A 49,867-nucleotide genomic window follows, 5' to 3' on the forward strand; every position below is an offset into this window, starting at 1 on the left:
TTAGGGTTTAAAACGCCCAATCAGGTGTTCTATAATATAATTTAGCGTTGCACTTGGTGTGTTAATCTAAGAAACCAATAAATAAAAAAAGGAGCCTACTATGAGCTTTGATAATAATTTTAAAGAGCAGCAAAACCAACAAACCAACCGTCAAATCAAGCTTGCCAGCCGCCCCACAGGTGAGCCAAAAGCGGAAAACTTTGACATGGCAACGGGTGATATACCAACGCCAAATAACAATGAGATGCTGCTGCGTACCGTCTATTTGTCACTAGATCCGTACATGCGCGGACGTATGAGTGATGCCAAAAGCTATGCTGACCCATTAGAAGTGGGCGATGTCATCATGGGGGCGACCGTTGCCCAAGTGGTTGAATCTAATATCGATAAATTTGCGGTGGGCGACTTGGTGGTCTCAAACTCAGGCTGGCAGGACTATAGCGTCAGTGATGGCGAAGGCGTTCTCAAGTTAGACAAAGACATGCCAAACCCTTCTTATGGTTTGGGCGTGTTAGGTATGCCAGGCTTCACCGGTTACATGGGTTTGACTGATATTGGTCAACCAAAAAAAGGCGAAACCTTAGTCGTCGCAGCAGCAACTGGTCCAGTCGGTGCAACCGTCGGTCAAGTCGGTCATCAGTATGGCGTGCGTGCTGTCGGTATCGCTGGCGGTAAAGAGAAATGTGACTTCGCGGTTAATGAGCTGGGCTTTGATATTTGTATCGATCATAAAGCCGATGACTTTGCCGAGCAACTAAAAGCCGCTTGCCCAGATGGTATCGATATTTATTATGAAAACGTCGGCGGCAAAGTATTTGATGCCGTTATGCCATTATTAAATGCCCATGCGCGTATCCCAGTTTGTGGATTGGTCTCGCAATATAACGCCACCGAGCTACCTGATGGCAAGGATCGTTTGAGTATATTAATGGGTCTTATCTTAAGTCAGCGCCTCACGGTCAAAGGCTTTATCATCTTTGAAGAATATGGCGATCATTTTCCTGAATTCTTAAAAACCATGAGCAAATGGGTTGAGTCGGGCGATGTGAAAACCAAAGAGCACATCACAGATGGCTTAAATAGCGCGCCAAACGCCTTTGTTGGTATGCTGAACGGTGATAACTTTGGTAAAACAGTGATCAAGGTATCCGACGTTAAGTAGTTACGTTCAAATAACTACTTAACAACATAACTGGTTAAGACAACTACTGAAAAGTGTTATCAAAAAATGAATACTGGTAATAGTCATCGTCGCGGCAATACACTTTAAAACCGATACAAGTGCTATTGGAGTAAATTTTCGCAGCCTCTGTCACCCTTGCGAACAGCAAGCAAAAAAAATATATAACAGTAGCACTGTGGCTAACAACGTATCGATTTTATTTAGCACTACCTATAGCCTGATTTAGTCGCGCATGATTGTTAACCCTTTAATTTGACTTTAATTAAATACGAACAATAAATAAGGATAATTATGAATATTTTAATGGTACTTACTTCACATGATAAATTGGGCGATACGGGTAAAAAAACCGGTTTTTGGCTAGAAGAATTTGCCGCACCTTACTATGCATTTCTTGATGCAGGCGCCAATGTGACCCTCGCCTCGCCTGCTGGCGGTCAGCCACCACTTGATCCTAGTAGTGATACTGAAGACACACAGACCAAAGACACCACACGCTTTAAAGACGATAAAGATGCCCAAGAACACCTCGCTCATACCAAAAAACTCGCCGACATGAAAGCAGAAGACTTTGACTCCGTGTTTTATCCTGGCGGCCATGGTCCATTATGGGATTTGGCAGTGGATAAAAACTCTATCAATTTGATTGAGACTTTCGTTAAGCAAGACAAGCCAGTGGCTTTTGTTTGTCATTCGCCAGCGGCACTAAAAAATGTCAAAGTTGACGGTGAGTACTTAGTGAAAGGCAAAACAGTGACAGGCTTCACTAATACCGAAGAAGAAGGCGTTCAGCTGACTGATGTCGTACCTTTCTTATTAGAAGACGTATTAAAAGCCAATGGCGGCAACTATAAAAAAGGCGATGACTGGGAATCCTTTGTGGTGGAAGACGGTCTGCTGATTACCGGTCAAAACCCTGCTTCCTCAGAAGAAGCTGCTAAGCGCTTAATCACCAAGCTTAAAGGCTAATACTGCTTAAAGATGCCTATAATAAATTAGGCTTCTATCACAAACTATGCAACAAGGTCTCTATCATGATTCGCTTACATCACCTCAATCAATCACGCTCATTACGTATTTTATGGCTGCTAGAAGAGCTAGGCGTACCCTATGAGATTGTTAGCCATCAGCGCGATGCCAAAACGCATTTAGCACCAGACAGTTTAAAAGCCGTACATCCACTCGGTAAGTCTCCAGTTATCGAGATGGTTGGCCAGATTTATGCTGAGTCGGGCGCTATCACTGAGCTATTGATTGAGCGGTTTGCGCCAGAGCGTTTACGTCCTGCGACAAATAGCCTAGATTACGGTTACTACCTGCAATGGATTAACTTTGCTGAGAGCTCCTTGATGTTACCTTTATTGCTGGAGTTATTCACCAAAAAAGCAGGTATTGTCGATAATGAGTTTTTAGAGGGCTATATCAGTCAAGAAAAACACAAACTGCTGAGCTACTTAGATGACGAGGTTGCCAACAAATCGTTTATCGTTGGTTATAAGCTTAGCGGTGCTGATTTTATGCTGTCTTTTGATTTAATTATGTTGGCCAAGCGCGATGAGTTAGAAGATTATCCGCATATTAAGCAATACGCTTTGCAACTGACCAGCCTCGATAGTTATCAGCGCGCCATGCGCTTAGAGATGAACTACGATCAATCAATCTAAAATCATGGTTTGACTGGCTACTTAATGGTTTGATTTATAACAAACAGCTCTTATAGAGCTGTTTTTTGTATCTAACGAACAGTACTCAAGAAAAATCGGTAGCGGTAATGAAACATTATGATTCAGTGAACTTAAATAAATTAGGGGTACATAAGTAATGCTCAGTAGAAATTATGATAAAATGTCTTAAGCAATTTTTAGTCTGTTTTTGCCTTTATCAGCGTATTAAATAACGCTAATCCGGAAGCTGTCCTATGCCACTTTATTTTACTACGCAGATTATCGTCTATCCATGAGTACTGAATACCAGTTCAAACCCCATGAACAACCATTTATGCTGGGTTCCCCTGCCACCCCTGACCATCCCGTGCGCCGAAAGGTGTTCTACCTGCTGATTGGGATTTTTATCGGCTTGACGGCCAGTTTTCAAAATGGTCTATTGGTCGCCAATCTGACCCAAATTCAAGGTGAAATGGGGTTAACGCCTGTTGAAGGTGGCTGGATATCGGTCGCCTATAATATGACCAATGCTTGCGTCACTGTGCTGTTGTATAAAATTCGCCAACAGTTTGGTATGTCGCTATTTAGCAAGATTACCTTATTCTTTTTATTAGCAGCCACCAGCATGCAGTGGTTAGTCAGTAGCAATCTACTCAGTACGGCGACTGGCATCAGTATTGAGCCTTTTTATTTAGAGCTGATTGCCCGTGGTTTTAGTGGTGTGGTCGCTAGTGCAATGACGGTGTTGTCTATTTTTTATTGTCTACAAGGCATGCCGACAGCGAAGCGTATCAGCGGACTGATTTTAGGCTTTGGTTTGGTGCAGTTTGGTATTCCACTGTCACGTATTATCTCACCATATCTTGCTATTGATGGTCAGCTTGAGAATCTATTTTTATTTCAAGTTGGACTATCCCTAATTTGCTTTGGGCTTATTAATATCCTTGAGTTGCCACCAGGCAATACCCAAAAAGTCTTTGAAAAACTCGATATTATTAGCTTTGCTTTTTTTGCTAGCGGGCTCGCATCCCTATCTGTATTTTTAGTACAAGGTAGGATTCAATGGTGGACCACGCCTTGGCTTAGCTATCCACTGATTATTGCCGCCGTGACTATTACGATTGCTTTATGGATTGAAACCCATCGTCAAAACCCCATGCTACAAGTACGCTGGATGCGCAGTCGTACTATTATCGCCTTTATGATAACAGGCGCTGTCATGCGTATTTTATTATCTGAGCAAAGCGTTGGTGCGGCAGGGTTATTGGCCAATCTTGGCTATGGCAATGATCAAATGATTGTTTTTTATGCCGTGGTATTAATCGCCAGTGTGCTGGCATTAGTGATTAGTATCTTTAGTACTAATGCGATGGATCTACGTCGACCGGTAATTTTTGCGGTTGCGCTGATTGCCGTTGGCGCGTGGATAGATACTGGTGTATCGCTAAACTCTGCTCCATATATGTTTTATCTCAGTCAGTTTATGATTGCCTTTGCTGCTGTTTATTTTATGGGACCGATGGTATTTGAAGGCATGTTTCGTGCCATTGCCAATGGCCCTGCTTATATTATTAGCTTTTCGGTGATCTTTAGTATTTCACAAACCGTTGGCGGTTTGGCAGGCGCTGCAGGCATTCAAGCGTTTACCACCATTCGTACGCAGATGCATTATGCCGATATGGTCAGCTCAATGAGCGGCGATAATCGTGCTGCAATGACACAAGTACTGCAAGGTGTACAGCAGCAAGCGACGGTCGCAGCTTATGATGATTTGTTCTTTTTAATGGCAGTGAGCGCTACCATTACTGCCTTGTATTTATTAACTATCTACCTATATTATCGTTATCATAAGCGTAACCCGCTCGCTAAAGAGCTTGCCGCTTTGGCGAAGATGAGAGAACAAAAATAGCCAATGCTACAATTTTTATTACTCACCCTCTATTCCAATCCTATGCTTATTTTTTTAAAGTTATCTATTATGTTTATTAAATTCATTAGGAGTGCATCATGAGCGAAAACAAAACGAATGAGCTTGATGACCACAATCAAAGCACTGCTCAAAACGCTACTCAAGATGCTACCCAAGACCCTGCTCAGAACAATCAGATGCCGTCCAATGCGCCATCAGCAGCAACTCATCTAGAAAAGCCAAAAACCGATGAAACTGATGCGACGGTGGCTATACCGAAAGAAGAAGATTCAGCAGCGACGCCTGTTGCCGCTGAGACAACAGATAGTGATGCAGATGAACCCCCAATGCCCCCAAAAGAGCCCATTCCTAGCTCTGCGGGTTGGTCACCTAAAAAGAAATCTTACTTCAATCTAGGCCTATTAATTGCATTAGTTACTATTGGCGTGCTTTTGATTCTTTATGCATGGAAACTGCCCCCGTTTACGCCTACCGTGCAGCAAACCAATAATGCTTTTGTAAAAGGTCAAACAACCATTATCAGCCCACAAGTCTCAGGCTATGTCACGAAAGTAGCAGTCGAAGATTTTGCCAGCGTCAAAGCTGGTGATTTATTGGTCAAAATAGACGATCGAACCTTTCAGCAGCAGCTCGAGCAAGCGCAGGCCAATATCGAAGTTGCCGTGACCAACCGCTCTAGTAATGCTCAGGACACGGGAACCAATCAAGCACAAATCGAAGCACGCGAAGCTGATTTATATAGCACCAAAGTCAGCGTTGACAGTGCACGTGAAGATGTTAATCGTTATGAAGGTTTGGATTCTATTGGCGCTGTTTCAAAGGCAGAAGTTGCCCATATAAAAGCACAACTTGCTCAAGCACAAGCGAGTGTTCAACAAGCAGAAGCTAATTTACAAGTTGCCCGTGAGGCTAGCGAAAAGACCAGTGGCAGCCGCTCTTCCTTAGATGCCAATATTAAAAATGCGGAAGCGGGTGCCAAGCAAGCGCAGATTAATTTGGATAATACGGTCATCACTGCACCTGAATCGGGGCAGTTGAGTCAAGTTAGTGTCAAAGAAGGACAATATGTGAGTGCTGGTACTCAGCTAATGTATATCGTACCAAAAGGCATTTGGGTTATCGCCAACTTTAAAGAAACCCAAGTGGCCAACATGACTGTCGGCGAGCCTGCGACTGTACGTGTCGATGCGTTGGGCGGCGTTAAGTTCCGTGGTCATGTCAGTAACATCTCACCCGCAACTGGCAGTGAGTTCAGCGCAGGCGCGGCAAACCCTGCGACTGGTAACTATATTAAAATTGCTCAGCGCATTCCGGTACGAATAGATTTAGAACAAGGACAACCTGAGCTTGCGCAATTGCGCCCTGGTATGTCAGTGTCGGTCGATGTGGATACCGATGTTAAAAAAGAGCCTAAGAGAGTGAATACTCAGAGTAATTAATAAAACTGACCTACATACTTCTTATCAAGAAAGCCTTTAAAAGCAATTTTTAGGAACATCTTTTAGACAAAGCTTTTAGAAAGTCAGTACCATAAAAAGCCAGCTTATTCGCTCTTATAAAACGGCGAGTAAGCTGGCTTCTTTGTCTAATTTGACTATTGTCATACTTATACTATTCACAAAAACTAGATATAGTCAGTGAAACGTAAAATCGATACATCACGTACTGTAGACTAAACGAGTTTGACACAGCTAATCGTACTTTTTGGGTTTGGTATTATACCTACATATGAGTAGCAAACAGGTCTAAGGCAATAAGCGTTTGGTGCTCCAGCTATCATTATTTTCTTTACTATAGACAATACGGTCATGCATACGGTTGGCACGGCCTTGCCAAAACTCAATCTCACTGATAGTGATTTCATAACCACCCCAAAACGCTGGCGTCGGCACTTGGCTATCCTCTGGATATTCGTCTTGTAGCTGATCAAACTTGTTTTCCATGACCTCACGGTTAGCCACTTCACCACTTTGAGGTTGGCTGACCCATGCCCCTACTTGACTGTCATGCGGACGCTTTTGAAAGTACGTAGCTGATTTATCAGCAGCAATTTTAGCAATGCTACCGCTGATACGTACTTGGCGCTCAAGCTCATGCCAAAAGAATAACACCTCGGCATTCGGGTTTTCGGCGATATCCTGCCCTTTGGCGCTTTCATAATTGGTATAAAATACCACGCCATTTTCAGTAATCTCACGCATAAGGACGATACGTACACTGGGTTTGTTGTCCGCGCCACAAGTCGCTAGACTCATTGCATAAGGCTCTTGAACTTTTTGCGCTATTGCCTCATTCATCCAGCCATTTAAAAGCTCAAATGGTGACGCTGGTACAGACTGTTGATCAAGCTCACCTTTTTCGTACGACAAACGCTGATCGGTAAAATCCATGCTCATGGTCATTCCTTATTTTAATATTGCTATCTAATGATATTAACCTAATACGGCTTTGATATGATCAGCCAAATCGTTCGCCAATACATCACATTCTATTTCATCATCTGACTCAACCATCACTCGTATCATTGGCTCAGTACCTGATTGACGAATCAATAGACGACCACGACCTTCTAAAGTATCCTGTGCTTTCTCAAAAGCCGCGACCAATTCTTGATGCTCAAAAGGATCTTGCATTTGACTTAAACGCACATTGACCAGTTTTTGCGGTAGTTTTTCGAAACCCTCGACAAGATCGCTTAAAGCACGGCTTCGGGCTTGCATGACGGACAACACTTGTAAACCTGCAATGATCGCATCACCCGTTCGGCTTTTATCCAAGCATAAAATGTGACCTGACGGCTCACCGCCCAATATCCAACCATTGGCCTCAAGGTCTTGCATCACATAGCGATCGCCCACTTTTGCCCGAGTAAAATTAATATCAGCGGCTTTTAATGCCAACTCTAAGCCCATATTACTCATCAGCGTACCCACGACGCCCTTAGCCTTGATCTGACCTTGGGTAGCCAGTACGTACAAAATGCCATCGCCATCGACTAAGTTACCAGCTTCATCCACCATCACGATACGGTCACCATCACCGTCTAGCGCAATACCAACATCTGCATCGTGCTTCAGTACGGCTTTTTGTAGACCTTCAGGATGAGTAGAGCCGCAGTCAGCATTGATATTAATCCCATCAGGTGTATTGTTGATGGCAATCACGTTAGCGCCCAGCTCACGCATGACTCTTGGTGCCACGCTATAGCCTGCACCATTGGCACAATCCACAACGACTGTCAGATGACTCAGGTCATACTGATAAGGAAAACTGCCTTTACAGAATTCGATATAGCGACCTTTGGCATCATTGATTCGATTGTTTTTGCCCAACTCTGCTGGATCCAAAATGGGCATGATCACATTATTATCAGCCTCAGAGGCGCTCATGATGGCTTTTAATTTGTCATTAATAGAGCTTTGCAGCTCATCGGTCAGTTTCTTACCATCACCTGAAAACAGCTTGATACCGTTATCATAATAAGGGTTGTGCGATGCCGAGATAACCACGCCAGCATCTGCATTGAAACTGCGGGTCAAATGTGCAATAGCTGGTGTGGGCAATGGGCCGAGCATGTGAACATCGACACCAGCAGCATTGAACCCTGCTTGTAGCGCTCCTTCAATCACATAGCCTGACAGGCGTGTATCTTTACCGATGACCACACTTGGCTTGCGCGTAGGATTGTCATTGTTCTCTATCAGCACCTGTCCCGTCACATAACCCAACTTTAAAATAAAATCAGGGGTAATTGGTAACTCACCAAATTTTCCGCGAATGCCATCGGTGCCAAAGTAGCTCATTATGTATGCTCCCAAAATCTAAAAGTGAAAGGTCAGGCCTATATATCGTCAGTTCAAAATAAAAGCGATACGATTGTAGTAAAGTAAATAATAAAGTGCTATTGCTATAAAATGAACCCACCATATAGACGCTAATATAGTTGTTGTAATATGTTCCTGTATTTTACAAAAAAAACAGCCAACAATAACAAGGCATTGTTGGCTGTTTGTATCTTAAGGTCACTGTAGCCCTGAAAGTCAGCTATTTTGAGGTGATACAGGGCTATGAATCATCATCCAAGAGTTATCGTTTAATTAACGCGATAGTTTGGTGCTTCTTTAGTGATTTGCACGTCGTGAACATGTGACTCTTTCATACCTGCTGACGTTACTTTGATAAACTGTGGATTGGTACGCATATCCTCGATGGTCGCAGAGCCAGTGTAACCCATCGATGAGCGCAAGCCGCCAACCAATTGATTGACAATACCAGCGACTGGGCCTTTATAAGGGACGCGGCCTTCGATACCTTCTGGGACCAGTTTTTCTATTCCATCTTTAGCATCTTGGAAATAGCGATCCGATGAGCCATTCGAGCCTGACATCGCCCCAAGACTACCCATACCACGATAGGCTTTATAATAACGACCTTGGAATAACTCCACCTCGCCTGGCGCTTCTTCGGTACCAGCCATCAACGAGCCTACCATGATGCAAGAAGCACCAGCGGCAATGGCTTTGGCCATATCACCTGAGTAACGAATACCACCATCAGCAATCAGTGGAATGCTATCTTGTAAGGCGCTGGCCACATTATCTATCGCTGAAATTTGCGGTACACCAATACCAGCGATGATACGCGTGGTACAGATAGAACCCGGACCAATACCCACTTTTACTGCATCAGCACCAGCGTCACGCAATGCTTTGGCCGCATCACCTGTTGCGATGTTACCACCGATCACTTGCACCTGTGGGTAGTGTTTTTTAATCCAAGACACTTTATCGATCACGCCTTTTGAGTGACCGTGTGCCGTATCGACCACGATAACATCGACGTCAGCGGCGATTAATGCCTCAACGCGTGCTTGAGTGTCTGCGCCTGTACCAACAGCAGCACCAACACGTAAACGACCCTGTTCATCTTTACAGGCGTTTGGATTGTTTTCCGCTTTTGCAAAATCATTCACTGTAATCAAACCGCGTAAACGGAACTGATCGTCAATCACGATGACTTTTTCGATGCGGTGCTCATGTAACAAGCGTTTGATATTTTCGTTGCTTTCACCTTCATGTACCGTTACCAACTGGTCTTTTGGTGTCATTATTTTGCTGACTGGCAATGATAGATTGGTCTCAAAGCGCCAATCTCTATGGGTCACAATACCCATCACATTATCAGTGCCTTTTTCGACCACAGGTACGCCTGAAATGTTATTGTCTTGGGTCAGCTTTAGCAACTCACCAATGGTCATTTCAGGATGTACCGTGATAGGATCAACCACCGTACCCGCTTCAAATTTTTTGACGCGGCGAACTTGTGTGGCTTGCTTGGCGATATCCATGCTCTTATGCAAGATACCCATACCGCCTAACTGCGCCATAGTGATAGCCATTTCAGACTCAGTCACCGTATCCATAGCAGCAGAGACAAGCGGTAGGTTCAACGTGATATTTTTGGTCAAACGTGTAGACAGGTCGGCAGTTTTTGGCAGGACTTCAGAATAGGCTGGCAACAATAAAACGTCATCAAAGGTTAAGGCTTCATCGACAATTCGCAACATACAGACCCCTAGTAGTGGTTATTTTGATGGGTGGACAATGCAGACATCAAGTCAATAAACTAACGTTTTATCAAAGCCAAAGGCGATGAAAAACGGTGAGGAACAAACACTACATACAAATATTCGCTCGGCACATTAGCAATTTATTAGCGGTAAGGAGACGGTTGGTTAAATAGATTTGCCAATATAGCGTATCTAAACACCCTAAAGTCTAATTACACGACGCTTAACAACTGAATTATCCCTTAAAAATAACGCCATATTATAACAAATAAAGCAAGGCTTCGCATAACATATTTGTCAGCTTATTTTGCCATGACGGTGCCATTGTTTTTAAACATCGCTACTCTTAAATATCAAACGCTCAGCCGGTAAGTAGTCTTTTTGTTCGGTATATAAATAACTCATCATCTGCTCACGTACTTCACACTCAAGCGTCCAAGCGTTTAATGGGCTATCAGATGCCTGGCTACAGCGTAGCTTGATGCTACTTTCTGATACTGACACTGTATACATTTCAGGCTCAACCTCACTGTCCCATAGTTCGTTCTCTTTCACCAGCTCGATATATTTTTGTCGAATAGCGTCAATATCAGCACCATAATCGACATATAAATAAATCACTGAAGTTTGATGCGATTCTGTATGCGACCAGTTCTCCACAATCTCAGTAATAAAGTGACGCATGGGCACGATCAAACGACGCTCATCCCATGTTTTTAATACCGCATAGGTATAGCCTAAATCCTCAATCGTACACCACTCACCTTCCATCATCACTGTGTCGCCAATCCGCACAGGCTGCGTAATGGCAACCTGTGTCCCAGCAATAATATTACCTAGAATAGGCTGTGCAGCAATACCAATGACCGCGCCGGCAATACCTGCTGACGTTAACAAGGTTTTACCCAAACCCTCTATATTAGTGAACTCACTAAGTCCTACCCAAATACCACCAAGAATCATGACAAAGATAAAAATACGGCGAAATATAGAAACATAGGTGCGGCGACTGCGACTTTTGTCAAAGTGTTCATCGCTTAAGTTTTCAATTTGCAAGTCTTTGTAGCGATTGGCAAAAAAATTAATGGCTCGAATACCCAGCCACATGGCACTAAATACCAATCCAACCCAAACGACTGGTCGTGTCGACGAGGCAACGGCATCTAAATAAGGAAGACCACCTGACACTAGGGTATAAACCGACGAGAAACTGATGGTAAAGGTCAAAGGCACCGTTAGCTTATTGACCAAATCTTCTACGCCATTGTGGTGAAGCGTACCGAGGCGATTTCCTTCTTTATCTACCACATACCAATTGAGGATTTTGCCAGCGGCTTTACTTAACAACCAACCCACTGCCATGGTAAAAGAGAAAAATAGCAGTAGCGCTAAAAATTCCCAAACGGTGATACTAAAAATCTTTAGCTGTGTCCACTCCGGTAAATAACGCTCAAACTTAGCGGGGCGATACTGCTCATAAAGCTTATCAATATTACTAACCGTTTGGGCTGAAAACACCCAAAAAGGCGCGCTATCATCAATGCGTACCCGCTCTAGATGTATCGGAACACGGCGGTCGCGATAGTCGATATAACCAAGCTGAATCGAGCGTCTAGGAATGCCTTGAATGCTATTAGTGCTACCAAGCGGTGGTTCAACCAAGCCATCAGGACGATCTGGCAGATTATCAAACACATACAGATTTTTTTCCATTAATAAAAAATCAAGTTGCTTGGCAAGCTCCAGCGCACGACCGCGCTGTAACTTACTATCAATCAAGTTCATATTCAGCGCATAGGCGGCTAAGTCATATTGCTGCTTCATGATTGCCGATTGGAAAAACTCCAAGGTTGCAAGCGGTGTCGAAAAATTGGGGGTTTCAGCTAACGGTGGTAAGCCACTATTTAACTTATTTAAAGCATAGTAGCTTTCGTTATAATCGCCAGTGAGGCCAGCATCCCCTTGCAGCACACCCGCTTGCTGCACCGTTTTTTTCTCTAGTGGACTAATCACTTCTTCGGCAATAGCAGAAACACTAAGACCTTCGGCTTTTAGTTCATCAAATTTTTGCGCCGCATACTCCGTTAAATTGTCAGGTTTGTCTGCGGCTGATGCGTTAACTGGCTCATTTGCGCTTTGCTTACTTTCACTTTGCTCACTTTCACCTCCCTCATAGCTACTTGCTGCATAAGTAGGCGCATCAATAACACTAACGATAATAATAAAACTCAACAATACCTGAGCAAGAGGTCTGCGTAGACCACGGCGCTGCGTGTTGTTGTGGTCACCATCGACATGAATTGTCATATCATGACCGCCCACCGCGCTGTTTTTGAGAGTGTTCATATTTTGATAATCACTAGTCTATGAGAATGTTGATAAAAAATTGACTGAAAGCGGTTTTAAACTCAAGTATCCTGTCATTTTCTGTATCATTTAATTTAAAAAACAATAGGGTCTGTTGATGACACGCTTTAATAGTAGTCTACAAAAAAAGCCAGCCTAAAGCTGACTTACTTTATTACTATATGTATGTTCGGTAAAATATATATACGTTCAGCAAACCTTTACCTTATGCGCGGCGCCATGTCGTACCTGCGCGGCTGTCTTCGAGCTCTATACCCGCCTCTTTCAGTTGCACACGTATTTCATCTGCACGGGCAAAATCCTTGTTGGTTTTGGCATCAGCACGCTCAATGATTAAACTATCGATAGCGGCATCGCTTAAACCATCTTCTGCATTATCGCCAATCACTGCCTGCAAAAACTGCTGTACTGGCTGTTGTAATATATTCAGCACTTGCGCCAACGCTTTAAGCTGCTGCGCCCATTGCCAGGCACTATCTACGTCTTCGGCTTTAATCGCTTTATTGATATCACGTGCCAGCCCAAATAGCACACTAATCGCTGTGGAGCTATTGAAATCATCATTCATGGCTTTGATAAAGTTTTGCCCAGCTGTGCTGCTATAGGCGTCATTTATCAATGCATCATCGACTACTAAGCTCTGCCTTTTTTGTTGTTCAGCCAATTTTAATGCATTGTACAATCTGCTTAGGCTATTGTGTGCTTCATCCAATGCGCTATCAGAGAAATTTACTTGGCTGCGATAATGGCTTGATAGTAAGAAAAAGCGCACCGTTTCAGGTAGGTATTGCGCGGTCACATCACGAATGGTAAAGAAATTGCCCAGTGATTTGGACATTTTTTCGCCGTCAACGTTGATAAAACCCACGTGCATCCAATTGCGCGCATACTCACAGCCCGTCGCCGCTTCAGATTGGGCAATCTCGTTCTCGTGATGCGGAAACTGTAAATCATGACCACCGCCATGAATATCAAAGGTATTCCCCAAACACTTGGTCGACATCGCCGAACATTCAATATGCCAGCCCGGACGCCCTTGTCCCCATGGTGACGCCCACTGCGGTTCATTGGGTTTTGCTGCCTTCCATAAGACAAAATCAAACGGATTGCGCTTGTCGCGTTCGACATTGACACGCGAGCCTGCTTGCATATCATCTAGATTACGCTTAGATAATTTGCCATACTCTGCAAAGCTATCGACGGCATAATAAACATCACCATTATCGCCTGCATAAGCATAATCATTAGTGACCAGCGTCTCAATCATTTGCTGCATCTCATCGATATGGTCAGTCGCACGTGGCTCGGCATCGGGCATTAGGCAGCCAAGCGCCGTTGCATCTTCGTGCATCGCTTCGATAAATCGCTGCGTCAATGTGCCAATTTCCTCATCATTCTCACTAGCACGAGTAATAATTTTGTCATCGATATCTGTGATATTACGCACATAATTAACGTCATAACCCAATTGTGCTAGCCAGCGCACCGCCACATCAAAGCCAACCATCACCCGCGCATGACCAATATGACAATAATCATAAACCGTCATGCCGCACACATACATACCTACCTGCCCTGATTTTAGTGGTACGAACTGACGTTTACTGCCAGTTAGTGAGTCATAAATAGCAAGCTGAGACATCGCATCGGCAAGTGGTGTGGTCATAGTTAAAAGGCCTTTAAAGTAAAAGTATAAGAAAAAATAAGTTTAGGGCGCACCAATATAAAACTTAACCCATTATCTTAGCGAAAACAGCCATAAAATACTACAATGAGCGCGCAACTAACGCTACTCAATTATAAAAAACCATTAAGGATTTAGATATGGGCAATCGCTTAAGCAAGATATATACACGCACTGGTGATGACGGCAGTACTGGAATGGCAGACGGCAGCCGTGTCAGTAAAGCCGACAGTTTATTTAGCGTCATGGGTGACATAGACGAGCTCAACTCGCATATCGGTCTGGTACGTGCTCAATTACAGCAAAATAATGCACCTTCAAGTTCAGAGCTGTCTATAGATGAATCGTTTTCTCAAGCATTGGTCATCATTCAGCATTTGTTATTCAATATCGGCGGTGAGCTTGCCATGCCAGAATACGAAGCCGTCAACGCCACTCACATTGAATGGTTGGAGCAACAGATTGATGCGATGAATACGGCCTTGCCACCACTAAAGGACTTCATCCTACCCACAGGGTCGGTATTGGTCAGCCAACTGCACATTGCTCGTACAGTCTGTCGCCGTGCTGAGCGCCAAGCGGTGCTATTACAACAAGAACGTCCAGACGCGATTCGTAGTACTGCGGTGAGCTTTATCAATCGTTTGTCTGATTGGCTATTTGTCGCGGCGCGTTTTTGCACCGATCCCAACAAGGTCTCTGAGGTACTTTGGGACCCCCAAGTGTTACAAAAACTGGCTGAAGATAAATAACGCTCTATAACAATATCATTTGGTCAAGACGCTAAAAAAATAAAGAAAAGCCCGCAACCTTAACACTGCGGGCTTTTTGCTGACTTAGTAATACTATTCAGCAACTCTATTATTGTTCGACAACTACATTATTGCTCAACAACGGCGTAAGGCTTACTGATTAGTAAGTAGCACTTTCATCTTCAATAATGACCATATCGATGCTGTCATCTTCAGGTGTCGATTTTTTGGCAGATTTTTTCGCCTCATCAGCAGGTGCATCGGCTGAGCGACTGTCCGTATCGTTGTTTTGGTTACTGCTTGGGTTATTAACAGTCGGCGGCGTGGCAGGACGAATCGGCTCAACTGGCGTTACTTCTCTAGGCTGGCGAACTGGCGCTGACTGACTGTCATCGTTCTGTGCCGCTGCTCGGCGTTCAGCTTGCTCGGCGGCACGTTGGGCACGCTGTTTTTCTATCTCAGACTGAAGCACTGAGCTTGCGACTACTTCCGACACCACAGTCATTAGTGCGGGTTGTCCAGCGATACGCGTACGTACTTGACCGCCTTGCGTCCCAACGACATAAGTGAAGGCGTCGTCGACAAGCATATTATTATTAATACGAATATTGTCTTTGGCTAAACGAGACTGTAGGCTTGGCTGATTATTGGCCGCTTGGACTTGGCTCGCTTGATATAAGTCTTCGCTTGGCAAGGTCATGCTCACGCTTGCTTGACAAGTGGTCATGCCATTATCATTAGCGGCTTGTAAAACGGCGGCATTTTGTACATCGATCACGATACCATTGGCTTTTTCGGTAACCGCACCATTATCTAGATTAACTTCTGCTTCATTAGCATAGCTTGCCGCCAATGTTTGCGCTTGCTGATTGAGCGTGTTTTTTAAGGCAGATTTGAGTCGATCCTGAACCATTGGATCATCACAGCTAACCGCAGTAGCAGCAGCGTTTTCACTTGTGGCTGTTTCTTGTTCAGTGGTCTCTGCAGTTTCCGTGGTATTTTCTTCTTCTGAGCGGTCACAGCCAGCAAGTGCCAAACCGCATACCATCCCAATACCAGCAACCTTATACCACTTGCTCAAATTCTTATTTGCTACGCTCATATTTATTTTGCTCCAATTTACTGATTCGTGCCGCCACCGACGGACAGTATTTGATATTCAAACCCTCACACTCAAATAATAACCGTGATTGTGATAGGTTTAAAAACAACATTATTATACGGTGTTTGTATTCAATGGTCATCAGTGTAGCCTATTGATATACAAATAACGTCTCACATTATGCCCAAAATCTAGGTTTGGTTGCAAAAACGCAACAAATACATATTTAGACAATGACGTCGGTTTACCACTACTGCCCTGTATTTCATAAATATTCCATTAGACCCTGTTTATCAGAAACGATATGATGGCGCTAAAAATACTGGTTAGATAGTGGTTATGATAAACCTTAAAAATACGCTTTTATTAGGTCATCGCGGTGCTCGCGGTGAGGCATTAGAAAACACCTTATCGGGCTTCGAGCATACTCAAAGCTTGCAAACGGCTGGTTTAGCGGGTGTTGAATTTGATGTGCAGCTAAGCGCTGATGGACATTTGGTCATATTTCATGATGATAACCTAGAACGCATGTGCGCCCAGCAATCACACATTGAGCAGCTAAACCTCGCTGAGATTCAACGCCACGTACAATTTGGACATCAGATTGTCACTTTAGCCAGTATAGCGCCTGTGCTGCGTGGCTTTACTTATATTGAGCTTGAGCTTAAAACGCATAACCGTACTGATTATGGCAAATTAATCAAGGCTTTGCAGCGCGACCTAATTGACAGTCCACTTACCAGCTTACCTATTGTGTTGACTAGCTTTGATATCGAGCTCCATACCAGACTACAATGCAGTAAATTATTGGCGCATATTCCGCGTGGTTTACTTATTCGTACACCTGAAGCATTGGCAACAGCGCCTAATACTGCTCTGCAACTTGGCTGTGGGCAATTGGGTATTCACTACCCACTTCTGAACAAAAAAATCATTCAGCACTGCCATCGTTACAATTTGCCTGTCAGTGCGTGGACCGTCAATGATATCGACACCATTGAACAACTTATAGCTTGGCAAGTAGATGTCATTATCACAGATTACCCCACTCGTTTACTTATCTATTAAATCTGTTAGCTTCATTTTTATACCCCTTTGATTGCCTACATATTTGTCGTTCAACTTACACTTTTACTGCATGTCTGATAAGTCACGGGGAATTTTTGTCAACACCTCCTATAATCGATACAAGTTATTGTTATTTAGCAATATTTTTATAGTGTATAAGTGTTCACTTTATGGAGTTTTTAGGGTATTATAGGAAGTTAAATTAATACCGCTAGGGATATTATATGATTGCAAAAAAAGCACTTGGCTTACCGCTTAAAGGCTTACGTTTCGCTATCAAATCTGGTGACACGATTGCAAAATCTGCCAGCACTCAAATGACGCGTTTCAAAGCTCGTTTTGATGAGAACAAAGCGAATAACTCACTCAATGAGACGCCAGTTGCCAAACGCAACTATGCGGACACTTCTGAAAAAACCGATGTGTCTAGCAATGCAGACAGCATCGATATGCGTGAGTTTGAGTTTACTAAAGCGCCGATTAACTGGATCCCAGCGACTATTCTGGTAGCCACCCCTATCGCTGCTGCGATTATTACGCCATGGTATCTATTTACCCACCAAGTCAGCGCACCCGTTTGGGGCGTGTTTGGTGCTTTTATGGTATGGACAGGCATCAGTATCACTGCCGGTTATCACCGTTTATTGTCGCATCGTGCATATAAAGCACATCCGGTGGTTAAAAACTTTTTATTGCTTGGTTCTACCTTAGCGGTACAAGGTTCAGCATTTGACTGGGTTTCTGGTCATCGTAGCCATCATCGTCATGTTGATGATCGCTTAGACGATCCGTATTCAGCGAAGCGTGGCTTTTTCTTTAGTCACATGGGCTGGATGCTACGCAACTACCCTAGCGGTAAGTTCGATTACAAAAACATCCCGGACTTGACCAGAGATAAAACCTTGCAGATCCAGCATAAGTATTATGGTTTATGGGTACTGGCAATGAACGTCGGCTTCGTCGCTGCCGTTGGTTGGTTATTGGGCGATGTTTGGGGTACGTTGGTACTTGCTGGTTTACTACGCTTAGTACTGACCCATCACTTTACCTTCTTTATTAACTCGCTATGTCATATGTTTGGGTCACGTCCTTATACCGACACTAATAGTGCCCGTGATAACTTTATCCTAGCTATCTTTACTTGGGGTGAGGGTTATCATAACTACCATCATTTCTTCCAATACGATTATCGTAATGGCGTAAAATGGTGGCAATATGACCCAACCAAATGGTTGATTGCAGGTCTATCGAAGCTTGGTTTAACCAGTGAGCTACGTACTGTTGATGACACAACGATCAAACATGCCGAAGTGCAAATGCAGTTTAAAGCAGCACAACAGCAGATTGATACGGCATCAAGCAATGGTCTTGATCTTCCTCATGCTATGAAAAGCTTCCAAGAACGCATCAAGTTTGAATACGATGCCTTTACCCAAACGGTTGAAGAATGGCAAGCCCTTAAAGCAAAAACCATTGAGCTGAAAAAGACCGAGTTTGCTGATCGTCTACATGAAGTTGAAAATGAGTTAAAACACGACTATGCCAAGATTGAGCAAAAAATACTGACCCATAATAGCAACTTAAAAACAGCGTTTCGCTCTATCGGACAAAACACCAAAGCGGCTTAAGCTTTAATAGAAAACTAGTCATTTAGCTTCCTTACTTTACGTTTTTCCTTCCCTCTATCTGTAAAAGATAGGGGGATTTTTTATGACGTATTTATAAACGCTTGCCATAAAAGACAATGGTCTTTAGCAGAAATAGAATGACAAGTATCAATGACAGGAGATAGACATAGCGAAACGTTACCAACTTCAGGCTATGTTATAGTGAGCTTATTACTCTCATTACTCGGTTTTATACTAATTTTTCATACACCCGCTTTTATACCTAAGCTTCTAAACCTAAGCTTCTAAACCTAAATTGGAAAGTCTCATATGCGCTATCAAAATACCTACGTCAAGTTAGATACCCGTCTTTATCATGAGCAACCACCGACGCCTTTAGACAACCTACGTGTTGGTCATTTTAATAAGCAAGTTGCAGAGCAATTAGGCTGGACGGAAGATGAAGACTTAATGGCACACTGGGTTGAGATATTGGGCGGACAATACGTGCCTGCTCAGTTTCAGCCATTATCAATGGCTTACGCCGGTCATCAGTTTGGACAATGGGCTGGACAGTTGGGTGATGGGCGCGGCCTATTAATGGCGCAAGTGCTAGATAATAACGACCAATTACAAGACTTACACCTTAAAGGTATCGGCCTAACACCCTACTCACGGATGGGCGATGGACGTGCTGTTTTACGCAGTACCATTCGTGAGTACTTATGTGGTCATGCCCTAACCCAACTTAGCATTCCTTCGTCTAACGCTTTGGGGTTTGTGGTATCTGAAACTAAAGTTCGCCGTGAACGTATGGAGACTGGAGCAGCATTGATGCGTGTGGCTGACAGCCATATTCGCTTCGGTCATATCGAATGGATTGCTAGCTTTGCTCCCGATTTGCTCGCTGAGTTTACCGACTATATGATTGACACCTATTATCCTGAATGCCATGACAGCGAATCGCCAGTCTCAGCATTTCTACAAGCGGTGGTTGAGCGTACAGCGCGGATGATCGCTGACTGGCAATTGATTGGATTTGCCCACGGGGTGATGAATACCGATAATCTATCTATCACGGGTAGCACCTTAGACTTTGGCCCGTTTGGCTTTATGGAGCGCTTTAATCCCGCTTGGATTAACAATCACTCTGACCATACCGGACGCTATGCCTATCAAAACCAACCTGCCATCGGTCATTGGAATTTGAATGTTTGGCTGCCGCACTTTATGCGTTTAGAAGGCGTTACCCGTGAAACGCTGGCGGATTGTTTGGCACCTTATGAGCCAATCTTTATGCAGCATTATCAGCAAGGGCTATGCCGCAAACTTGGACTACCGCACGCAAAAGAAAGCCTAACCTTGGCTTTTGAATGGTTAAGCTTATTAGAGGACAACTTACTCGACTATACCAACAGCTTCCGTGCGCTACTCGGCTTGGTCGCGCCAACTGAATACCCTTACGAGCAGCAACTACTAAAAACTATGATGACTGAACTTAACCATCAGGCGCAACAAGTCTGGCAAGATTGGTCGACACGCTATTTGGCGCAAATACAGCAGCTGTCTATTGAGCAATCCATTAATGACATGCAAACGAACAACCCCGTTTATGTCCTACGCAATAGCATGGCACAACGGGTGATTACAGCGGCTGAACAAGGACAGTTTGAAGAATTAAATCGAGTTTTCAACCTACTTGCAACACCTTATAGAGTACAAGATATTGCCAGCGAACTCGATACAACGCCACCTGCACCTCATGCACCGCAAATGCCGATTAGCTGTTCTTCTTAATAAGCCTACTACTCTGTAATATTTTGAAACATTGTGAAATTAAGGTTGATATTCAATGCTGTTTTTTGGCATTATCAACTGGCTAAATAATGAATATCAATTCATTATATTGTCTGCCTGTTTCAAGGCGCTTAGCTAGGCAACCTTTTGCCAATAATGCTAGAATAACTGTTTTTAAGATATTACAGTTTTTACGCTGATACCTAGTCGTTAAACACGACCTTTTTAGTATAAAAGCACCCTCATTATAGTATATTTCTTGAGGGTTAGACGTCGGCTTTTATCACGATTCACTCTATTTCAATTTATCCCAACCATGGCCATTATTATGAAAGACGATATCACTTTGAATACGGATACCCCTAGTACAGAAAAAGAGCAGTTTGAGCAAGCTGCCCTGCACTACCATGAGTTCCCACGCCCTGGTAAAATCTCAGTCACCCCTATCAAGCAGATGGCTAACCAACGTGATTTAGCTTTAGCCTACTCTCCAGGTGTCGCGGTGCCTTGTCTTGAGATTGAAAAAGACCCAAAGCTGGCGGCTAAATATACGGCACGTAGCAACTTGGTTGGTGTTATCACTAACGGTACGGCGGTACTTGGTTTAGGGAATATTGGTCCACTAGCATCAAAGCCTGTCATGGAAGGTAAAGGCGTTCTATTCAAAAAGTTTGCGGGTATTGACGTATTCGATTTAGAAATAGCGCAAAATGATCCTGATAAATTTATCGAAGCGGTTGCCGCACTTGAGCCTACCTTTGGCGGTATCAACTTAGAAGACATCAAAGCGCCAGAATGTTTCAAAATCGAGCGCGAATTGCGTGAGCGTATGAACATTCCGGTTTTTCATGATGATCAACACGGGACCTCAATTATCGTTGCCGCGGCGATGCTCAACGCACTATTGATTACTGATAAAAAAATAGAGGATATTAAGATTGTCTGCTCAGGTGCTGGTGCTGCCGCTATCTCCTGCTTAAACATTATCTGTGCGCTAGGCGTTAATAAAGACAATGTTTTTGTTTCTGATTCGCGCGGTATTATCAGTACCAGCCGTGAAAACCTTGATGAAACCAAACAGCGTTATGCTCGTGATACCACGGCTACGACCATCGAAGAAGTGATGGATGATGTCGATATGTTCTTAGGCTTATCGATGCCTGGTATATTGACTGAAGATATGGTTCGCCGCATGGCAAAAGACCCTATTATCTTCGCACTGGCCAACCCAACGCCTGAAATCATGCCAGAATTGGCACATGCGGTACGCCCAGACGTCATTATGGCTACGGGTCGCTCAGACTATCCAAACCAAGTAAACAACGCGTTATGCTTCCCGTATATCTTCCGCGGTGCATTGGATGTAGGTGCAACGACCGTCAACGAAGAAATGAAAATCGCTTGTGTAAAAGCAATCGCTGCGATGGCACACGTTGAAGCAACGCCGACTAAAAACGTCAAAAGCGTTGAGAAAATGCAAAGCTTCGGTCGTGATTATCTAATTCCAGGACCTTTAGAGCCAAACTTAATCATCGAGATCGCCTCTGCCGTTGCTAAAGCAGCGATGGATTCAGGTGTTGCGACGTTGCCTATCGCCGATATGAAAGCCTATCGTCAGAGCCTATCTGAGTTTGTTTATAACTCAGCGTTTGTGATGAAGCCGATTTTTGCTCGTGCAAAAGCAGATCCAAAGCGTATCGTCTACTGTGAAGGCGAAGACAGCAATGTATTGCTCGCGATACAAGTGGTCGTCGATGAACAGCTGGCACAACCCGTCTTAATTGGTCGCCCTGCAGTCATCGCCAATAATATCGAAAAGCTCGCACTACGTCTAAAAGACGGTGAAAACATCACTATCGTCAATATTGATGATGACCCACGCTATAAAGACTACTGGAAAGGCTACTACGAGAAAAACAAACGTAACGGTGTTAGTATCGAACTTGCCCGTCGTGATGTACGCCGTAAGACCTCTTTGATCGGTGCTTTGTTGGTCGAAAATGGTGATGCTGATGGTATGATTTGTGGTACCTTTAGCCACTATCAATTGCATCTTAAATACGTGCAAAATGTTATCGGTAAAAAACAAGGGGTTAACGACTTTTATGCGATGAATGCGGTGTTGATGCAAGATCGCAATATCTTTATTGCCGACACTTATATCCATGAAGATCCTAGCGCTGAACAATTGGCTGAAATGACCATATTGGCAGTTGAGCAGTTGCGCCGCTTCAGCATCACGCCACGAGTAGCACTGGTATCACATTCAAACTTTGGTACTTCTGATCGCGCCAGCGCTGTAAAAATGCGCAAGGTTCATCAGTTGCTATTAGACATGGATGTGGACTTCGATTTTGACGGTGAAATGCATGGTGATGCCGCACTGGATGCGAATATCCGTTCAGAAGACTTACCGTCGAGCACGCTAGAAGGCAATGCCAATCTACTTATATTGCCAACGCTTGATTCTGCTAATATCGCCTTTAACTTACTAAAAACAGCCACAGGTAGCGCTTCTATCGGGCCTATCCTATTGGGTGCCAATAAGCCGGTGCATATCCTAACGCCATCAGCAACAGCGCGCCGTGTGGTTAATATGACGGCTCTTGCGGTCACTGAAGCTCAAGACTTAGAAAATGAGCATCAATAATCATTGATACGCTTGTAAGCACGCCATTAGGACGGTCTTCTATCATTTATTTATAGAAACCGTCTGCTATACTAAAACCAGTCAATGCTTGATAAGCATTGACTGGTTTTTTTGAACAGAACAATTTAGTCAATACTGAATAAATAAAAAGAGAGAATTATGCAAGTATATCTCGTCGGCGGCGCTGTTCGTGACCAGCTATTAGGACGCCCGATCAAAGACAAAGACTTTGTCATCGTTGGAGCGACGGTTACAGAAATGCTTGAGGCAGGGTTTCAACAAGTGGGTGCCGACTTTCCGGTATTCTTGCATCCTACCAGTCACGAGGAATACGCACTGGCGCGCACTGAGCGCAAACAAGGCGTTGGTTATCAAGGATTTAGTATCCATGCGAGCCCTGAGGTAACATTAAAAGAGGACTTGCGCCGCCGCGACTTGACTGTTAACGCCATGGCAATTGAAATCACTGGCTTAACCGATGACACTCCTGTCAACGGTGAGGTTATTGATTACTATGGTGGACTGACTGACATAGAAAACAAAACCCTACGTCATGTCTCAGCTGCGTTTAGCGAAGATCCATTACGTGTCCTCAGAACTGCTCGATTTTATAGTCGCTATTATGATTTGGGTTTTGTCATTGCTGATGAAACCTTATTATTAATGCGCCAATTGGTTGCCTCTGGGGAACTCGCGCACTTAAGCGCGGAACGCATTTGGCAAGAGTCAAGCCGTGCAACCTTACAACTATCCCCTCATATCTACTGGCAACAGCTGTTCGACATCGATGCTTTAGTAGAGTATTTTTTGCCATTACATCAGGCGTGGAGTGATGGAAATATACGAGAGACGGTGCAGACTGCGCTATACTTCGCAGGTCAGATGCAATTAAACCTGTCACAACGCTGGGCGCTATTAATGGCTAGCCTAAACTCATCATTGTTTGATAGCAAAACCGATATTTCAACGGATGTTCCAAAGAGCAATCAATCAACGATTACAAAGGGTATCAACGATATAGGCAATACGGCCAAAGTACCAAAAGCACAAAACCAGTTTGCGACTCTATTCGTACAACAAGCTAAAAAACTCAGCACCATAAATACGCTTAGTGCAGCTGAAAAAATCGACCTTATTCAAGCTTGTGGCGCTCATAAAGAGCCTAATAAGCTTTCACAACTGCTGGTGTGCAGCCACGTATTACAATTGGCAATGCAGCATCGCCAAATGATGCTCGCGCTGAGCAGCTTTCGTGCTATCGGGATGAATGACATTGCGACAGACCTCAAAGGCCCAGCGATTGGTGAAGCATTAAGGCAACGTAGGATTGAGCATCTGCAAGCAGCACGCCACCTATCTTAAAAACATCTTAGTAATAGAACATATAGCGCTTATTATGAATCAAAAATATAATGCCTCTGAGTCACTCAATACGAAGGCCCCAGTGATGCTCGTGACGGGTAGTGCCAAACGGATTGGTGCGGCCATTGTTAAATCTGCTCATAACCAAGGCTATCGCGTCATCATTCATTGTCATCGCAGTGAGCAAGAAGCGAATACACTAGCAAATGAGCTTAATAAAATTCGTGTTGGTAGCGCAGTTATCATCGTTTCGGACTTGGCAGTCGTCAATGACAGCGCAGCGTTAGAACAATTTGTCCAAACTATTATGCAAGCATTTAGGCAGTTAGATGTATTGGTGCATAACGCCTCACGTTTTTACCCTACTCCTCTCAATAACATTAATCACGCTCAATGGGATGAGCTGTTTTTAACCAATGCCAAAGCGCCTTTACTGTTAAGCCAAGCCCTACTCCCTTATCTTAAAAATCAGCGAGGTTGTATTATCAGCCTACTCGATATTCACGCGCACAATAAGCCGTTTAGCAATTACGCGGTTTATAGTATGGCAAAGGCGGCTCATCGGATGATGGTGCAATCCCTAGCATTGGAGATGGCACCAAATATACGCGTCAACGGTGTCGCTCCTGGGGTCAATATCTTACCAGAAACCAACAGCGACCAAGCGCTTGATGATGTGCAGCAACGGAGTATTATCGAATCTATCCCTATGCAAAGAATAGGAATGCCTGATGAAATTGCTCATAGCGTGCTTTATTTAGCAGAGGCCAGTTATGTTACCGGGGAGATCATTACTGTTGATGGTGGCCGTAGCCTTACCTTGGCTGGCGGTCATGTTTGACAGAAAATTGGCGCCTCATAAAAAATATCTTTGTTACTTCCTATCTTTTACTTGAAAAATCGAAAAAATCAGGTATCATTGTGCGTCTAACGTTAGGGCCCATAGCTCAGTTGGTTAGAGCAGAGGACTCATAAGTGCGCCATTGCGGTGCTTAAAACGTTGTTAGGGAAACCTAACCATCATGTGACAATTGATGTAAAACACCAACTTAGTTGACGAGAAAAACCCGTCAGCGATACCAAAGGGCGAAAGCCTAGAGGGAACTTAGCAGGTTGGTAAAAGGCTAGTGAGGGTAAAGCAAAATGCCCGAAAGGTTAGTCAGTTAGTGAATACATGGTAAAAGCTAAACTGCTTGAACTCTAGTTTGAAGTGGGGAGTATCTTGCCCAATAGACACTTTTGCTTTAGGTCTATATTTAATCGACACAGAATTATGATTATGAGAGTTTTGTGAGTCACTCGATTAACGCTACCTGTAGTACAGGGGAAAAGAACGAACGGAGTACCTAAATATTCTATTGTCGCGTTTTAAGCGCAACTATGGGATTCCCTAAGTCGAGAAATTGATAAGCATGGTTGGAATAACATGCGCGGGAACGGAGTTACCATAGTACCTGCTTATAGCTGCTTAATAGAGCTATATATACGAACACTCTAACAAGTGTTGAAAGGAAAGGGTAACAGTCACACTAACTCTATAAAGGATTGTTTACTCGTATGAGTAGTTCAGACATTCAAAGATTAGAGAAAATTAGACAAATTAATACAGCTAATCCTAAATGGGTTAACCGTGATTTGTATAGACTGCTTTACAAAGAAGATTTGTACGTCTTAGCGTATGAAACTCTTAAAAGTAAGTCAGGAAACATGACCAAAGGCGCTGATGGTAAAACCATTGACGGATTTTCGGCTAGAACCATTAGTCGTTTAATCAATGCCATGAAAGACGAGTCTTTTCAATTTACCGCTGCCAGAAAGGTAGAAATACCCAAAAGCAACGGCAAGAAACGCGCTTTAGGCATTGCACCGCCAAATGACAAGATTGTCCAACAGATTATTAAATTAATCCTAGAAGCAATCTATGAACCAAACTTCTCAGAGAATAGCCACGGCTTTCGAGAGAATATGGGTTGTCATACAGCTCTTAAAAGCTTTAGAACCAATTGGAGTGGTGTTAATTGGATTGTTGAGGGTGATATCGAGGGCTTCTTCGATAATATCTCACATGACATCTTAATATCACTACTTAGGGTGAGAATAGCAGACGAACGCTTCATCAACCTAATACGAAAGGCTTTAAATGCAGGATACCTTGAATTTGGCATGTTCCATAATACTATAGTAGGTACGCCACAAGGCAGTGTTGTATCGCCTACATTGGCCAATATCTACTTAGACGGCTTTGATAAATTTGTAGAAGCCAAGATTAAGGAATATGAAAGAGGTAATGCTAAAATTACCCACCCAAAGCATAGAAGTCTGTCTAGTAAGATAAATTATCGACTAAAGAAAGCAAACCTTTGTTCAGACTTAGTTGAGAAAGAAAGAATACTAGATGAAGTGAAAACTCTTAAACGAGAATTTGCCTCAACCCCTACCGTATTACATGATGGCGAGTACATCAGAGTCAAATACATACGGTATGCAGATGACTGGATAATAGGTGTCAATGGCTCTAAAGAACTTGCAACAAAGCTCAGACAGGAATGTGCGGATTACTTTACAGATGTGCTAAAACTCAAATTAAACTTTGAAAAAACGCATATACGCCACGCTAAGACTGAAAAATCTCGTTTCTTAGGAACAGAATTGAAAGTCGGACATGATGGTGAAAGTAAGAAAGCTACATATACTAGCAAGAACGGTTTTAAATTCAAGAAACGTGTTACGGGTTGGCAGCCTATCATGACTGCTCCTGTAGGCGAATTGGTTAGTAAATTAGCCATTAAAGGATTTTGTGACCATGACGGCAACCCAAAGAGCAAAGCAAGTTGGTCAGTGCTTGACGATATACAGATAGTTGAATTGATTGGTAGTGTTTGGTTAGGATTGCACAACTACTATTCGTTCGCGGATAATAGATGTGACTTAGGGAGAGTTCAATATATCCTCTTACATAGTGCAGCTAAAACTCTTGCACACAAACACAGGTCAAGCGTTAAAAAGACCTTTAAAAGATATGGTCAAAACCTAACAGTTACGGTAAAAGATAAGGATAGCAAAGTAGTTAGAAAGATTGCTTTCCCTTACAAACCGTCACTGACTAGGCAGAAATTCGAGTTCATGACACATAGCGAAACTGTAAACGATGGTGGTAGACTACAAACGTTTATCAAATTGCGTACTAGAAGTAAACTATTCTCACCGTGTTGTATTTGTGGTGAGACAGAGAATATCGAAATGCACCATGTTAAGCATATCAGGAAAATAGGTGAAAAAGTCAAAGGCTTCACGCTCACAATGGCTAAAATAAACCGTAAACAAGTTCCTGTATGCCACGATTGCCATGTCAAAATACATAACGGTAAGTATGACGGCTTAAAGCTTAGTAAACTTGCGTTACCGAAACTAGCTAAAGCATAAAATTTGTCTAACTGGAGTGATGGAGAGCGTAGTGCAATGAAAGTTGCAAGCTGCGTTCGGAGGGAGGATTCTCTACTCTTAACGTGTTTATCACGAAAGATAGGTAGTTCGACCCTACTCCTTTGGTCGTAGGTTCAAGTCCTACTGGGCCCACCATATTTATATTGCACAAAGAAAAAAGGCTTGTTCGCAGCGATGCGGCAAGCCTTTTTTTATGGGGTTTAAACGCCACAATCAACGACATTATAAAATATAGTCGCTATGATTTTAAATATAGCCGATCCACTATAAAAAAACACAGTGCTACTGGGATAAATTTTGCGCAGCCTCTGTCAGCGTAAGCACAGCAAGCAAGAAAAATTCGTCCTAGTAGCGCGTGATAATATTTGCACTTATTTTATTTAGGACTGACTATACAATCATCCTTGTATTAGCCAAAATATGGATTAAATCAAAAGTAAATAATAAAAAAGCCGAATGCTACTTATGTAACATTCGGCTTTTTTCATTGTATTTCCTAGCAGTTAGAAAGAAGTACGACGATAATTACGATATTTTGGCAACCAAAAATTGGCTTTTAATCGACGTTCTAAATTTTCTGCTGTTATAGGTAACGCCAATTTATCTTCAATCGCTTGAAGTGCCACTGCATAGGCTATCTTTTCACTAATCTCTCTAATGAGTTTAATGGGCGGTAATATCGCACCTGGTGCTTTTTCATATTCCATTGATATATCTGCAAGTGCTTGGCTTGCAGCCATTAACATATTGTCGCTGATACCCGTTGCACGTGCTACTAAAGCCCCTAAACCAATACCCGGGAAAATATAGCTGTTATTACACTGAGAAACCTCAAAAGACTGACCTTCAAAAGTGGTATGAGGAAACGGACTTCCCGTTGCAATAATTGCCTTACCTTTACTCCAGCTTGTCACTTCTTGTGGTGTTGCTTCAATACGAGACGTTGGGTTTGATAGCGGTAATACAATTGGGTTTTCAGTATTAGCACATAACGTTTCCACTATCTCTTGAGTAAACAGACCTTTTTGCCCACTGACACCAAACAATACCGTGATTCCCGCCTGTTTAACCACTTGTGCTAAACCGAGCTTTTGACTTTGATCCCAACTTTCAAGATCTGATTCTTTCTGTACTAACGGTTCTTGGAACTTTTGTAGCTCTGTCATGCTATCGGTAAGTAGGCCATAACGATCAACCATAAACACCTGACTGCGAGCTTGCGCCTCCGTCAAACCTTCACGCTGCATTTGGCGAATAATATGTTCGGCAATACCACAACCAGCAGATCCTGCCCCTAAAAACGCAATCTTTTGTTGACTAAGTTTCTGACCTTTGGTTAAACATGCTGCAATCAATGTACCGACTGAAACAGCAGCGGTCCCTTGAATATCATCATTGAAACAGCATAATTGGTCACGGTATCTATTCAATAACGGTGTCGCGTTTTCTTGGGCAAAATCTTCAAATTGTAATAATGCATCCGGCCAGCGACGTTTAACGGCTTGGATAAATAAGTCTACAAATTCATTATATTCATTACCAGAGATGCGCGGATTTCTCCAACCCATGTACATCGGGTCATCAAGCAATTGTTGATTATTAGTACCGACATCCAACAAAATGGGTAAGCAATAAGCGGGGCTAATACCACCACATGCCGTATACAAAGCCAATTTACCGATTGGAATACCCATGCCGCCAATACCTTGGTCACCTAGGCCTAATATACGTTCACCGTCGGTTACCACAATCACTTTTACTTTTTGCTTGGTGGCATTTTGCAGCATGTCGTCGATTTTATGACGCTCAGGATAAGAGATAAACAAGCCACGTTTACGGCGATAAATTTGAGAGAATTTCTCGCAAGCTTGTCCAACCGTTGGGGTATAGATGAGCGGCATAATCTCTTCAATATGCTGTTCAATCAAATGAAAAAATAACGTTTCATTGGTATCTTGTATATTACGCAAATAAATATGCTTATCCATATCATTAGTGAATGAGCGAAGTTGATGATAGGCGCGTAATGACTGCTCTTCAATCGTCTCAATGGCATGAGGTAATAAACCAGTTAAATTAAAGCTGTCACGTTCTTCTGGTGAAAAGGCGCTACCCTTATTTAATAAAGGGGTTTCTAATAATATTGGTCCTGCAAAAGGAATATATAATGGACGTTTGTTTGTCATAATAAAAATCTTCTTATTGAAAGGTGTATGGTGGTACAAAGTTAATGGTTTAAATATTTTTACCGATTTCTTAAATAATAGAAATTATTTAAATTGATGTTTTTATCTAACTTTCTTAAAATTATTCAAACTAACACACTTAAGGATTGATACCCCTAACAAATTAAACCTCTTCCATAAGCCTTCAGTATTGATAATGAAGGGATTGTTTTATAGTGTTTGCTTCATTGAATAAGTTATTTGTCGTCAGTTAGAGAGTGAGCAATGCAAAAAAATGCTCACTTAAGTACAGCGGCTCAGAAATAGCGATGTAAACGTTACCCTATTGGCTCTTGGCAGAACAAAACCAATCAAAGTAAGCTTGTTGGAAAAAAACTATGATGACTTGATTAAATCTTAACACTTGGGTACATCTTGACAAGTGAGCAGAAAATAGTCATTGTAATGGTTAATCATAGTCTAGCACAAAGGTTATTTAAAAATACCTTGTTACAACTCACCATTAATGCTATATTTTGATTAGTTGATGAGTACCTACACTTTTTCAACCAAAACCTCTTAGGTTATCCTTCGTAAAAACCGTTACCGCAAGAACACCATAAAAAGAATGCAGTAAGTAGTAAAGTGACCAATCACCTGCAACTCCTTTCTTTTGACATGGTTAATTTTTTAAATATACAAAACACAAAAAGTAAAACCGTATGAGTCAGGAAGACTCTTGCTTGAAATCTGATCGACACCTTATCTATCTAATTTTTGTATAACCTTTATTTATACAAGCTTACAAGGATGTAAATCAAAACCCTGCAAAACCCAGTTTTCATTCCTGACCCTACCAATAAACCAGAAAGACTACGCCACGCGCTCAACGTGTCGTCCCTATTGCTGTGTACCTAATTTCTAAAAGACGTTTCTGTCTGTACTTTTTGATGCCAAAAAGTTGATAGCACGCAATATGGCGCAGTCGGTCTGTTCGATATAACCGTTAGATAAGTAACTAAATAAATAAGCAACTCAACAAAAAATGAAGGAATATTTTTGATGATAACAAATGAAGATGGATTAGTGATTCCAACGCTTGATGATATGTTAGAGGCGCATGAGCGTATTAAACCATATATTCATCGCACCCCAGTTCTGACCTCTCGCTTTTTAAACGAGATGGCTGGCTGTGAGATATTCTTTAAATGCGAAAATTTTCAAAAAGCGGGTGCCTTTAAGGTACGCGGCGCATCAAACGCGGTATTTGGTCTGTCTGACGAAGCCGCAAAAAATGGCGTCTGTACTCACAGCTCAGGTAACCATGCTCTGTCTTTATCTTATGCAGCGGGTCGTCGTGGTATACCCTGTAACGTAGTTATGCCTTATAGCGCGCCAGAAGCCAAAAAAGCGGCGGTACGCGGTTATGGCGGTATCATTACTGAATGCGAGCCATCAACCACTTCACGCGAAGAAGTATTTGCCAAGATACAAGCAGAAACAGGCGGCGACTTTGTCCATCCATACAACGACCCACGCGTCATTGCCGGACAAGCGACTTGCTCACGTGAGTTTTTGGAGCAAATGGAAGAACGTGGCGTAAAACCTGATATGGTTGTCGCCCCAATCGGTGGCGGCGGTATGATTTCAGGCACATGCTTGACGTTATCGAACCTAGCCCCTGATGTCAAAATTTATGCTGCAGAGCCTGTCAACGCTGATGATGCCGCGCGCTCACTAAAAGCGGGGCATATTATCGCTGATGATGCACCCGATACTATCGCTGATGGCTTAAAAGTACCGCTTAAAGATTTAACCTGGCATTTTGTCAGCAATTATGTGACCGATATTCTGACCGCGACTGAAGAAGAAATTATTGAAGCCATGAAACTAACGTGGACACATATGAAAATCGTCATCGAGCCAAGCTGTGCAGTACCGCTCGCTGTCATCCTGAAGAACAAAGACGTTTTTGCAGGTAAAAAGGTTGGCGTCATCATCACTGGTGGTAACGTCGATCTTGACAAGCTGCCTTGGAATTAAACAAAAACTGAGCGTTAACTAAGCGTAAATTGAGCGCAAGTTTAAACGCATTTTTATATCCATAAATACAATTAACTAAGTACCGTTAATTAAATACCGTTAATTAAGTAAATACAATCAAATAAACAAATGGAGCTTGAACATGATTACTGAAGAATTAGAAGTTGGTTTTAACGTCCCTGCTGAAGTTGGTATGGATGAAGCAGATATCCAAACCCCTTGCTTGGTATTGGATCTTGACGCCCTTGAGCGCAATATCAAAAAAATGGGCGATTACGCTAAAGACCATAATATGCGCCATCGTAGCCACGGTAAAATGCACAAATCAGTTGATGTACAAAAACTACAACAAGAGATGGGTGGCGCAGTCGGCGTATGCTGTCAAAAAGTTTCTGAAGCAGAAGTGTTTGCACGTGGTGGCATCACAGATATCTTAGTATCTAACCAAGTACGCGAGCCTGCTAAACTTAAACGTTTGGCTAACCTGCCTAAGCTTGGCGCAAAAATCACCGTTTGTGTCGATGATGTCGATAGTGCCGCTGAGTTATCAGCTGCAGCAACCGAAGCAGGCACTGAACTTAATTGCTATATCGAAATTGATTGTGGCGCGGGTCGTTGTGGTGTTACTACCACTGAAGCGGTTGTTGAAATCGCTAAAGCAATTGATGCCGCTGAAAATATCAAATTCACTGGTATTCAAGCGTATCAAGGTGCCATGCAGCACATGGACAGCTTTAGCGATCGTAAAGCTAAAACCCAAATCGCTATCGATCAAGTACAAGAAGCTATCGATGCCTTAGACGAGCTTGGTCTAAAACCAGAGTTTGTTTCAGGTGGCGGTACGGGCAGTTACTACTTTGAAAGTAATTCAGGTGTTTTCAACGAATTACAGTGTGGCTCTTACGCGTTTATGGATGCTGACTACGGTCGTATCTTAGATGAAGACGGCAACCGTATCGATGCTGGTGAGTGGGAAAATGCGTTGTTCCTATTAACTTCTGTTATGAGCCATGCCAAACCTGACAAAGCGATTGTTGATGCTGGTCTAAAAGCTCAATCAGTAGATAGTGGCCTACCCTTTATCTATGGTCGTGATGATGTTGAATACGTTAAATGTTCAGACGAACATGGCGTCGTAAGCGATCCAAATGGCGTACTAAAAATCAATGAAAAACTGAAGCTAGTACCTGGTCATTGTGATCCTACTTGTAACATCCATGATTTTTATATTGGTGTCCGCAACGGTAAAGTTGAAAAAGTATGGCCTGTATCTGCACGTGGTCGCGCATACTAATCACGATAAGTTGAATTAATTTAATTTTATCAGTTTAGTTTAACAGGGGCTGTTGTAGCTTTAGCCTACAGCAGCCCCTTTTTATTAAAGAACTATAGATTAAAAAGTATAAAAAGGAATTTAGAATGAGTGAAGATAATAATGAAGGTCTATTGATCGTATCAGAAGAGGCTTGTAAATCAGTGATTGATCGCCCTTCTGCATTTATCGCGGTTGAAAATGTATTTGCATCAATGTCACGTGGCGACGCGTATAACTTCCCTGTCATCCGTGAAGCGATTGGCTATGCTGATGCTCTATATGGCTTTAAATCAGGTTTTGACCGCGCTGGTAAATCACTAGGTCTAAAATCAGGGGGTTATTGGCCAGGTAATGAAGCTAAAGGCTTGACCAACCATCAGTCAACGATTTTTTTATTCAATCCAGACAATGGTAAGTTGCGTGCACTAGTCGGCGGCAACTACCTAACGGCAGTACGTACCGCAGCGGCATCGGCAGTCTCAATCGCCCACCTAGCACGTAAAGACAGCAAAGTGCTGGGTATGGTTGGTGCGGGTCATCAGTCTACGTTTCAGCTACGCGCCGCGCTTGAACAACGCAAATTTGAAAAAGTAGTCGCTTGGAATAAGAATAAAGATCGTCTTAAAAACTTACAAGCTGTCGCTGAAGAATTAGGTGTACCGTTTGAGTCTGTTGAACGTGAGCAATTATGTGCCGAAGCGGACGTTATTATTACCATTACCTCAGCATTTGAGCCGCTACTAATGAAAGAGTGGATCAAACCCGGTACACATATTGCCTGCATGGGTACTGATACGGTTGGTAAGCAAGAAGTTGATGCTGAATTAATAGCATCGGCTACTGTATTCACTGATGAAATCGCACAATCAATCAGCCTTGGTGAAGCCCAGCACGCGATCAAATCTGGCGCTATCAAAGAATCTGATATCACTACCCTCGGTGACGCCATCAATGGCGATCATCCAGGTCGCAGCTCAGAGGATGAAATCACCCTGTTTGATGGTACTGGTGTTGGCTTGCAAGATTTAGCCGTGGCTTCTGCTGCCGCTAGGCTTGCTGTCGAAAAAGGTGAAGCTCAGCACATCTCGCTATAACTTTCGTTATAGTTGTTATAGTAAGTTCAGTATAAATTAGAACCGCCAAATAATTATTTGGCGGTTTTTTTATAATGCTTATCTGATATTGTTTTAATTTTTTAGATGACAATTATCTATAGCCGATCCGTTATAAAAAAAACAAGTAACTTTGCTGACGATTTCACACAAATACTAACCCATCTTCGGTTTGATGCGCCTTGATATCTACATGATAAACATCACTTAACTGCTCACTCGTCATTACCTCATTAGGCGTGCCTTGAGCCACCACTTTCCCAGTATCCAACAAGACCACTTCATCAGTATAACGATGCGCATGGGTCAAATCATGCAAGACAACAAGGATGCTTTTGTGTTGATGCTGTACCAGATTATGCAAATAACTAAGCAAAAAACGCTGATGACGGATATCTAGATGATTGGTCGGCTCATCGAACATCATAATCCGTGTATTCTGCATCAGCGCTCTTACAATAGCCAACCGCTGTTTTTCACCCCCTGATAAGGTCTGCACTCGGGCACCAGCTAAATTTAATAATTCAAAATCCTGTAGTAAATTTCTCGCTTGTTCAACATGTTGCCCATTTGGGCGCTGATACCATGCAAGATTTGGCGAAACACCCAACAACGCATAATCCAATACCGTTAGCGGCAACTCAAAACACTCATGTTGTCCAACCCAAGCGATATGACCATCATTCATAACTTCGTTGATAGGCTGACCTTGAATAGTTATGTCGCCGTGCGTTTTAAGCGCGGTTCCAGTGTGTTGACCCAAAACCGTATGCAGCAACGTGCTTTTACCCGCGCCGTTTGGTCCGATAAAAGCCACCAGTTTCTGGCTTGGTACTGTTAGCTTGTTTACCTTTAATAATGTTTTATTGCCGTGAGAGATATGGATATCTTGCATCGACAACAGCTCGTTTGCATCATTGTTATTGATGTTATTGACGTTACTTTCACAGTCCACTGACGGTGTTTTTGATGTCGAAATAAAAAATGAATGAAGCATAAAACCCCTTCTCAATTAGCGGCGGCTACTACGGACAAACAACCAGATAAAGAATGGTCCGCCAAGTAACGCTAAAACGATGCCAACAGGCACGTCAACTGGATAAGCAACATGTCTTGCTGTGCCATCAATGACCAATAACAACATTGCTCCAAGCCAGCCCGACCAAATCATCAGGCGCATACGTCCGCCACCAAACAAAATGGCTAGCAAGTTTGGCACCATCATGCCAATAAAACCTATCACACCTGCCAAAGATACTGCCGCTCCCGTCAATAAAGCCGACGCAATCACTACCATACAACGAACCCTACCAACCTTGATACCCAAAGATTTGGCGGCGGCTTCACCGAGCATTAACCCATCTAGCTGACGACCTAGAGGCAGTAAAATAGCCAGCCCCAATAGCATAGAAACTATTGAATAACGCAGCGGCACAAAGCCCGCTTCCGCCATGCTTCCGGACAGCCAATTGGTTGCTGATCTGAGTACCATGTCATCAGACATAAATAAAATCAGACTAACCACCGCGGCACAAAAAGCACTGATGACAAAGCCCAATATCAGTAAGCCCATCTTTCCACCGCCTAAAAAGCGATGACAAGACAAAATAAACAAGCAAACCAGCACACTACCGCTAAAGGCAGCAAGCGGTATACTGACGCCGCCAAATCCTAACGCTAGTACCAATACCACCCCAAGCGCTGCGCCACCCGACGTGCCAATTAAACTCGGATCTGCTAAAGGATTTTCAAACAGGGCTTGTAGTGCTGCGCCACTAACCGATAATGCCATACCTACTAATAACGCTGTGACTACACGTGGATAGCGCAGCTGCCATATAGTGTCGTCAAGATGATTGGGACTTGACCATTCGCCAAAGCCAATACCAAGACCCAACCAAATCAGTAACCCAGAGGCTATAACGGCAAGCATATAATAGAAGTTGTGTTTATGCCTGCCAGTTGACGCAGGGACAGGAACGGTAATCGTATTTGCCATATGATGTATCGTTTTATTAAGCAGATGAAAAAGAGTGGTCAATAGCTCACGCTCAGCTTATGAAATTGATGCATAACATAAGGGCTAAAACTATGGCTAAAATAGAGATGACCACGTAAGTAGCTTTAGCTTTTAACCAACTACTTTGCGACTGAATGAAGTCTTTTTAAGATTTGCGGTGAGTTCAAACCATAACGCAAGAAGTCATCGGCTGGCCAAAAGTGTACGCCACCATTTTTACCGGCAGCACTTGCCGCAATCTCTGGACGCTTACTAAATTTACCAACACCGCCGACGACTGCTTGGTTATGATCAGCAATAATAATAACGTCAGGTTTGGCCGCCAGCCAGCCTTCACGTGACATGGGTTTTAACCCTGAGACGTTTGCAGCGTTAATCCCACCAGCACGGCGAATCAACTCATCCCCTACCGTTCCCTTACCTGCAACGATACGACCGTCGTAACTCAGTAAATAGCGTTTGCCCGTCTTTGCCATTGGGCTCATATCTGCATTCCAACGCTTAGCAAGCTCTGACCCTTGGGGTTTTTTACCCACGTAGCTGCCGATAGATTTAATACTATTGGCAAAGATACTTACTTCTTCTTTGGGTGCCACATTGACCGCTTTAACCTTTAAGCTATTTAAGCGCTGATAGATACTCGCAGGCTGCACCATATAACTACCGAGCACCAAATCAGGCTTGACCGCCAATACTGATTCAGCAGTAATATTACGGTGCATGCCTACTGCGGGCACGCTCTTTAGCGCTGGATTATCATTGGTCGCATCTTTACCAACCAATTTATCAGTCGCTCCTAATGCCACTACTACGTCTGCAACATCTGGGCTCATCGCGACAACACGCTCATAAGCTTGGGCGGAAAGCGAGGGCAAGGCAAATGCGCCAATCATAACGGCTACGTTTAATGCACCTTTACTAAAAGACTGGTCTATCATTGAAGGCTTTTCTGATGTTAGATTTTTGCTGCTTTGTTTTAATAACTGAGAGGACATGAAAATTCCTTGTTCATAATCTTTAAGGACTACTGATGACGGTTGTCGATTAATAATAATGATTGATTAGAACGACTGGCACGTAAAGTGTTATGCAAAGAAAGTGTTACGCAAAGGATATGCAGCTCTAGTTCCAGTCGTCATTATTTATATGCTACGTTAAATCTATACCATTTCCTCAGTGCTTAGCGCTTGGGTTACCGTCGTTTGCACTGCGACTTCTGAATACGAATGGGCTGCGACAATATTGGCGACAATTTGCTGCCATTCAACAAGCTCAGGTGTGCCTTCAATACGTTGACCAAATACACTAAATATACTAGACCCTTTGTTATCAAAACCTTCAATACAAGTCACAATACCGTCTTTAGTTGGGCGCTTAACGCACCATACTTGCGCTAACGCTTTGTCTTTTAGGTGCAGCGTAAAATTATTGTGACCTTTATCTAACACATTAAACCAGTCCCCCATACGCTTTAACGTTTGCACGGTACCCGTTTGAATTTGTACCAAACCACTATTACCTACAAATGTCATAATGGGACATTTGGCATCACGCGCTTGTTCAAAAATCGCTTCGACAGCGCTAATATCAAGACGATGCGTCATTTGTTCAGGGGCTTGTTGGTAGCTGCTGGCGCGATCGATATCGAGATTTTTTAACAAGCTATGAAACTGATGCACGTCTGTCATTTCTTGCCAACCTTGTTGCAGTTGCGCACACTTCTCTTCACTCAGCGCTTTATAACGCCAGTCTGTAGGCTGCTCCTGAGCAGTTAGTGTTAGCTCATCAATACCAACCGTTTGTAATTGCTCCTGAATCATCGCTTGCCAGCGGGCAATGCTGTCCGCACTCAACTCACGTAGATAGACTTTGTCGATGGCGCCGCCCTGGGCGTTATAGAACTGGATACTATAAGAAGGCTTATCAGTGCGACTGGTATCAGTGACCGCCAGCATATGCTGCCATTGCCACATAAAAAACCGTAAATCCAAACCGCCAACATTGAGTGCCAATCCCATTTTTTCGCCCAGCTTAAGATTGTTGTATGGCGCCGTTTTTTCATGGACAGCTAGCTCGTTTCTCACGATGCTTTCCATATCACCAAACTTTTCAAACTGCTTTAAGACCGCTTTACACTGATTACCAATATACTGGCTATAAGGGGATGCTAGCATCAGCTCAAACTCGCTTACCCCAAGTGCAATCGCCCCTTCTGTAGGAAACAGCATCGGTGTTTTTGTTTTTAAAGTTTGATACTGCTGCCAAAGCTCAGTATTTTTTTTGGTTAAAAATAACGGGTAACTCATAGGGCGCTCCATAAACTAGTCGGTAATAAAAAAGCCAATCACCTTGGCTTTATCAGTTTGAAAGTTGAATGCATGAAAGTAGCAGCGATAAAATATATGACAGATGTTTAAAAAAGCACGGCTTGTCAAAGCTTCAACAAGCGGCTGTTTATTCATAACAGCTTTTTCATCATTAACGTTTATCATTTCTGCTAAGTAACATTGAACGGAAATTATTATGGCAACATTTTTTCACTTTGTAAATAGTAATAATTATCATTTGCATCTTGATAATTATTATCGTTTGAAATATGATGTCTGAACTTTGTTACTGACGATAGTGAGTTTAGTAACGAAACCTTGATGAACTAAACCAATACACTGTTGCTTTAAATCGATTTTTTAGCTTTCTAAGATCTTTAAGCAGCGCGACTTTCTTACTTTTCCTCCTACGATGGTTGTTTTATTTATGTCGACTTTAGCGTCTCAACTCCCTTTAACTCATACAAGACTACACACCCATTCGCCACAACTACGTCGTCGCCCTTTAGCCATGAGTATCGCTTTAGTCATATCTGGATTGCTACCTTTTTCAGTCCAAGCGGCGTCAACAGCGCTACCAACAGCTGAAACCTACTCTAAAAACCCCTCTGACAAATCCGATGACGCAGCCATGCCGAGCATACGTTTAGACCCCATTGTAGTGACTGCCACTCGCTCAGAACGGGCGTTAAGTGATGCACCCGTAGCGTTGCAAGTATTGAGCCGCCAAAAGCTCGATGACAATCATGCTCATACTTTAAAAGACGCTTTAGCACTACTGCCCAATGTGTATTTACGCGAAGTCCATGGCAAGACCGGTTATGAGGTCAGCATGCAAGGCTTCACAGGTGACCAAGTATTGGTATTGATTGATGGCTTACCCATTACTGCCAGTACCGGCTCGACGGTAAACTTAAATCAATATATGAATATGGACATAGAACAAATAGAAGTGGTTCAAGGAGCGGCTTCAGCGCAGTTTGGTAGTGCAGCCATGGGCGGTGTGATTAATATTATTACCAAACCCATTGATGCAGCAAAAGGACATATCACCACCGAGCTTGCCAGCAACGGTCAACAAAATCCGTCCGATAAAAAGTTAGATGCTAACAAACGTTATGTGGAAGCCAGTATTGAAGGGGCATTGGATAAGGAACAGCATTTTCACGCTCGCCTATCAGGATCTTATCTCGATAATGAAGGCTTGAGCTTAGACCATGAAGCATGGCCCAGACTAAAAGATGCCAGCGAGCAATCGCAAGTAAGCGCTCGCCTGAGTTATAGCCCTAATGGTAAAGCCATATTAGACGATGACGATAGCCGAGTGGTCAAAAATTCTCAATACTGGTTAGAGGCCAGCCACTATCAAGAAGATGATGTCAGTCGCTTTAACTATTATGTGCCACCGCGTTATTTAGCACAGCAAAGAGATGAGCACATCACCAAGCAGCGTTTTAGTGTTGGGGCGCGCACTGATATTGCACCGCATGCTGATGATCGCAGTAAAACCTATCGACTATCGGCTCAAGCGTTCTATGAAGACTATCAAAGCGAATCTGATACCAAAACTCAGCAAACCATTACCAGTACGCGTGACACTGATATCACAACAGCGGTAGCCCAAGCGCAAATCGACCTACCTGAACTAGTGCTATCCGATGAAAACATTCATCTTATCCAAGTCGGCGGTCAGGTTCAGCAAGACAAGTTAAGCCAAACGAAAAATCAAGTCAGCGAGCTTATTACCGATGAAGTCAGCCGTGATGTCGGTGAACTATATATACAAGACGATTGGTTGATTGGGGATAATTGGGAGGTATTAAGCGGCATTCGTTATCAAAACGACGAATACTTTGGCGATCATGTCGCACCAAAAGTCTCTCTCAAATACAACCATTTGGACACCAATGGCCGCGATCATATCTTTCGCAGCAGTATTGGCGGTGGTTACCGAGTGCCCAATCTAAAAGAGCGCTACTACGTCTTTGACCACAGTAACTTGGGCTATAAAGTCATGGGCAATCCTGACTTACAACCCGAAACCTCAACCAGTTATCAAGTCGGCTATCAAGGTCAGCTTAGCGACAGCGTTAATTTGACGGTTAATGGTTTTTATAATGAGATCGACGATTTAATCCAAACCGATGAAGACAATGCGACCTTTGAGGGTAATATCGCCATTTATAAATATATGAATGTCGACAGCGCCAAAACTTATGGCGGCGATATCGGTATTGATTGGCAAGTGGATGATCGCGCCAAACTACAAGCAACCTACGCCTACCTGAACACACATAACAATATAACCGATACCGAGCTGACCTATAAGCCCAATCATAAAGCGATGCTGGCACTTGATTACCGTATCAATGACAAATTACAGCTTATCCCGCGCCTTAATTATGAATCCAAGCAGCTCATTAGCACTAGCGAACAAGCGTATTCACCGTCTTGGTGGACGCTCGATAGCAAGCTCAACTATGACGCTACCGCAAACTTGAGCTTGTATGCCGCGATTAATAATATTTTTGATGTACAGCGTGATGTCAAAGACAGCAGTGACTATCGTCCTATTGATAATCGCGAATGGCTACTTGGCGCCAGTTATCACTGGTAAGCCTTTCATCAACAATAATTCTAAATCAAACATATTCGTACGATTACTTTTCACACTTTTTTTCACGTTTTATATAAAACTATGACTATTAATGAGCCTAATATGACCCAAATTATCCCAGCATTTAACACCAAGCCAAAAACATTGCTGATGCTAGTAACCACCAGTATATTATCCCTCAGCATTATCGGTTGCGGCAGCGACAGTGGCGGCAACAGTAATGACAATAGCGGTAGTACGCCGCCCGTTAGCAGTGCCAGTTTTAGCGAAACCGCGACGTGGCAGGTCACCAATTTAGCCCTAGGTACAGCGACATGTTATGACTTTGATGCCAAAGCTGAGAGTGCTTGCGAGGGAGATAACTGGGATATTAAATTTGAGAATGAAGCACGTTCGCCGAAGTTATGGTCAAACAGTGGCGACTCTGGTCAGGGTAAAGGCGGCGTCTTTGGGCTAATAGATTGGTCAGATTTAGGACGTTATAGCAATGCCATCCAAGACCCTGATACCAGTCGTGACATTATCATGCATTATAATGAGGATCGCAGCGGCGGTATTTTCAATACCGAGCCTTGGTTTGAGTACAATTTAAAAGAGGCGCATCAGTTGTATCCTAACAACCGCGTCTACCTGATTACTAATGATAATAGCAGTGCCATAACAGACAGTGGCGTACAGCAGCCTATTTATGCCATGCAAATTATTAATTATTATAATGATACGGGTGCATCTGGCTATCCAACCATTCGCTGGATTGATACCGCCTTACCTAACAAAGTAAAAACCAACACCATTGATGCCTCCAATAATGATAATTGGGTCTACTTTGATTTAAAAACAGGACAAAGCAGCACGGATAAAAATAGCATCTGGCAAGTTGGCTTTAAGCGTAATGATGTCATTTTAAATGGTGGTGATTCAGCTGTTGATAGCAACAAAGGTAAAGTCGGCGGTTACCTTGCCGCTACGCCAGCAGGATACTATAGTGACAAAGAAGGTGACGACCAAGATGCGCCTATTGTCAGTCAATTTCTGAAAGATAATACTGCTGCCACGTTAACCGACTTAACCAACATCGCCGCTTATACCAAGCCAAGTAGTGCCAGAGACTGGGTGATTGATAGTAAAGGCTCAGACCTCAACCCTGCTTACACCGGCAACTTCCCCAACTTAGACTTTGGCTGGTATACCTACAATGGAATGACCCATCAGCTAAACGCCAAACCTATTGAAACCAGCAAAGGCGCGTTAATCAGATCAGCAGAAGGTAATAGCTATGCGCGGCTACGTTTGGATAAAATCAACTATCCTGATAATAGTACAACTACGGCGACTTCATGGGAGTTTAAGTTGGATATACAGCCCGCACCTTAGTTTCAAAGTGAAAAATATGAACGAGTCTAGAACAATAAAACCGAACAATGATTGACCATATAGTCAATCCTAAATAGAATAGGTACCAATATTACAACGCGCTACTGGTATAAAACTTCCTTGCTTGCTGTGCCAGCGCAGACAAAGGCCGCGCAAAATTTATCCCAGTAGCACGGTGTTCGCTTTACTGTGTTTTTTACAGTGCATCGATTATATTCGCTGCATCAATCAATGAGCATAAACAGTGTCCAAGAATAGTTGCTAAAAATAGTTGTTAAAATAAAACCAATACTAATTATTATCCAACCTTTAAGTATTTAGCGTACTAAAATCACAGGAGACAAGGTGCTGGCGATAATCTCTGTCGTGGTACTACCCAAAAACAACTGCTGCAACTTTGAATGGCCGTAAGCACCCACCACCATAATATCGATGTGATTGTCTGCTTGAAATGTCAATAGGCCATGCACGGCATCAGAGGCAGATAAGTGATGAGCATCTACACTGTACCCAGCGTCCTCTAACTGTGCCGCGGCGGCACTTAAGCTTTGTTTGGCATCGTCATTATGACTGCCTATCATGACGATATGACCTTGCAGGCCTTTTAATACTGGGCTGCGCGCTACCATCCATGCGGCTTTAATAGCGGTTTTGCTACCATCAAACGCTATCATATAAGAGCTTGGTTCTTTAAATGTTTCTGAACAAATCAATACAGGGACATCGGAGGCACGAGCCACGGTTTCGATTTGGCTACCAATATTAATACGGCTGTTTTTGTGGTCTTCTCCGCGCCGTCCCATGATGATGGCACGGTTTTCTGTTTTAAAACGCTCAATAGCAGGTAGCAACTTGCCGCGACGTTGATAGATGCGAATGTCGATATGACTGATGTGAGCACTATGATTGACGTGATTAAAGTTATTTTGGATATGGCTTTTGGCATCTTGGACCAAAGCATTACTATAATTATTCACTACCTTGGCTCGTGTTTCATCCAATTGTGACAGCTCTTCTAACAAAAGCTGGCGACTGTTTACCCCTATCGCACCCGACAAGTCGCGTCTAATCGATGCAGGAACGTCACTGACATGCAATACCCCAACAGGTAAATTTAGCTTACTGGCATACCATGCGGCATAATCACAAACCGATTCAGTCACTGCCGAACCGTCAATACAGGCCAAAACATGCTGTGATGTGGTCATAATCTGTCCTTAAATTTAATGATTTAACCCTATATAGCTTTAAACACACACCATAAATGCTTGGTAAGAAAACGCATCCACTGCCTTGATAATAACCAATTTGGTCGACTTCATCCAGCGATGCGTGCTTACTTATACAATAATGTTAAATTTGTTATTACCATCATTATCCAAGGTTTGAAAAAGCAGTGTCTTAAAACCTTGTCTTTATGGGCTAAAAAAGTCTTATCATCGTCTAACCACACACCCTAGCAAATTTTGCTACAATAGTTTTCTTAGTATTTATGATTTAAGTATCGTTATTTAGGTGATGGAATTATGGCCAAAAATGCCCTACAGGCTCAATTATTAAAAGCGGGATTGGTGGATGACAAAAAAGCCAAGAAAATCAGTAAGCAAGCTCAGCATGCTAAGCGTACTGGCGACTCAGAAAGCATAGAAGCCAAAAAAGCATTGGCAGAGGCTCAAGCAAAAAAACTAGAAAAGGATCAAAAGCTCAATCAGGAAAAACAACGTGCTTTAGAAGAAAAAACGCTGAAAGCCAATATTGCGCAAATGATTAAACAGCATCAAATCACTGAGACAGATGGTGATATCAGCTATCAATTCGTCGATGATTCCAAGGTTAAAAAAATTGCTATCACTCAAAAACTATACGATCAAATAGTAGCGGGTCACGTGGTTATTGCGCGATTAGAAGAAAGCTATGCGCTACTCCCTCGTCCATTGGCTGACCGTATCGATACAAAAATGGAAGGCTTCATAGTTGTGTCTAACGATACCTCAGAAGAAGTACTGGCAGAAGACGATCCTTATGCCGCCTACGTCATTCCAGACGATTTAATGTGGTAATTGTCGACTTTTATAGTGACGGTTAAACCAAAAACCCTTTATAGTGTTAAATACGCTATAAAGGGTTTTTGGTTTAATACGCTTACTAAAGCATAGCCGCTTTAGCTGGATAATATCTTATGCTTAAAAGAATATTGTTGATACTGCTAATAGTGTTATTAGCGGCAAGCTTTTTTTATTTTGACCTGAATGAGCTATTAACGCTCGAAGGTTTGAAAGGATCAATGGCGCAATTTGACCAATATAAAGCGCACTCACCATTATTAATTATCGGACTTTTCTTTTTAATCTATGTTGTGGTCACGGCATTATCCTTACCCGGTGCTGCCATACTCACCTTGGCAGCTGGGGCATTATTTGGCTTGCTACAGGGATTACTGGTCGCTTCATTTGCCTCAAGTATCGGTGCGACACTGGCCTTTTTGACTTCACGGTATTTGCTGCGCGATACGATTAAGCAGCGATTCCCCGAACGTCTGGCAGCTATTGATGCTGGTATCAAAAAAGAAGGCGCTTTTTACTTATTTACCCTACGTCTCGTACCTATTTTTCCGTTCTTTTTGATCAACTTACTGATGGGTGTCACCGCTATTAGAGCAAGGACATTTTACTGGGTAAGCCAAATTGGCATGCTTGCAGGTACTTTTGTCTTCGTCAATGCTGGTACGCAATTGGCACAAATCGACAGTTTGTCAGGGATATTATCGTTCAATTTGATTGTCTCATTCGCCTTGTTAGGTTTTTTCCCATTGATAGCAAAAGCCATTTTAAACCTATTCAAAAAGCGTCGTGTCTATAAAAACCATCATAAGCCGAAAAAATTCGACCGCAATATGATCGTGATTGGGGCTGGTGCGGGCGGCTTGGTCACCAGTTATATCGCTGCAACTGTTAGAGCAAAAGTCACGCTCATCGAAGCGGGAGAAATGGGTGGCGACTGTCTAAACTACGGCTGCGTGCCAAGTAAAACCCTCATTAAAAGCGCAAAAGTCGTAGAACAAATGCACCATGGTGAGCGTTACGGTTTGGAGAATACAGTACCGCAATTTTCATTTAAAAAAGTCATGGCGCGTGTCCATAAAGTCATCGCTGACATCGCCCCAAACGACAGTATCGATCGCTATACAGGTTTGGGCGTGGAGGTTCTAAAAGGCTATGCCAAACTTATCGATCCATGGACGGTAGAAATCGCGCTGAATGATGGTGGCACACAAACGCTCACCGCGCGGTCGATTGTTATCGCCACTGGCGCACGGCCATTTATACCACCATTATCTGGTATCGAAGAGAGTGGCTATGTCACCAGCGATACCATATGGCATAAGTTTTCAGCGCTTGATAAGCCACCAAAAAAACTGGTGGTGCTTGGTGGTGGCCCTATTGGCTCTGAGCTGGCACAGGCTTTTGCACGCTTAGGCTCGAGTGTGACTCAAATAGAAAGGGGCACGCGCCTCATGAAAAAGGAAGATATAGAAGTCTCAGAGTTGGTGCAGCAAGCATTGATAAGTAGTGGCGTCAAGGTGTTGACCTCACATCAAGCCATTCGCTGCGAAACTTACGATGATAAAAAATACATTGTGGTTCAGCCACAGAACGAAAAAGGTCAATCTAAAGAAATCACTATCGAATATGACGAGTTACTTTGCGCTGTCGGCCGCAGCGCACGTCTTGACGGTTATGGCTTAGAGGCCTTAGGTATCGAAACGGCTCGGACCATTATCACTAATGAATACTTAGAAACGCTCTATCCAAATATTTATGCGGCAGGTGATATCGTTGGCCCCTACCAATTCACTCATGTGGCATCCCATCAAGCTTGGTACGCTGCCGTAAATGGTTTATTTGGACACCTTAAAAGATTTAAAGTCGACTATCGAGTGATTCCGTGGACGACATTTATCGACCCAGAAGTCGCGCGCGTTGGCTTAAACGAGCAGCAGGCTGTTGAAAAAAATATCGACTTTGAAGTGACACGCTACGACTTTAAAACCCTAGATCGCGCAGTGACAGAAAGCGCCAACCATGGCTTTATCAAAGTGATTACCCCGAAAGGCAAAGATAAAATACTTGGCGTTACTATCGTATCTGAGCATGCTGGTGACTTAATAAGCGAGTTTGTTTTGGCCATGAAGCACGGCTTAGGGTTGAATAAAATACTTGGCACCATCCATGTTTATCCCACATGGGCGGAAGGTAATAAGTATGTTGCTGGTGAATGGAAACGCAACCATGCCCCTGAAAAAACCTTGAATTGGCTTGAAAAATACCATACATGGCGTCGAGGTTAGCTGAGTTTTACCGATACGTTTAGGGTATGTTCAACAGACCCTAAACTGCTTTTGCTAACTCTTTATGTTTTAAACCAATCGTTCTAAGCTTACCTTTATCATCAACCTCTTTGATGACCAACGACCATTCATCATTAATTGTAACCGTATCACCCGATACTGGCGCCATATCCAAGCTGTCTTTGACATATTCAGCGACCGTTTGCTCCCACATACTTGTTATCTTATCCTCAGGGTCAGGTTTAGATTTTAGTTTATCTACTAAAGACTCAGATGTCATGACGCCTGTAAAGAATGGCAAATCTCCTAGCTTTACACTCGGTGATAGCAACCAATCACCATAAAAGTCATCGATGGCCTTACGGTCTAATGTCGTGTCATTAAAAATCTTGGCAATCTGACTGGCATGATTACCCCTCATGGCGTACCAGACAATATCACCAAATTTGAGCTTGGTACTGTCATCGACAAGGATAATCTGCTTGCCACGCACCAAGGCGAAAACACTAATCTCATTAGGATTGACTCGATTAGAGATACCCATCGGATGACGACCAATCGCAAACGCGCCTGACTTTACTTGAAACTGATATAACGTAATACTGGCTTTGTCCGACACCCAAACTTCATGCTCTTCTTCTGGGTCTTTATTGTTCGGAATACGTACTTTAAATAAATCCGCCATAAATGGAATGGTGGTGCCTTGCAAAATCAAGGATAAAACCACCACGCCAAAAGCAATATCAAACAGCTTAAAAGCACCATCTATCCCTGCCATTACGGGCAAAATCGCAAGCGTAATAGGCACTGCGCCACGTAAACCGACCCAAGAAACAAAGCCAATCTCTCTATCTTTAAACTTAAACGGTTTAACGCTGCTATAAACGGCGATAGGACGGGCAACCAAAATCATAAAGGCGGCAATCGCAACCGAGTAATACCAAACATCGATAACATTGGATGGTGTTACCAATAAACCCAATACCACGAATAATACTGCTTGTGATAACCAAGCAAAGCTATCCATCACCCGCATGACGTGCTCGGTTGAGCGGACTTTGTGGTTGCCAATCAGCACACCCGTGAGATAGATCGCCAAAAACCCACTACCGCCAATCAGGTTGGTCGCGGCAAAAACGGCCAAGCCAGCCGACATAATTAAAATGGCATACATGCCCTCTGCCAACAGTATCTTGGGTAGTAATCTTGCCAATAAATAGCCAAACAGTAAGCCCATGCCCAAGCCAAAGCTAAGCTGCTGTAACAACAACCCCAAGAAGCCCAGCACTGTTTGCCCAGCAGGGTCCACATTTAAGGCAATGAGTCCTGTCACTAGCAAAATAGCCAAAGGGTCGTTGGCTCCCGACTCTAGCTCTAGTGTCGCCTGTACGCGGTCGTTAAGTTTAACCCCGCCATTACGTAGCAGTGAAAATACCGCTGCCGCATCGGTCGAGCCCACAATCGCTGCCATCAGCAAGCCCAAGCGCCAATCGACATCGAGTAACCAAGTCACGAAGACACCAAGTATCATGACCGTAGCCAGCACGCCCCAAGTAGCAAGAGTGATGGCTGGCTTTAGACCGACTCGGAAAGATTTAAATGAGGTTCGTAATCCACCATCTAGCAAAATACAGGCTAAAGCCGCCTGCCCCACAAAGTTAGCGATACCATATTGAGAAAACTCAATACCCAAGATACCTTCTTCACCGGCGAGCATACCTACTACTAAAAATAATAATAATAGTGGAACGCCCAAACGCGCTGATAACGTACTTGCCATAATACTGGCAAAAATTAATACTGCCCCTACGAGATACAGGATATTTAAGGTATCCATCTTTTTTTAAGCCCTATTTTTAATCATTATTACGTGAGTGTTGGCTTTACCTTTTCTAGCCCGTGTGTTCCAAAAATGCTACCACTTTAAATGCCCTAAATAAAATCACCTCAAGCCAATTTACTTAAATGTCCAAACCATAAAAGCTGACTATATTTTATAACTTAGATTAACACACCAAGTGCAACGCTAAATTATATTATAGAACACCTGATTGGGCGTTTTAAACCCTAAGCGTTTTCTTGGTCTGTTGTTTAGTTTATTCTCAATGTCCTGTATCTCATTATCAGAGACTTGTCTAAAGTCACAACCCTTAGGCAAGAACTCTCTGATTAAGCCGTTAGTATTCTCGTTGGTTCCTCGCTGCCATGACGCATAAGCATCGGCAAAGAAGAAGGAAGTAAAGAGCTTTCGTTTCACCTTCTTATGCTGAGCAAACTCTTTACCATTGTCAGAGGTAATGGTCTTAACCTGTAACCTCACTGGCTTTAGGATACCTATCATTGCCTCTGATACTTGCTGTGCCGTTT

The 49,867-nt window shown here is 43.1% G+C and carries 34 protein-coding genes; 20 read left to right on the forward strand and 14 right to left on the reverse strand.

Going from position 1 to position 49,867, the window contains the following annotated elements:
- Positions 1-100 precede the first annotated feature (100 nt).
- The 5 genes from EI162_RS03260 to EI162_RS03280 all read left to right on the forward strand — a co-directional run bounded on the left by EI162_RS03260 (position 101) and on the right by EI162_RS03280 (position 6,216).
- Entirely contained in the window at positions 101-1,162 is a 1,062-nt protein-coding gene (locus tag EI162_RS03260) for an NADP-dependent oxidoreductase (protein WP_192522999.1), read from the forward strand.
- A gap of 312 nt (positions 1,163-1,474) precedes the next feature.
- Positions 1,475-2,152, forward strand: a complete 678-nt coding sequence (locus EI162_RS03265; protein ID WP_192523000.1) for a type 1 glutamine amidotransferase domain-containing protein — start codon at positions 1,475-1,477, stop codon at positions 2,150-2,152.
- Between the two features lie 65 nt (positions 2,153-2,217).
- Positions 2,218-2,847, forward strand: coding sequence for a glutathione S-transferase family protein (locus EI162_RS03270; RefSeq protein ID WP_192523001.1), 630 nt, complete (start codon positions 2,218-2,220; stop codon positions 2,845-2,847).
- A gap of 292 nt (positions 2,848-3,139) precedes the next feature.
- Positions 3,140-4,756 (forward strand): MFS transporter, encoded by a 1,617-nt coding sequence (locus EI162_RS03275; RefSeq protein WP_192523002.1) that lies wholly within the window; start codon positions 3,140-3,142, stop codon positions 4,754-4,756.
- A gap of 98 nt (positions 4,757-4,854) precedes the next feature.
- Entirely contained in the window at positions 4,855-6,216 is a 1,362-nt protein-coding gene (locus EI162_RS03280) for an HlyD family secretion protein (RefSeq protein ID WP_192523003.1), read from the forward strand.
- 306 nt (positions 6,217-6,522) lie between these two features.
- Here EI162_RS03280 and pdxH read toward each other — a convergent pair whose 3' ends face one another.
- The 5 genes from pdxH to cysS form a co-directional block, all read right to left on the reverse strand.
- Complete coding sequence (pdxH, locus tag EI162_RS03285; protein WP_192523028.1) at positions 6,523-7,167, reverse strand: pyridoxamine 5'-phosphate oxidase; 645 nt, start codon at positions 7,165-7,167, stop codon at positions 6,523-6,525.
- Between the two features lie 42 nt (positions 7,168-7,209).
- Positions 7,210-8,580 carry a phosphoglucosamine mutase gene (gene glmM / locus EI162_RS03290; protein WP_192523004.1) on the reverse strand — a complete coding sequence of 457 codons (1,371 nt, stop codon included), beginning with the start codon at positions 8,578-8,580 and terminating at the stop codon, positions 7,210-7,212.
- Positions 8,581-8,870: 290 nt separating this feature from the next.
- Positions 8,871-10,343, reverse strand: a complete 1,473-nt coding sequence (gene guaB / locus EI162_RS03295; RefSeq protein WP_192523005.1) for an IMP dehydrogenase — start codon at positions 10,341-10,343, stop codon at positions 8,871-8,873.
- A 333-nt stretch (positions 10,344-10,676) separates the two neighbouring features.
- Complete coding sequence (locus EI162_RS03300; RefSeq protein WP_225736898.1) at positions 10,677-12,692, reverse strand: mechanosensitive ion channel family protein; 2,016 nt, start codon at positions 12,690-12,692, stop codon at positions 10,677-10,679.
- Between the two features lie 226 nt (positions 12,693-12,918).
- Positions 12,919-14,379, reverse strand: a complete 1,461-nt coding sequence (gene cysS / locus EI162_RS03305; protein ID WP_192523006.1) for a cysteine--tRNA ligase — start codon at positions 14,377-14,379, stop codon at positions 12,919-12,921.
- 158 nt (positions 14,380-14,537) lie between these two features.
- Between cysS and EI162_RS03310 the strand changes: the two genes are divergently transcribed.
- Positions 14,538-15,149 (forward strand): cob(I)yrinic acid a,c-diamide adenosyltransferase, encoded by a 612-nt coding sequence (locus EI162_RS03310; RefSeq protein ID WP_192523007.1) that lies wholly within the window; start codon positions 14,538-14,540, stop codon positions 15,147-15,149.
- 160 nt (positions 15,150-15,309) lie between these two features.
- Here EI162_RS03310 and EI162_RS03315 read toward each other — a convergent pair whose 3' ends face one another.
- Positions 15,310-16,251, reverse strand: a complete 942-nt coding sequence (locus EI162_RS03315; RefSeq protein ID WP_192523008.1) for a hypothetical protein — start codon at positions 16,249-16,251, stop codon at positions 15,310-15,312.
- A 339-nt stretch (positions 16,252-16,590) separates the two neighbouring features.
- On the opposite strand from EI162_RS03315, the gene EI162_RS03320 reads away from it, so the two are divergent.
- From EI162_RS03320 to EI162_RS03350, 7 genes are all read left to right on the forward strand, one after another.
- Entirely contained in the window at positions 16,591-17,319 is a 729-nt protein-coding gene (locus EI162_RS03320) for a glycerophosphodiester phosphodiesterase (protein ID WP_192523009.1), read from the forward strand.
- Positions 17,320-17,768: 449 nt separating this feature from the next.
- Complete coding sequence (locus tag EI162_RS03325) at positions 17,769-18,947, forward strand: acyl-CoA desaturase (protein ID WP_192523030.1); 1,179 nt, start codon at positions 17,769-17,771, stop codon at positions 18,945-18,947.
- 309 nt (positions 18,948-19,256) lie between these two features.
- Positions 19,257-20,723 carry a protein adenylyltransferase SelO gene (locus EI162_RS03330; RefSeq protein ID WP_192523010.1) on the forward strand — a complete coding sequence of 489 codons (1,467 nt, stop codon included), beginning with the start codon at positions 19,257-19,259 and terminating at the stop codon, positions 20,721-20,723.
- 328 nt (positions 20,724-21,051) lie between these two features.
- The gene (locus EI162_RS03335; protein WP_192523011.1) at positions 21,052-23,373 is read left to right on the forward strand and encodes an NADP-dependent malic enzyme; all 2,322 of its coding nucleotides are present in this window, start codon (positions 21,052-21,054) and stop codon (positions 23,371-23,373) included.
- Positions 23,374-23,532: 159 nt separating this feature from the next.
- Positions 23,533-24,735 carry a tRNA nucleotidyltransferase gene (locus EI162_RS03340; protein WP_192523012.1) on the forward strand — a complete coding sequence of 401 codons (1,203 nt, stop codon included), beginning with the start codon at positions 23,533-23,535 and terminating at the stop codon, positions 24,733-24,735.
- A 34-nt stretch (positions 24,736-24,769) separates the two neighbouring features.
- Complete coding sequence (locus EI162_RS03345; protein ID WP_192523013.1) at positions 24,770-25,576, forward strand: pteridine reductase; 807 nt, start codon at positions 24,770-24,772, stop codon at positions 25,574-25,576.
- 716 nt (positions 25,577-26,292) lie between these two features.
- The gene (locus EI162_RS03350; protein WP_192523014.1) at positions 26,293-28,158 is read left to right on the forward strand and encodes a reverse transcriptase domain-containing protein; all 1,866 of its coding nucleotides are present in this window, start codon (positions 26,293-26,295) and stop codon (positions 28,156-28,158) included.
- Between the two features lie 524 nt (positions 28,159-28,682).
- On the opposite strand, the gene EI162_RS03355 is transcribed toward EI162_RS03350, so the two are convergent.
- Positions 28,683-30,365 carry an NAD-dependent malic enzyme gene (locus tag EI162_RS03355; RefSeq protein ID WP_225736899.1) on the reverse strand — a complete coding sequence of 561 codons (1,683 nt, stop codon included), beginning with the start codon at positions 30,363-30,365 and terminating at the stop codon, positions 28,683-28,685.
- A 1,041-nt stretch (positions 30,366-31,406) separates the two neighbouring features.
- Here EI162_RS03355 and bhcB point away from each other — a divergent pair.
- From bhcB to bhcD, 3 genes are all read left to right on the forward strand, one after another.
- Complete coding sequence (gene bhcB / locus EI162_RS03360; protein ID WP_192523015.1) at positions 31,407-32,387, forward strand: beta-hydroxyaspartate dehydratase BhcB; 981 nt, start codon at positions 31,407-31,409, stop codon at positions 32,385-32,387.
- 142 nt (positions 32,388-32,529) lie between these two features.
- Positions 32,530-33,681 (forward strand): 3-hydroxy-D-aspartate aldolase BhcC, encoded by a 1,152-nt coding sequence (bhcC, locus tag EI162_RS03365; RefSeq protein ID WP_192523016.1) that lies wholly within the window; start codon positions 32,530-32,532, stop codon positions 33,679-33,681.
- 125 nt (positions 33,682-33,806) lie between these two features.
- Positions 33,807-34,796 (forward strand): iminosuccinate reductase BhcD, encoded by a 990-nt coding sequence (bhcD, locus tag EI162_RS03370; RefSeq protein ID WP_192523017.1) that lies wholly within the window; start codon positions 33,807-33,809, stop codon positions 34,794-34,796.
- A gap of 163 nt (positions 34,797-34,959) precedes the next feature.
- Here bhcD and EI162_RS03375 read toward each other — a convergent pair whose 3' ends face one another.
- From EI162_RS03375 to EI162_RS03390, 4 genes are all read right to left on the reverse strand, one after another.
- Positions 34,960-35,811 (reverse strand): ABC transporter ATP-binding protein, encoded by an 852-nt coding sequence (locus EI162_RS03375; protein ID WP_192523018.1) that lies wholly within the window; start codon positions 35,809-35,811, stop codon positions 34,960-34,962.
- Between the two features lie 15 nt (positions 35,812-35,826).
- Complete coding sequence (locus EI162_RS03380; protein WP_225736900.1) at positions 35,827-36,813, reverse strand: FecCD family ABC transporter permease; 987 nt, start codon at positions 36,811-36,813, stop codon at positions 35,827-35,829.
- A gap of 140 nt (positions 36,814-36,953) precedes the next feature.
- Positions 36,954-37,829: a heme/hemin ABC transporter substrate-binding protein gene (locus EI162_RS03385; protein ID WP_192523019.1), complete on the reverse strand. Its 876-nt coding sequence runs from the start codon at positions 37,827-37,829 to the stop codon at positions 36,954-36,956.
- Positions 37,830-37,994: 165 nt separating this feature from the next.
- Positions 37,995-39,140, reverse strand: a complete 1,146-nt coding sequence (locus tag EI162_RS03390; protein ID WP_192523020.1) for a ChuX/HutX family heme-like substrate-binding protein — start codon at positions 39,138-39,140, stop codon at positions 37,995-37,997.
- Positions 39,141-39,588: 448 nt separating this feature from the next.
- On the opposite strand from EI162_RS03390, the gene EI162_RS03395 reads away from it, so the two are divergent.
- Together EI162_RS03395 and EI162_RS03400 are read left to right on the forward strand one after the other, a co-directional pair.
- Entirely contained in the window at positions 39,589-41,778 is a 2,190-nt protein-coding gene (locus tag EI162_RS03395) for a TonB-dependent receptor plug domain-containing protein (protein ID WP_192523021.1), read from the forward strand.
- A gap of 102 nt (positions 41,779-41,880) precedes the next feature.
- The gene (locus EI162_RS03400; protein WP_192523022.1) at positions 41,881-43,152 is read left to right on the forward strand and encodes an HmuY family protein; all 1,272 of its coding nucleotides are present in this window, start codon (positions 41,881-41,883) and stop codon (positions 43,150-43,152) included.
- Between the two features lie 317 nt (positions 43,153-43,469).
- Here the strand turns inward: EI162_RS03400 and EI162_RS03405 are convergent, their stop codons facing one another.
- On the reverse strand, positions 43,470-44,360 hold the full coding sequence (locus tag EI162_RS03405; protein ID WP_192523023.1) for a universal stress protein: 891 nt from the start codon (positions 44,358-44,360) through the stop codon (positions 43,470-43,472).
- A gap of 318 nt (positions 44,361-44,678) precedes the next feature.
- Here EI162_RS03405 and EI162_RS03410 point away from each other — a divergent pair, with 318 nt between their 5' ends.
- Together EI162_RS03410 and EI162_RS03415 are read left to right on the forward strand one after the other, a co-directional pair.
- Positions 44,679-45,212, forward strand: coding sequence for a DUF2058 domain-containing protein (locus EI162_RS03410; protein WP_192523024.1), 534 nt, complete (start codon positions 44,679-44,681; stop codon positions 45,210-45,212).
- 224 nt (positions 45,213-45,436) lie between these two features.
- On the forward strand, positions 45,437-47,500 hold the full coding sequence (locus EI162_RS03415; RefSeq protein ID WP_225736901.1) for an FAD-dependent oxidoreductase: 2,064 nt from the start codon (positions 45,437-45,439) through the stop codon (positions 47,498-47,500).
- Positions 47,501-47,540: 40 nt separating this feature from the next.
- On the opposite strand, the gene EI162_RS03420 is transcribed toward EI162_RS03415, so the two are convergent.
- Positions 47,541-49,337 (reverse strand): potassium/proton antiporter, encoded by a 1,797-nt coding sequence (locus tag EI162_RS03420; RefSeq protein WP_192523026.1) that lies wholly within the window; start codon positions 49,335-49,337, stop codon positions 47,541-47,543.
- 189 nt (positions 49,338-49,526) lie between these two features.
- Positions 49,527-49,867: IS30 family transposase (locus EI162_RS03425; protein WP_192523027.1), on the reverse strand; the 341-nt coding region annotated here is incomplete at its 5' end.

The sequence above is a fragment of the Psychrobacter sp. FME6 genome (assembly GCF_014861365.1).
Lineage (GTDB): Bacteria > Pseudomonadota > Gammaproteobacteria > Pseudomonadales > Moraxellaceae > Psychrobacter.

Excerpts from the sequence above, each read along its gene's own strand:
- EI162_RS03260 (WP_192522999.1), top strand. The coding sequence starts at position 101 with ATGAGCTTTGATAATAATTTTAAAGAGCAGCAAAACCAACAAACCAAC.
- EI162_RS03265 (WP_192523000.1), top strand. The coding sequence starts at position 1,475 with ATGAATATTTTAATGGTACTTACTTCACATGATAAATTGGGCGATACG.
- EI162_RS03270 (WP_192523001.1), top strand. The coding sequence starts at position 2,218 with ATGATTCGCTTACATCACCTCAATCAATCACGCTCATTACGTATTTTA.
- EI162_RS03275 (WP_192523002.1), top strand. The coding sequence starts at position 3,140 with ATGAGTACTGAATACCAGTTCAAACCCCATGAACAACCATTTATGCTG.
- EI162_RS03280 (WP_192523003.1), top strand. The coding sequence starts at position 4,855 with ATGAGCGAAAACAAAACGAATGAGCTTGATGACCACAATCAAAGCACT.
- pdxH (WP_192523028.1), bottom strand. The coding sequence starts at position 7,167 with ATGGATTTTACCGATCAGCGTTTGTCGTACGAAAAAGGTGAGCTTGAT.
- glmM (WP_192523004.1), bottom strand. The coding sequence starts at position 8,580 with ATGAGCTACTTTGGCACCGATGGCATTCGCGGAAAATTTGGTGAGTTA.
- guaB (WP_192523005.1), bottom strand. The coding sequence starts at position 10,343 with ATGTTGCGAATTGTCGATGAAGCCTTAACCTTTGATGACGTTTTATTG.
- EI162_RS03300 (WP_225736898.1), bottom strand. The coding sequence starts at position 12,692 with ATGAACACTCTCAAAAACAGCGCGGTGGGCGGTCATGATATGACAATT.
- cysS (WP_192523006.1), bottom strand. The coding sequence starts at position 14,379 with ATGACCACACCACTTGCCGATGCGATGTCTCAGCTTGCTATTTATGAC.
- EI162_RS03310 (WP_192523007.1), top strand. The coding sequence starts at position 14,538 with ATGGGCAATCGCTTAAGCAAGATATATACACGCACTGGTGATGACGGC.
- EI162_RS03315 (WP_192523008.1), bottom strand. The coding sequence starts at position 16,251 with ATGAGCGTAGCAAATAAGAATTTGAGCAAGTGGTATAAGGTTGCTGGT.
- EI162_RS03320 (WP_192523009.1), top strand. The coding sequence starts at position 16,591 with ATGATAAACCTTAAAAATACGCTTTTATTAGGTCATCGCGGTGCTCGC.
- EI162_RS03325 (WP_192523030.1), top strand. The coding sequence starts at position 17,769 with ATGCGTGAGTTTGAGTTTACTAAAGCGCCGATTAACTGGATCCCAGCG.
- EI162_RS03330 (WP_192523010.1), top strand. The coding sequence starts at position 19,257 with ATGCGCTATCAAAATACCTACGTCAAGTTAGATACCCGTCTTTATCAT.
- EI162_RS03335 (WP_192523011.1), top strand. The coding sequence starts at position 21,052 with ATGAAAGACGATATCACTTTGAATACGGATACCCCTAGTACAGAAAAA.
- EI162_RS03340 (WP_192523012.1), top strand. The coding sequence starts at position 23,533 with ATGCAAGTATATCTCGTCGGCGGCGCTGTTCGTGACCAGCTATTAGGA.
- EI162_RS03345 (WP_192523013.1), top strand. The coding sequence starts at position 24,770 with ATGAATCAAAAATATAATGCCTCTGAGTCACTCAATACGAAGGCCCCA.
- EI162_RS03350 (WP_192523014.1), top strand. The coding sequence starts at position 26,293 with ATGAGTAGTTCAGACATTCAAAGATTAGAGAAAATTAGACAAATTAAT.
- EI162_RS03355 (WP_225736899.1), bottom strand. The coding sequence starts at position 30,365 with ATGACAAACAAACGTCCATTATATATTCCTTTTGCAGGACCAATATTA.
- bhcB (WP_192523015.1), top strand. The coding sequence starts at position 31,407 with ATGATAACAAATGAAGATGGATTAGTGATTCCAACGCTTGATGATATG.
- bhcC (WP_192523016.1), top strand. The coding sequence starts at position 32,530 with ATGATTACTGAAGAATTAGAAGTTGGTTTTAACGTCCCTGCTGAAGTT.
- bhcD (WP_192523017.1), top strand. The coding sequence starts at position 33,807 with ATGAGTGAAGATAATAATGAAGGTCTATTGATCGTATCAGAAGAGGCT.
- EI162_RS03375 (WP_192523018.1), bottom strand. The coding sequence starts at position 35,811 with ATGCTTCATTCATTTTTTATTTCGACATCAAAAACACCGTCAGTGGAC.
- EI162_RS03380 (WP_225736900.1), bottom strand. The coding sequence starts at position 36,813 with ATGGCAAATACGATTACCGTTCCTGTCCCTGCGTCAACTGGCAGGCAT.
- EI162_RS03385 (WP_192523019.1), bottom strand. The coding sequence starts at position 37,829 with ATGTCCTCTCAGTTATTAAAACAAAGCAGCAAAAATCTAACATCAGAA.
- EI162_RS03390 (WP_192523020.1), bottom strand. The coding sequence starts at position 39,140 with ATGAGTTACCCGTTATTTTTAACCAAAAAAAATACTGAGCTTTGGCAG.
- EI162_RS03395 (WP_192523021.1), top strand. The coding sequence starts at position 39,589 with ATGTCGACTTTAGCGTCTCAACTCCCTTTAACTCATACAAGACTACAC.
- EI162_RS03400 (WP_192523022.1), top strand. The coding sequence starts at position 41,881 with ATGACCCAAATTATCCCAGCATTTAACACCAAGCCAAAAACATTGCTG.
- EI162_RS03405 (WP_192523023.1), bottom strand. The coding sequence starts at position 44,360 with ATGACCACATCACAGCATGTTTTGGCCTGTATTGACGGTTCGGCAGTG.
- EI162_RS03410 (WP_192523024.1), top strand. The coding sequence starts at position 44,679 with ATGGCCAAAAATGCCCTACAGGCTCAATTATTAAAAGCGGGATTGGTG.
- EI162_RS03415 (WP_225736901.1), top strand. The coding sequence starts at position 45,437 with ATGGCGCAATTTGACCAATATAAAGCGCACTCACCATTATTAATTATC.
- EI162_RS03420 (WP_192523026.1), bottom strand. The coding sequence starts at position 49,337 with ATGGATACCTTAAATATCCTGTATCTCGTAGGGGCAGTATTAATTTTT.